66 protein-coding genes and 1 riboswitch (2 of these 67 cut by a window edge) are annotated in these 56,550 nt (G+C 37.5%); of the genes, 48 read left to right on the top strand and 18 right to left on the bottom strand.

The window, feature by feature from the left end; translation table 11 throughout:
- From ACRX5O_RS15480 to ACRX5O_RS15435, 10 genes are all read left to right on the top strand, one after another.
- A protein-coding gene (locus tag ACRX5O_RS15480; protein ID WP_433906761.1) for a biotin/lipoyl attachment domain-containing protein crosses the window boundary here: on the top strand, nt 1-108 show its end. Its footprint begins 150 nt before the window's first position; only the last 108 of its 258 coding nucleotides appear in the window; its start codon lies beyond the left edge, outside the window; the stop codon is at nt 106-108.
- A gap of 190 nt (nt 109-298) precedes the next feature.
- On the top strand, nt 299-1,723 hold the full coding sequence (locus ACRX5O_RS15475; RefSeq protein WP_433906760.1) for an amino acid permease: 1,425 nt from the start codon (nt 299-301) through the stop codon (nt 1,721-1,723).
- Nucleotides 1,724-1,900: 177 nt separating this feature from the next.
- A complete protein-coding gene (locus tag ACRX5O_RS15470) occupies nt 1,901-2,398 on the top strand; it encodes a cupin domain-containing protein (RefSeq protein ID WP_433906759.1) in 498 nt (165 codons plus the stop codon).
- 16 nt (nt 2,399-2,414) lie between these two features.
- Nucleotides 2,415-3,212, top strand: a complete 798-nt coding sequence (locus ACRX5O_RS15465) for a GNAT family N-acetyltransferase (protein ID WP_433906758.1) — start codon at nt 2,415-2,417, stop codon at nt 3,210-3,212.
- Nucleotides 3,213-3,358: 146 nt separating this feature from the next.
- Nucleotides 3,359-3,583, top strand: coding sequence for a DUF3949 domain-containing protein (locus ACRX5O_RS15460; RefSeq protein ID WP_433906757.1), 225 nt, complete (start codon nt 3,359-3,361; stop codon nt 3,581-3,583).
- A gap of 117 nt (nt 3,584-3,700) precedes the next feature.
- Entirely contained in the window at nt 3,701-4,417 is a 717-nt protein-coding gene (locus ACRX5O_RS15455) for an MBL fold metallo-hydrolase (protein ID WP_433906756.1), read from the top strand.
- A gap of 155 nt (nt 4,418-4,572) precedes the next feature.
- A complete protein-coding gene (locus ACRX5O_RS15450; RefSeq protein ID WP_433906755.1) occupies nt 4,573-6,237 on the top strand; it encodes an ATP-binding protein in 1,665 nt (554 codons plus the stop codon).
- A 31-nt stretch (nt 6,238-6,268) separates the two neighbouring features.
- Nucleotides 6,269-6,808, top strand: coding sequence for a DinB family protein (locus ACRX5O_RS15445; protein ID WP_433906754.1), 540 nt, complete (start codon nt 6,269-6,271; stop codon nt 6,806-6,808).
- A 75-nt stretch (nt 6,809-6,883) separates the two neighbouring features.
- Nucleotides 6,884-7,468: a CBO0543 family protein gene (locus tag ACRX5O_RS15440; RefSeq protein ID WP_433906753.1), complete on the top strand. Its 585-nt coding sequence runs from the start codon at nt 6,884-6,886 to the stop codon at nt 7,466-7,468.
- Nucleotides 7,469-7,649: 181 nt separating this feature from the next.
- Entirely contained in the window at nt 7,650-8,390 is a 741-nt protein-coding gene (locus tag ACRX5O_RS15435; protein WP_433906752.1) for a TerC family protein, read from the top strand.
- Between the two features lie 57 nt (nt 8,391-8,447).
- On the opposite strand, the gene ACRX5O_RS15430 is transcribed toward ACRX5O_RS15435, so the two are convergent.
- On the bottom strand, nt 8,448-8,753 hold the full coding sequence (locus ACRX5O_RS15430) for a DUF5634 family protein (protein ID WP_433906751.1): 306 nt from the start codon (nt 8,751-8,753) through the stop codon (nt 8,448-8,450).
- A gap of 168 nt (nt 8,754-8,921) precedes the next feature.
- Here ACRX5O_RS15430 and ACRX5O_RS15425 point away from each other — a divergent pair, with 168 nt between their 5' ends.
- A complete protein-coding gene (locus ACRX5O_RS15425) occupies nt 8,922-9,929 on the top strand; it encodes a DUF3231 family protein (RefSeq protein WP_433906750.1) in 1,008 nt (335 codons plus the stop codon).
- A gap of 104 nt (nt 9,930-10,033) precedes the next feature.
- Here the strand turns inward: ACRX5O_RS15425 and chrA are convergent, their stop codons facing one another.
- The 3 genes from chrA to ACRX5O_RS15410 all read right to left on the bottom strand — a co-directional run bounded on the left by chrA (nt 10,034) and on the right by ACRX5O_RS15410 (nt 13,378).
- On the bottom strand, nt 10,034-11,200 hold the full coding sequence (gene chrA, locus ACRX5O_RS15420; protein WP_433906814.1) for a chromate efflux transporter: 1,167 nt from the start codon (nt 11,198-11,200) through the stop codon (nt 10,034-10,036).
- 133 nt (nt 11,201-11,333) lie between these two features.
- Nucleotides 11,334-12,236 (bottom strand): EamA family transporter, encoded by a 903-nt coding sequence (locus ACRX5O_RS15415; protein WP_433906749.1) that lies wholly within the window; start codon nt 12,234-12,236, stop codon nt 11,334-11,336.
- A gap of 173 nt (nt 12,237-12,409) precedes the next feature.
- Complete coding sequence (locus tag ACRX5O_RS15410) at nt 12,410-13,378, bottom strand: NAD(P)-dependent alcohol dehydrogenase (RefSeq protein WP_433906748.1); 969 nt, start codon at nt 13,376-13,378, stop codon at nt 12,410-12,412.
- A gap of 219 nt (nt 13,379-13,597) precedes the next feature.
- Between ACRX5O_RS15410 and ACRX5O_RS15405 the strand changes: the two genes are divergently transcribed.
- The 9 genes from ACRX5O_RS15405 to ACRX5O_RS15365 all read left to right on the top strand — a co-directional run bounded on the left by ACRX5O_RS15405 (nt 13,598) and on the right by ACRX5O_RS15365 (nt 20,513).
- On the top strand, nt 13,598-14,485 hold the full coding sequence (locus tag ACRX5O_RS15405; RefSeq protein ID WP_433906747.1) for a sulfite exporter TauE/SafE family protein: 888 nt from the start codon (nt 13,598-13,600) through the stop codon (nt 14,483-14,485).
- Between the two features lie 162 nt (nt 14,486-14,647).
- Nucleotides 14,648-15,103, top strand: coding sequence for an RrF2 family transcriptional regulator (locus ACRX5O_RS15400; RefSeq protein WP_391559143.1), 456 nt, complete (start codon nt 14,648-14,650; stop codon nt 15,101-15,103).
- The gene (locus ACRX5O_RS15395) at nt 15,081-15,266 is read left to right on the top strand and encodes a YezD family protein (RefSeq protein ID WP_433906746.1); all 186 of its coding nucleotides are present in this window, start codon (nt 15,081-15,083) and stop codon (nt 15,264-15,266) included. The genes ACRX5O_RS15400 and ACRX5O_RS15395 overlap by 23 nt, the downstream gene beginning before the upstream one ends.
- Before the next feature lie 119 nt (nt 15,267-15,385).
- Complete coding sequence (locus ACRX5O_RS15390; RefSeq protein WP_433906745.1) at nt 15,386-16,846, top strand: aryl-sulfate sulfotransferase; 1,461 nt, start codon at nt 15,386-15,388, stop codon at nt 16,844-16,846.
- Nucleotides 16,847-16,869: 23 nt separating this feature from the next.
- A complete protein-coding gene (locus ACRX5O_RS15385) occupies nt 16,870-17,892 on the top strand; it encodes an ABC transporter substrate-binding protein (protein WP_433906744.1) in 1,023 nt (340 codons plus the stop codon).
- Between the two features lie 13 nt (nt 17,893-17,905).
- Entirely contained in the window at nt 17,906-18,682 is a 777-nt protein-coding gene (locus ACRX5O_RS15380) for an ABC transporter ATP-binding protein (RefSeq protein ID WP_433906743.1), read from the top strand.
- Nucleotides 18,683-18,776: 94 nt separating this feature from the next.
- Nucleotides 18,777-19,520 (top strand): ABC transporter permease, encoded by a 744-nt coding sequence (locus tag ACRX5O_RS15375; protein WP_433906813.1) that lies wholly within the window; start codon nt 18,777-18,779, stop codon nt 19,518-19,520.
- A 110-nt stretch (nt 19,521-19,630) separates the two neighbouring features.
- Complete coding sequence (locus ACRX5O_RS15370; RefSeq protein ID WP_119707909.1) at nt 19,631-19,795, top strand: Fur-regulated basic protein FbpA; 165 nt, start codon at nt 19,631-19,633, stop codon at nt 19,793-19,795.
- A 121-nt stretch (nt 19,796-19,916) separates the two neighbouring features.
- Nucleotides 19,917-20,513 (top strand): DUF6944 family repetitive protein, encoded by a 597-nt coding sequence (locus ACRX5O_RS15365; RefSeq protein WP_433906742.1) that lies wholly within the window; start codon nt 19,917-19,919, stop codon nt 20,511-20,513.
- 18 nt (nt 20,514-20,531) lie between these two features.
- Here ACRX5O_RS15365 and ACRX5O_RS15360 read toward each other — a convergent pair whose 3' ends face one another.
- Together ACRX5O_RS15360 and ACRX5O_RS15355 are read right to left on the bottom strand one after the other, a co-directional pair.
- Nucleotides 20,532-21,137 carry a LysE family translocator gene (locus tag ACRX5O_RS15360; protein WP_119707911.1) on the bottom strand — a complete coding sequence of 202 codons (606 nt, stop codon included), beginning with the start codon at nt 21,135-21,137 and terminating at the stop codon, nt 20,532-20,534.
- A gap of 438 nt (nt 21,138-21,575) precedes the next feature.
- The gene (locus ACRX5O_RS15355; RefSeq protein WP_433906741.1) at nt 21,576-22,298 is read right to left on the bottom strand and encodes a MurR/RpiR family transcriptional regulator; all 723 of its coding nucleotides are present in this window, start codon (nt 22,296-22,298) and stop codon (nt 21,576-21,578) included.
- Between the two features lie 204 nt (nt 22,299-22,502).
- On the opposite strand from ACRX5O_RS15355, the gene ACRX5O_RS15350 reads away from it, so the two are divergent.
- The 7 genes from ACRX5O_RS15350 (at nt 22,503) to ACRX5O_RS15320 (ending at nt 30,782) form a co-directional block, all read left to right on the top strand.
- Nucleotides 22,503-23,957, top strand: coding sequence for a glycoside hydrolase family 1 protein (locus ACRX5O_RS15350; RefSeq protein WP_433906740.1), 1,455 nt, complete (start codon nt 22,503-22,505; stop codon nt 23,955-23,957).
- Nucleotides 23,958-24,371: 414 nt separating this feature from the next.
- Complete coding sequence (locus ACRX5O_RS15345; RefSeq protein WP_433906739.1) at nt 24,372-24,878, top strand: CPBP family intramembrane glutamic endopeptidase; 507 nt, start codon at nt 24,372-24,374, stop codon at nt 24,876-24,878.
- Between the two features lie 17 nt (nt 24,879-24,895).
- Nucleotides 24,896-25,540: a hypothetical protein gene (locus ACRX5O_RS15340; protein ID WP_433906738.1), complete on the top strand. Its 645-nt coding sequence runs from the start codon at nt 24,896-24,898 to the stop codon at nt 25,538-25,540.
- Nucleotides 25,541-25,666: 126 nt separating this feature from the next.
- Entirely contained in the window at nt 25,667-26,662 is a 996-nt protein-coding gene (locus tag ACRX5O_RS15335) for a LacI family DNA-binding transcriptional regulator (RefSeq protein WP_433906737.1), read from the top strand.
- Nucleotides 26,663-26,804: 142 nt separating this feature from the next.
- Nucleotides 26,805-28,253 (top strand): sucrose-specific PTS transporter subunit IIBC, encoded by a 1,449-nt coding sequence (locus ACRX5O_RS15330; RefSeq protein ID WP_433906736.1) that lies wholly within the window; start codon nt 26,805-26,807, stop codon nt 28,251-28,253.
- Between the two features lie 67 nt (nt 28,254-28,320).
- Nucleotides 28,321-29,799: a glycoside hydrolase family 32 protein gene (locus ACRX5O_RS15325; protein ID WP_433906735.1), complete on the top strand. Its 1,479-nt coding sequence runs from the start codon at nt 28,321-28,323 to the stop codon at nt 29,797-29,799.
- A gap of 14 nt (nt 29,800-29,813) precedes the next feature.
- Nucleotides 29,814-30,782 carry a carbohydrate kinase family protein gene (locus ACRX5O_RS15320; RefSeq protein ID WP_433906734.1) on the top strand — a complete coding sequence of 323 codons (969 nt, stop codon included), beginning with the start codon at nt 29,814-29,816 and terminating at the stop codon, nt 30,780-30,782.
- A gap of 68 nt (nt 30,783-30,850) precedes the next feature.
- Here the strand turns inward: ACRX5O_RS15320 and map are convergent, their stop codons facing one another.
- Nucleotides 30,851-31,594, bottom strand: a complete 744-nt coding sequence (gene map, locus ACRX5O_RS15315) for a type I methionyl aminopeptidase (RefSeq protein ID WP_433906733.1) — start codon at nt 31,592-31,594, stop codon at nt 30,851-30,853.
- Between the two features lie 126 nt (nt 31,595-31,720).
- Entirely contained in the window at nt 31,721-32,164 is a 444-nt protein-coding gene (locus tag ACRX5O_RS15310) for a VOC family protein (RefSeq protein ID WP_433906732.1), read from the bottom strand.
- Between the two features lie 162 nt (nt 32,165-32,326).
- Here ACRX5O_RS15310 and ACRX5O_RS15305 point away from each other — a divergent pair, with 162 nt between their 5' ends.
- The 3 genes from ACRX5O_RS15305 to ACRX5O_RS15295 all read left to right on the top strand — a co-directional run bounded on the left by ACRX5O_RS15305 (nt 32,327) and on the right by ACRX5O_RS15295 (nt 34,157).
- Nucleotides 32,327-33,310, top strand: a complete 984-nt coding sequence (locus ACRX5O_RS15305) for a ketoacyl-ACP synthase III (RefSeq protein ID WP_433906731.1) — start codon at nt 32,327-32,329, stop codon at nt 33,308-33,310.
- Between the two features lie 170 nt (nt 33,311-33,480).
- Nucleotides 33,481-33,903: a hypothetical protein gene (locus ACRX5O_RS15300; RefSeq protein WP_433906730.1), complete on the top strand. Its 423-nt coding sequence runs from the start codon at nt 33,481-33,483 to the stop codon at nt 33,901-33,903.
- A gap of 125 nt (nt 33,904-34,028) precedes the next feature.
- On the top strand, nt 34,029-34,157 hold the full coding sequence (locus ACRX5O_RS15295; RefSeq protein WP_276131208.1) for a hypothetical protein: 129 nt from the start codon (nt 34,029-34,031) through the stop codon (nt 34,155-34,157).
- 25 nt (nt 34,158-34,182) lie between these two features.
- Here the strand turns inward: ACRX5O_RS15295 and ACRX5O_RS15290 are convergent, their stop codons facing one another.
- Together ACRX5O_RS15290 and ACRX5O_RS15285 are read right to left on the bottom strand one after the other, a co-directional pair.
- The gene (locus ACRX5O_RS15290) at nt 34,183-34,584 is read right to left on the bottom strand and encodes a sporulation protein (protein WP_433906729.1); all 402 of its coding nucleotides are present in this window, start codon (nt 34,582-34,584) and stop codon (nt 34,183-34,185) included.
- Nucleotides 34,585-35,090: 506 nt separating this feature from the next.
- Nucleotides 35,091-36,026 (bottom strand): sporulation protein, encoded by a 936-nt coding sequence (locus tag ACRX5O_RS15285; protein WP_433906728.1) that lies wholly within the window; start codon nt 36,024-36,026, stop codon nt 35,091-35,093.
- A gap of 198 nt (nt 36,027-36,224) precedes the next feature.
- On the opposite strand from ACRX5O_RS15285, the gene ACRX5O_RS15280 reads away from it, so the two are divergent.
- Nucleotides 36,225-37,244 carry a cation diffusion facilitator family transporter gene (locus ACRX5O_RS15280; RefSeq protein ID WP_433906812.1) on the top strand — a complete coding sequence of 340 codons (1,020 nt, stop codon included), beginning with the start codon at nt 36,225-36,227 and terminating at the stop codon, nt 37,242-37,244.
- Nucleotides 37,245-37,319: 75 nt separating this feature from the next.
- On the opposite strand, the gene ACRX5O_RS15275 is transcribed toward ACRX5O_RS15280, so the two are convergent.
- Nucleotides 37,320-37,751: a DUF2383 domain-containing protein gene (locus ACRX5O_RS15275; protein WP_433906727.1), complete on the bottom strand. Its 432-nt coding sequence runs from the start codon at nt 37,749-37,751 to the stop codon at nt 37,320-37,322.
- A gap of 133 nt (nt 37,752-37,884) precedes the next feature.
- Nucleotides 37,885-38,091 carry a hypothetical protein gene (locus tag ACRX5O_RS15270; protein ID WP_119707922.1) on the bottom strand — a complete coding sequence of 69 codons (207 nt, stop codon included), beginning with the start codon at nt 38,089-38,091 and terminating at the stop codon, nt 37,885-37,887.
- A gap of 131 nt (nt 38,092-38,222) precedes the next feature.
- Between ACRX5O_RS15270 and ACRX5O_RS15265 the strand changes: the two genes are divergently transcribed.
- The gene (locus tag ACRX5O_RS15265; protein ID WP_433906726.1) at nt 38,223-38,888 is read left to right on the top strand and encodes a serine/threonine protein kinase; all 666 of its coding nucleotides are present in this window, start codon (nt 38,223-38,225) and stop codon (nt 38,886-38,888) included.
- Nucleotides 38,889-39,003: 115 nt separating this feature from the next.
- Nucleotides 39,004-39,103, top strand: a riboswitch (purine riboswitch).
- 40 nt (nt 39,104-39,143) lie between these two features.
- The gene (locus ACRX5O_RS15260) at nt 39,144-40,433 is read left to right on the top strand and encodes an NCS2 family permease (RefSeq protein ID WP_433906725.1); all 1,290 of its coding nucleotides are present in this window, start codon (nt 39,144-39,146) and stop codon (nt 40,431-40,433) included.
- A 106-nt stretch (nt 40,434-40,539) separates the two neighbouring features.
- Here the strand turns inward: ACRX5O_RS15260 and ACRX5O_RS15255 are convergent, their stop codons facing one another.
- Nucleotides 40,540-40,686 (bottom strand): hypothetical protein, encoded by a 147-nt coding sequence (locus tag ACRX5O_RS15255; RefSeq protein ID WP_433906724.1) that lies wholly within the window; start codon nt 40,684-40,686, stop codon nt 40,540-40,542.
- A 157-nt stretch (nt 40,687-40,843) separates the two neighbouring features.
- Between ACRX5O_RS15255 and ACRX5O_RS15250 the strand changes: the two genes are divergently transcribed.
- From ACRX5O_RS15250 to ACRX5O_RS15225, 6 genes are all read left to right on the top strand, one after another.
- Nucleotides 40,844-41,350 carry a CBO0543 family protein gene (locus ACRX5O_RS15250; protein ID WP_433906723.1) on the top strand — a complete coding sequence of 169 codons (507 nt, stop codon included), beginning with the start codon at nt 40,844-40,846 and terminating at the stop codon, nt 41,348-41,350.
- A gap of 225 nt (nt 41,351-41,575) precedes the next feature.
- Nucleotides 41,576-42,514 (top strand): ring-cleaving dioxygenase, encoded by a 939-nt coding sequence (locus ACRX5O_RS15245; RefSeq protein ID WP_433906722.1) that lies wholly within the window; start codon nt 41,576-41,578, stop codon nt 42,512-42,514.
- Between the two features lie 18 nt (nt 42,515-42,532).
- A complete protein-coding gene (locus ACRX5O_RS15240) occupies nt 42,533-43,141 on the top strand; it encodes a flavin reductase family protein (RefSeq protein WP_433906721.1) in 609 nt (202 codons plus the stop codon).
- 22 nt (nt 43,142-43,163) lie between these two features.
- Nucleotides 43,164-44,111, top strand: coding sequence for a ring-cleaving dioxygenase (locus ACRX5O_RS15235; protein ID WP_433906720.1), 948 nt, complete (start codon nt 43,164-43,166; stop codon nt 44,109-44,111).
- On the top strand, nt 44,108-44,710 hold the full coding sequence (locus tag ACRX5O_RS15230; protein WP_433906719.1) for an alpha/beta hydrolase: 603 nt from the start codon (nt 44,108-44,110) through the stop codon (nt 44,708-44,710). The genes ACRX5O_RS15235 and ACRX5O_RS15230 overlap by 4 nt, the downstream gene beginning before the upstream one ends.
- Before the next feature lie 56 nt (nt 44,711-44,766).
- Entirely contained in the window at nt 44,767-45,030 is a 264-nt protein-coding gene (locus ACRX5O_RS15225; RefSeq protein ID WP_433906718.1) for a hypothetical protein, read from the top strand.
- A gap of 86 nt (nt 45,031-45,116) precedes the next feature.
- Here ACRX5O_RS15225 and ACRX5O_RS15220 read toward each other — a convergent pair whose 3' ends face one another.
- A complete protein-coding gene (locus tag ACRX5O_RS15220) occupies nt 45,117-45,575 on the bottom strand; it encodes a DinB family protein (protein ID WP_433906717.1) in 459 nt (152 codons plus the stop codon).
- 276 nt (nt 45,576-45,851) lie between these two features.
- Nucleotides 45,852-46,007, bottom strand: a complete 156-nt coding sequence (locus ACRX5O_RS15215) for a hypothetical protein (RefSeq protein ID WP_433906716.1) — start codon at nt 46,005-46,007, stop codon at nt 45,852-45,854.
- Nucleotides 46,008-46,093: 86 nt separating this feature from the next.
- On the opposite strand from ACRX5O_RS15215, the gene ACRX5O_RS15210 reads away from it, so the two are divergent.
- The 3 genes from ACRX5O_RS15210 (at nt 46,094) to ACRX5O_RS15200 (ending at nt 48,061) form a co-directional block, all read left to right on the top strand.
- Nucleotides 46,094-46,447: a VOC family protein gene (locus ACRX5O_RS15210; protein WP_433906715.1), complete on the top strand. Its 354-nt coding sequence runs from the start codon at nt 46,094-46,096 to the stop codon at nt 46,445-46,447.
- 12 nt (nt 46,448-46,459) lie between these two features.
- On the top strand, nt 46,460-47,341 hold the full coding sequence (locus ACRX5O_RS15205) for an aminoglycoside 6-adenylyltransferase (RefSeq protein ID WP_433906714.1): 882 nt from the start codon (nt 46,460-46,462) through the stop codon (nt 47,339-47,341).
- A 234-nt stretch (nt 47,342-47,575) separates the two neighbouring features.
- A complete protein-coding gene (locus ACRX5O_RS15200) occupies nt 47,576-48,061 on the top strand; it encodes a GNAT family N-acetyltransferase (RefSeq protein WP_433906811.1) in 486 nt (161 codons plus the stop codon).
- A 22-nt stretch (nt 48,062-48,083) separates the two neighbouring features.
- Here the strand turns inward: ACRX5O_RS15200 and ACRX5O_RS15195 are convergent, their stop codons facing one another.
- Nucleotides 48,084-48,482 (bottom strand): MarR family winged helix-turn-helix transcriptional regulator, encoded by a 399-nt coding sequence (locus ACRX5O_RS15195; protein ID WP_119707935.1) that lies wholly within the window; start codon nt 48,480-48,482, stop codon nt 48,084-48,086.
- A gap of 645 nt (nt 48,483-49,127) precedes the next feature.
- Here ACRX5O_RS15195 and ACRX5O_RS15190 point away from each other — a divergent pair.
- Together ACRX5O_RS15190 and ACRX5O_RS15185 are read left to right on the top strand one after the other, a co-directional pair.
- Nucleotides 49,128-50,126, top strand: a complete 999-nt coding sequence (locus ACRX5O_RS15190) for a phosphotransferase enzyme family protein (RefSeq protein ID WP_433906713.1) — start codon at nt 49,128-49,130, stop codon at nt 50,124-50,126.
- Nucleotides 50,119-50,520: a VOC family protein gene (locus ACRX5O_RS15185; RefSeq protein ID WP_433906712.1), complete on the top strand. Its 402-nt coding sequence runs from the start codon at nt 50,119-50,121 to the stop codon at nt 50,518-50,520. The genes ACRX5O_RS15190 and ACRX5O_RS15185 overlap by 8 nt, the downstream gene beginning before the upstream one ends.
- A gap of 167 nt (nt 50,521-50,687) precedes the next feature.
- Here ACRX5O_RS15185 and ACRX5O_RS15180 read toward each other — a convergent pair whose 3' ends face one another.
- The gene (locus ACRX5O_RS15180; protein ID WP_433906711.1) at nt 50,688-52,235 is read right to left on the bottom strand and encodes a sigma-54 interaction domain-containing protein; all 1,548 of its coding nucleotides are present in this window, start codon (nt 52,233-52,235) and stop codon (nt 50,688-50,690) included.
- Between the two features lie 168 nt (nt 52,236-52,403).
- On the opposite strand from ACRX5O_RS15180, the gene pruA reads away from it, so the two are divergent.
- Nucleotides 52,404-53,948 carry an L-glutamate gamma-semialdehyde dehydrogenase gene (pruA, locus tag ACRX5O_RS15175; protein ID WP_433906710.1) on the top strand — a complete coding sequence of 515 codons (1,545 nt, stop codon included), beginning with the start codon at nt 52,404-52,406 and terminating at the stop codon, nt 53,946-53,948.
- 65 nt (nt 53,949-54,013) lie between these two features.
- Complete coding sequence (locus ACRX5O_RS15170; RefSeq protein ID WP_433906709.1) at nt 54,014-54,928, top strand: proline dehydrogenase family protein; 915 nt, start codon at nt 54,014-54,016, stop codon at nt 54,926-54,928.
- Between the two features lie 33 nt (nt 54,929-54,961).
- On the opposite strand, the gene ACRX5O_RS15165 is transcribed toward ACRX5O_RS15170, so the two are convergent.
- Nucleotides 54,962-55,312 (bottom strand): helix-turn-helix domain-containing protein, encoded by a 351-nt coding sequence (locus ACRX5O_RS15165; RefSeq protein ID WP_433906708.1) that lies wholly within the window; start codon nt 55,310-55,312, stop codon nt 54,962-54,964.
- A 176-nt stretch (nt 55,313-55,488) separates the two neighbouring features.
- Between ACRX5O_RS15165 and ACRX5O_RS15160 the strand changes: the two genes are divergently transcribed.
- Both ACRX5O_RS15160 and ACRX5O_RS15155 read left to right on the top strand, forming a co-directional pair.
- Nucleotides 55,489-56,493: an asparaginase gene (locus ACRX5O_RS15160; RefSeq protein ID WP_433906707.1), complete on the top strand. Its 1,005-nt coding sequence runs from the start codon at nt 55,489-55,491 to the stop codon at nt 56,491-56,493.
- A protein-coding gene (locus tag ACRX5O_RS15155; protein WP_433906706.1) for a YitT family protein crosses the window boundary here: on the top strand, nt 56,490-56,550 show its start. 773 nt of this gene lie beyond the right edge of the window; the window shows 61 of its 834 coding nt (coding positions 1-61); it begins with the start codon at nt 56,490-56,492; the stop codon falls past the right edge of the window. Before ACRX5O_RS15160 ends, ACRX5O_RS15155 begins: the two co-directional genes overlap by 4 nt.

Below are 56,550 nucleotides of genomic sequence, written 5' to 3'. Positions count from 1 at the left end.
ATTAGTGGCCATATCACTTCTTTACATGTGAAAGAAGGCGAAGTTGTGAATCCTTTGACTGTACTAGCTACCATTCAGGATGACCTAATAATTACCGGATCTGATTAGAAATCAAAACTCTTTCCGATCAAACGGAAAGAGTTTTTTTGCATCCCTAATGCAAAATTCAATTTTAAATGCAAAAATTCTTGGCATAACATGTTCGAAAAAAGTTCACAATTAAAGCTTTTCCATTTTGGCATGAAATTTGCATTATAGAAGATGTAAGCGCATACTTACAAGGGAAAAGGGGGATATAATGAATTTACCGGAAAACAACACTTCGTATGAATTAAAAAGAACAATGAAGACTCGTCACTTATTTATGATCTCACTAGGAGGGGTAATAGGATCGGGGTTATTCTTAGGATCTGGCTACACGATTAGCGAAGCGGGTCCGATGGGGGCAATTCTATCTTATCTAGTGGGTGGACTTATTATGTTTTTAACAATGCTGTGCCTTGGTGAGTTATCTGTTGCCATGCCAGTATCAGGCTCCTTCCAAACTTACACGACCAAATTTATCGGACCAGGAACGGGATTTGCCCTGGGTTGGTTATATTGGCTCGGGTGGTCTGTAACGGTGGCATTGGAATTCCTGGCAGCAGGGCAGTTGATGGAAAGATGGTTTCCTGATGTTCCGGTTTGGATTTGGAGTGGGATCTTTGCTGTCGTCTTGTTCTCCTTGAATGCATTATCGGCTAGAGCTTTTGCGGAAGCAGAATTCTGGTTTTCTAGTATTAAAATATTAGCCATTCTACTTTTTATTGTGTTAGGTGGAGCAGCTTTATTCGGATTCATCGATTTAACAGGTGGACAAGAAGCGCCGTTCTTATCTAATTTTACGGCTCATGGCTGGCTTCCGAACGGATTTTCCGCGTTAATTATTACGATGATTGCTGTTAACTTTTCGTTTCAGGGTACAGAATTAATTGGGATTGCTGCTGGGGAAAGTGAAAACCCAGAGAAAACCATTCCTAGATCCATCAAGCAAACGGTTTGGAGAACTCTTGTATTCTTTGTCCTGGCGATTTTTGTGGTTGCTGGATTAATTCCGATGGAAAAAGCGGGAGTGATTGAGAGTCCTTTTGTTGTTGTATTTGATAGCATCGGAATTCCGTATGCGGCAGATATTATGAATTTTGTTATTCTAACAGCCTTACTTTCAGTTGGAAATTCAGGTTTGTATGCTGCTACACGAATGTTATATGCCATGTCAAAAGAAAAAATGGCAAGTCCAGTTTTAACAAAAGTAAACAAAAAAGGTGTACCGATGAATGCTTTGGTATTAACGATGGGGATCTCTCTCCTATCGCTTCTTTCAGGATTTTTCGCAGCAGAAACGGTGTTTGTATGGCTGCTTTCAATTGCTGGACTCGGTGCACAAGTCGGTTGGATTTCAATTACTGCTTCTCAAATTGCCTTCCGTAGAAAATATATTCGAGACGGCGGTAAGTTAGAGGATCTAAAATTTAAAACACCGTTTTTCCCGGTACTTCCGATCATCGCGCTTACATTAAATATTATAGTACTTGCTAGCTTAGCATTTGACTCAGAGCAACGATTAGCCCTTTATCTAGGCGTTCCGTTTGTCATTGCGTGCTACTTGATTTATCACTTCAAGATAAAAGCACAACATGAAAATAAGGAAGAAGCAAATTACCAAGTACGAAAAGTACAATGACCATTCAAAACAAGAAAGCTTTATGCCCTTTATGGATATAAAGCTTTTTTGTTTTTGCTAGGGTGATATTAGGATGGGTTAATATGGTAAAATGGTTTATCTAAGTACGAGACAATGATTATGTTGAGAAAGATGGAAATGTGATTCGACGATATTGGATAGAAGTGGAGTAAAACTATGGAGAAAAAAACAGCTGATTATTGGATTAACCAGTTAGATTTAGAACCTCATGCAGAAGGAGGGTATTTCAAACAGTCTTTTCGATCAAGTGAAAAATTGGCCAATCAATCGAGAGTCCTTTATACAAGTATTTATTTTCTTTTGCGAGAAGGTGAGGTTTCTCATTTTCACCGTTTACAATCAGATGAATTGTGGTATTTTCATGCTGGTCAGTCTCTTTCCATTCATATGATCCATGAAAATGGAGAATACGAAGAAGTCAGACTTGGCTTAGATATTGAGGAAGGAGAAGTGCCGCAAATAGCAGTTCCGAAGAATACAATCTTTGGTTCATCCGTACTAACTATAGGTGGTTTTGCTTTAGTTGGTTGTATGGTCTCTCCTGGATTTGAGTATCAAGACTTTGAGCTATTTACGCAAAAGCAATTGCTACAGGATTACCCTCAACACGAAGCAATTATCAAGAAACTAGCGTATGAGATTTTACCCGAATAAAGGAGAGAAACTTGATTTGAATGATATACAAATATCGGTAAGAAGAATTAATGAGATGGAAATGTCGTTAACTGCTTTTAACTCTAAAAGGTCGTTGTATGCGGATAAAACCAATTTGATCGTGAAAAAGATGGGTTCTTCCACACTATTGATAGATGAAAATGTGCCGGATTCCATATATTTTAACCGAATCAAAGGCTTCGGGAACAAGGATGTACCTATAATAGATGATATTTTAGGTGAGTATGCAAGTAAGCAAATCACTCCATGCTTCGACTTAACTCCAAGCGATATCAGCATGGAGGTTGCTCAAGCGCTAATGAAGAGAAGATATGCATGTTGTGAACAACTTGCCTTTCTGGAGGTGGATCCTAAAGCCTATGAAAGGGAACAAAGAAATATCGCCGTTGAGATTGTAAAAGTAACAGAAAAAAACGTTGAAGAATTCCTAAATCTCATCGCTCTCTCGAATGGAAGAGACATTGAGGAGGATTTGGCACAAGAAAAGGCTAATTATTTTGTTCAGCCCTATTTCAAAAACTTCATAGCCTACATAAACGGTCAACCATCAGGTATGGGGTCACTATTTATAGAAGGAAAAGAAGGGTATATTGCCAATGATTTTACTTTTTTATCGTATAGAGGTAAGGGAATACATCAAGCCTTACTCGATTATCGGATCAAGCTTTCCCAAGCTATTGGATTAACAAAAGTATATACAGATGTTGAATTTGGCTCAATCAGCCATAATAATATGCTGAAACTGGGATTTAGTCAGGTGTTTATTAATTCTTTCTGGATTAAGCAAGAATAGTATTCATACTTGAAACCTTTACACTCCTTACACCTATATAGTTGTAAGGAGCCGGAAACGAGGAGTCTTCCAATGAGAGGGGAAAGTGTGATGAGTGTATACGTAGGTGTAGGGATTATAGGTGCTTACCTGTTATTATCATATTTATGGTACCGGTGCAGTATAAGTATATAAAACAATTAAAAGAGACTCAGAAAAGAAACAAGGAAAGAGGAGTTTATGTAGAAGAGCACTATGATCAAATGAGCTTTGAAACACAACTGTTACACTTTAATGCGCAAGGAAATCTCTTGTTCATAGGGGCCAATCTGTTGGCACCCCTTGTTTACAAATGGAAAAATAGAAAGAAAAACAACACATTTAAATATTGACAAATTAAAATTTATGTGTTATTATAAAATATTTACATATTGAAAATAACCCCCCTTAATGATAAATTGGTAAAGTACCAATTGGTATATTTTGTTTATCAGATGAGGAGGAATAGTGTGAGGATTTATAATGGTGTAGATATCTTACAACTAGACATACAAGGATTTACATTAAACCCAACCTTATTGTGGGATGATGAAGTTGCCTTATTAATTGATACGGGAATGCCTGGGCAATTGGAACAAATTCAACAGGCAATGAACAATATAGGAGTCCCGTTTGAACGATTGAAAGCTGTTATACTCACTCATCAAGACTTGGATCACATAGGGTCCCTTCCTGATATTTTATCGGTGGCAACACAGGAAATAGAAGTGTATGCACATGAGCTTGATAAACCATATATTGAAGGGAACTTGCCATTGCTAAAAACCGATCCCAATCGAATGAGTAAAGAAGCGTGGGACGCGCTACCTGATTCAATGAAATTTTTGTACCAAAATCCTCCTACCTCACTTGTGGATAAAACATTACACGGAGGAGAATATCTTCCTTTTGCAGGTGGTATACAAGTATTATCCACCCCAGGTCATACGCCAGGTCACATCAGTCTCTACCACAAAGTCAGTAAAACATTAATTGCTGGCGATGCCATGGTTGTATCAAACGGGATATTGAGAGGTCCTATCCCACAGTCAACTTTAGATTTGGAAACAGCCTATAAATCTTTGGAACAGTTTATAGATTTGGAAATAGAGCAAGTGATTTGTTATCACGGTGGATTATGTGTAATAGAGGATAAAAAACAACTCGAACAATTATTGCTTACTTAATTCATTCAACAGAGGTTTTTGGAGCTGCCATTTTTGGCAGTTTTTTTGATATAGAGAATTAACTTTATAATTAGTTTGTACTATTCATAATATTAGAAATGAAAAAATCCAATTTTTGCATTATACTTAACTTACTACGTATAGGTGAGGTATTTATGGAAAATAAAATTGTACCTTTAACGAATTTGATAGACTTAAAAAATCATGGGCATATATTGTATACATACAATAAGCTTGATAATTATATTGAAAATGCCATCTCATATATCGTATCGGGGATAGAGCAAGGTCATCACATCATTATGATTGAAAGTAAAGATACATATGAACAAATGAAGGTAATATTAAAAGGGATGTTGACACAGGATGCACTTGACTGCATCCATTTTCTTGAAAACTATGAGTTTTATCGACTATATGATGATTTTCATTGTGACTTAATCGTCAGTCATTTTTCAGATGTAATTACTCATTTTCAAGAAAAACATATTACCGTAAGAACGTGGGCGAATGTTTGTTGGAATGATGAAAGGGAAATTGAGTTGAAACTAGAGAGTTTCGAAAAAACCGCTGATCAATGTGTTCGTCATTCTAATCTAATATCGGTCTGCGCATATAACGGGAACATAATAACCGCCTCTCTCCAAAACAGCATGCTAAAATCCCACGAGTACATTATGACCGATCATGAATTAGTAAAATCTTATTTTTATAAAAATAATTCCGTTCCATTACCTTCATTAACTATCGCAAAAGAAACCCAACTAGAGGAAAAATTAATTGCTACAAAGCATCAATTGCAATCTTTTATCTTTCAAAATTTAGATCCTGTTGTCATCATTGATAAGTGGGACAAAGTCATTACAGTAAATGTGGCATTTCAGACAACCTTTGGTTTCACCGCAATTGAAGTGTTAGGTCTAGATGCAAGTGAACTTCCTATCCTTCCAGATGATAGAAAATTTGAAGTGATACTTAATAGAAGTTTCGCTGTTCTTGGCGAAAAGGTAAAGGGGTATGAAACGATAAGAAAAACAAAGGATGGCAAAGTGCTTCAGGTACAGTTGTCTTGTTTCCCATTGCTTGATGAAAAGAATGAGGTAGATGGATGGGCTGTAATTATACGGGATATAACCGAAAGAAAACAAGCTCAGGAGTTATTAATTAAGTCAGAAAAATTGTCCATTGCTGGAGAGCTAGCTGCTGGCATTGCTCATGAGATTAGGAATCCAATTACTTCTATTAAAGGATTCCTTCAGTTGATGCAATCAAGTAACTTTGAAAAGCAGATTTATTATGACATTATGTCATCTGAAATTACTCGAATTGAGCAAATTCTTAGTGAACTTCTTATGTTAGCAAAACCGCAAGCCGTTCATTTTGCACGCAAGGATGTAAGGGTACTTATACGAGATGTAGTTACGTTATTAGGACCTCAAGCAACTCTCAATAATGTTCAAATCATCATTGATTTCAAAACGGAATTAGCGCAGATTATGTGTGAGGAAAATCAGATCAAACAGGTTTGCATCAATTTTATAAAAAATGCAATAGATGCGATGCCGGATGGAGGAAACTTAATCATACAACTGATTTCAAGTCCAAAACAGGAGTTAATTATTCGTTTTATAGATGAAGGAAACGGAATTCCAGATGAACTGATTTCAAAGCTTGGTCAACCATTCTATACGACAAAGGAAAAAGGGACAGGTCTCGGTTTTATGGTGAGTAAAAGGATTGTAGAGAATCATCAAGGTACTGTCACCATATGTAGTGAAGTAGGAAAAGGGACTACCATTGAAGTGAAATTGCCTAATTAAATTACCTGTAACATTGAAAGGAGAATAAAAAATGAAACAAATGCTGGAGTCAACTGAATATGAATCTTATTATTCCACATATGTAGACTTGGTGACTGAAGGAGATATGATTAGCATCTTAATGCAACAAATGGATGAAACAGCAGACATTCTTAAGGACTTAACAGAACAGCAAGCTCATTTTTCTTATGGAGTAGGAAAGTGGAGTATCAAAGAAGTCATCGGACATATTACGGATACTGAACGAATCATGGGATATAGGCTTTTATCTTTTGCACGTGGCGAAAAAGCTGAACTACCAGGATATGATGATAATGAATACGTAAGAAATGCTTCGTTCAATGGTCTATCCCTACAAGATTTACTTGAAAACTTTCAAATAACTCGAAAATCTACCTTACAGTTAATAAAAAGCCTTCCGAGTGAAGCGTTTTTACGTAGGGGAAAAGCTAATGGCTCAGAGGTTTCTGTCCGTGCACTAGTATACATTATAGCAGGACATGAACTACATCACCGAAATCTTATTAAGGAGCGCTATATGAGTTCTGAAGCATACCCTAAAACTCGCTAAGTCTTTATAAGGCATATTTTTGATCGAAATGGGTAACGATACAGTTATTATTGTATTTTTAAAAGGATGATTCAATTGTCTAATACCCGTCTTGAACAATTCGATAAAGCCGTACAACTGAGAGAAGATTCAACCGATCTATTAATTCATATTTGGAAAGAGTATCATTTGTACACAACGTTGGAGTACTGGATAATGGCGTCAATACTTGTTGTTCCATTATTAATATTATTTATTAAAATTGATAAAAGTAAAATCTTTTTAATTGGATTTTACGGGTATAGTGTTCATGTTGTTCTTGCTTATGGTGATATATATGGCATGAATGAAGGATTTTGGCACTATCCATTTCAATTACTACCTGCTTTGCCAAGTTTATCTATTGATGCCAGTATTGTTCCGGTAGTAAGTATGATCATGTATCAATGGACGTTAAATCATCATAAGAACTACTATCTTTATGCCATTTTAACTGCAGGTGCCTTTGCGTTTGTATTGAAACCATTACTTGTTGGCCTTGGATTATTTAAATTGTATGGAAAAGTAAATTTTATACATTTATTTGTGGGGTACATCTTAATCCTACTTATGGCAAAATTTATGACCAATGTATTTTTATGGACTCAAAAAAAATATGGCCCTCCAACCAAACAATTTTGACCATGCCTTTACAAAGAGTAAAGGTATTTTTTTTATGGGAAAGTGTGTAAAAGAAGGAATAATATACATCTATGTAGAATTAGTTAAACTTGTGTTTCTGCAAACAATAAAAGAAGAGGAAAGGGAAGTTTATCATCCACTAGAAAAAGTAGTGGAACTGTTAAATAGGGGGATTTAATAAATGGAAGTATCATTATTGTTACAATATGGTTGGGTTTTGCTTATTTTGATTGTTCTAGAAGGATTATTATCTGCTGATAATGCCCTGGTTTTAGCGATTATGGCAAAGCATTTACCTGAAGACCAACAGAAAAAAGCGATAAATATTGGATTGCTTTTAGCATTCTTGTTTAGAATAGGGGCCATTTTCATCATTTCGTACCTGTTTCATGTGTGGCAAGTACAAGCCATTGGAGCAGCGTACTTAATTTATATTGCTTTAAAACATTTGTTCACCAAGCACGAGCGTGAAAAAGATGCGAAAGGGAAAAGTTATCGCGCAACAGTAGCTTCAATTGCTTTAGCCGATATTGCCTTTGCAGTAGATTCTATTTTGGCTGCCGTTGCTCTTGTTCTTGCACTACCAGACACACCACTAGGAGATATTGGTGGAATGGACGCAGCTCAATTCATTGTTATCTTAATAGGTGCGATTGCTGGTTTAATTGTTATTCGATTTGCTGCAGCATTCTTTGTTAAGATCCTAACGGAACGTCCAAGTCTTGAGCGTGCAGCCATGCTACTAGTTGGTTGGGTAGGGATAAAACTCCTTATGCACACTCTTGCCCATCCATCGGTCCATATCATTTCACATGATTTTGTTGAAGGTCCGATTTGGAATACAATCTTTTGGTCTGTCATGCTAATAATCGCTCTTGGTGGTTGGTTCATGTCGGGCAAACAAAAAGCAGTTGGTCACTAAAATAAAGAGGTGCATGAATCCTAATTGGATTTGTGCACCTTTTACATTATTTAAGTATTAGTGCAATTGTTGAAAAGCTTCTTCTATGCTCCCATATCCTTTTTTGTCATTGAAATTTGGTTCATCTGTTTCAATGGTCCAATCTTTATTAATGAGTCCAAATTGCCCATCATGATTCGTCTTATATGTTTGATGAAGCATGTATGTCCCACCATTTTGGTTAATGGTATAGCCTATATAATATTCTCCATTTGGCCCTTGTTCTTCAAAAAAACCAATATCTTCTAATTTATATGTATCCATTAACGAGTGAAAAGATTGTTGTAATGTATTCATGATCTCCTCACGTGTACCATTTTCCAAATTAATCATCCTTTCATGTTGTATGTAAAATAAATCCTTTATCAGTAGTAATATCCTACAAAGTTCAATTTATTAGAAAAAAAGTAAAATAATGAACCTTTCCTTATAAAAGCAATAAATGTATGGAAAGATAAAATAACTACTCAAACATAAAGGGTGTTATATGTAATGGATGATAAGACGAAAATCCGGTTGACTGCAGCAGAAATGGCGATGTTATGGACTCAATACATCAACGACACAGCTTCCATTTGTGTAATAAGTTATTTTTTAGAAAAAGTAGAGGATCATGAAGTCAAACCAGTTATTGAATTTGCTCTAAATGGTTCAAAATATAATATTTCCTTTTTAAAGGAGCTATTTACAAAAGAAAGCTTTCCCATCCCAATTGGATTTACCGAAAAGGATGTACACGTAGCCGCCCCAAGACTCTTCTCAGATACTTTTTTTTTAATGTATTTAAGAAATATGTCTGTTCTTGGAATGGCAGCGGGAGGTCTAGCTCTTGGGATTGCAACGAGACCAGAGGTAGTAAAATTTTTTAAAAGTGTTTTGAAAACGGCAGTAGGCTTACAGGACTTAACACGAGATTTAATGTTAAAGCAAGGTACATATGTTAGACCACCATTCATTTCAACACCAGATAAAGTCGACTTTGTTGAAAGGCAGAGCTTTTTAACTGGATTTTTAGGTGAAAGAAGATCGCTTGTGGCACAAGAAATTACGATGTTATTTAATAATATCCAAACAAATGCCATTGGAAAAACGTTAATTACAGGTTTTGCTCAAACGTCCAGAACAAAAGAGGTAAAAGATTACTTTATACGAGGAAAACGAATTGCTCAAAAGCATATCGACATATTTAGTGACATTCTAAAAAAGGAAGATTTACCTGCTCCGATGACTTGGGATACAGCTCTTTCGGATTCGACCATACCTGTTTTCTCAGAAAAATTAATGATGTTTCACGTGTCTGGTATGATTGCGGCTGGTATTGGAAATTATGGTGCTTCTATGTCAGGGAGCCCTCGTAGAGATTTAGGTTTAAAATATGCGTCTCTTATTCCTGAGATCGCCCTGTATGCAGAGGATGGAGCAAATATCATGATTAAGCATGGCTGGTTAGAGGAACCGCCTCAATCGGACAATCGAGAGAAATTAATAAATGGGGAATAAAAAAGAACAAATGTATGGACCATACATTTGTTCTTTTGGTAGTTGTAGATTATTTACTACTTTTTTCAAAGTGAAAAAAGCCACTGGCATAGTCCTTTGATGAGTTATATAAATGTCATAAGTGCTCCGCCGATTACACCTGTCACAACAATGATCCATGGAGGTAGCTTCCAGTATACGAGCATACTGAATAAAATAGCCGCAAATGCAAAATCAATCGGAGCTAAAATGGAACTCGTCCAAATAGGTTGATAGAAGGCGGATATTAGAATTCCTACCACCGCCGCATTCACCCCCATTAATGCCCCTTTTATTTTAGGATTACGACGTATAGAATCCCAGAAAGGTAATGCTCCCAGCACTAGAAGAAAGGCAGGTAAGAAGATGGCGAAAGTGGCTAATAACCCACCGTGCCAACCGCTTATGACCGTTCCTAAATAAGCAGCAAAGGTAAAGAGGGGACCAGGTACTGCTTGTGTAGCACCATAACCAGCTAAAAATGCCTCTTCAGTTAACATTCCAGTCGGAACAAATTCTCGTTCTAGTAATGGTAACACCACATGTCCGCCACCAAATACTAAAGAACCTGATCGATAAAAACTATCAAACAAAGCGACCCAATGAAGTGATGTGGCCTCTCTTAAAATTGGGAGCAATAGTAAAAGACTGAAAAATACTAGTAAGGAAATGACTCCAAAACGACGACTAATTGGAAATGCCATCTTTTGTTCATGTGTATCTGTTTGTTGTCTGTAGAGGAAAAATCCTAGAATTCCTGCAATGACGATCACTCCTACCTGAGTAAAGGCTGTTTGCCAAAGGAGTGTTACAACAAGAGCAAATAGTGCAAGTGCTTTTCTTTTTAGATCAGGAGTTAAATTGTTTGCCATACCTAAGATCGCATGTGCAACGACTGCAACAGCAACAATTTTTAATCCATGTATCCAGCCTGCTTCACCCACTTCAAATTCACGAAGTAAAAGAGCAAATACTATAAGGGCAACAACTGAGGGAAGAGTAAAACCGATAAATGATACAATTCCTCCAAGAACTCCAGCCCTCATGACACCAATTCCAATCCCAACTTGGCTACTAGCTGGACCAGGTAGGAATTGACATAGTGCGACTAAATCAGCGTAACTTTTTTCATCTAGCCACTTTCTTTTGCGTATATACTCATTGTGGAAATAACCTAAATGGGCAATTGGACCCCCAAAGGATGTTAATCCTAATTTGGTAGACACGATAAGGATTTCCAATAATGATTTCAGTTGATTCACCATATCACCTCTAAAGCTAATCTTTTATTTCTTTAAATTATCCAAATGACTGATTTCTGGACTCTTCTAAGGTATCATTAATACACAATATTTCTGTTTATAACAAGTATTATTTACAAAAAAATTACAAAACCTTTACATTGTTGGGGTGTTTCGTAGCTTGATAAGTTACAATTTGTGGATAGGCAATGCCAGTCAAAATTATCAAAACACCTAACCATTGTACCCATGTCACCTGTTCTTGTAGTACCCATACAGAAGCGATTACAGCTACAGGGAGTTCTCCAGCACTAAGAATACTAGCAAGTGCGGGACTAATCTTAGGTGCGCCTAGGGAAAAGAGTAGGATTGGAATAACTGTTCCGAAGGCCCCTAAAAGGAAACCATAAAACCATATACCGTCTCCGAGTGAAGAAAATAATGCTTCAGGTGTGAAAATGGTTAGTAGCACTAATAACCCGCCAGTAGATATGTAGAAACTACGAGTAATTAAAGGGAGTTGAGTTTCCACTTTTCCACTTAATAAAATAAATAAGGACATCATAAAAGCAGCAAGTAAACCAAAAATCAATCCTAACATATCTATTTCCTTAACATTTCCTCCAGCCATTCCACCTGCTAAAAAAGTGCCTGCTATTAATAATACAATAGATAGAAGGGTAGTTCTAGAAGGTCGTTTTTTGGTTGCTATTGAATGAATCAATATTCCCATCCACGTGAATTGAAAAAGCAAAATGATCGCTATAGATGCTGGAACGGTTTGTAGGGAATAGTAGTAAAAAACGCCAGTCAATGCAGTACATGCGCCAACAGCGGCCAGACGTATAAACTGTTTCAAACTTATTACTTGTCTGGAGAAAATAATCATTAAGAAGAGCATTAATCCCCATCCAAAACCATATTGCCCGGTTGTTACTTCACGAAAGGTAAACCCTTCTTTGTAAGCCAATTTCACAATCGTTGACAATATTCCGAAAGAACAGGCTCCTAGAAAAACATAAAATGAATATAGGACCAAACGAAACAAGATCTAACCCCTCCTAAAAATATAAAGAACCCATCTTTATTGTTTTAGTTTCCAGAAAACAATAAAAATGGGTTCTTTGAGTTAAAAAAATTATACTTTTTATATAGGGAATGTGACAAGGGAAATACTACTATTATTTTATAGATTATGAGGAGGAAACAAGTTTTTTATCATTAAACGGTGATCACCACTTTACCTTGAGCATGACCTTCAGAGAAATAATTGAAAGCATCAGCAATCTCGCTTAATTTATATTTTTTATCGATAACTGGCTTCACGCTACCTGTTTCCAGTAATTCTTTCACATAGATTAAGTCTTTTTGATTGGCTCTCTGTAGTATGTTTCCGACCTTCTTCCGTCCTATGATTGATGCCCATGGTGCTTGTATCATGGTTTGAAATAACTGTTCTCCTGAACCTCCGACATGAAGAAAGATACCATTCGGATTCAATGCTCTTTTGTAAATAGATAAGGGTTGGTTTCCATTCACACCTAATATCAAGTCATACTTTTCCTGTGATTGGGAGAAATTCTCTTTCTGATAATCGATGACATGGTCAGCACCAATTGAAAGTAATATGTCTACATTTCTTGTGCTGCACACTCCTGTAACTTCAGCACCAAGGGATTTTGCAATTTGCACAGCAAATGTTCCCACACCACCAGAAGCTCCATATATCAAAATTTTTTGTCCGTGTTGAATATTCCCTTTATTCCGTAGTGCCTGCAACGCAGTAACTCCAGCCATAGGAACCGCCGCTGCTTCCTCAAAGGATATATTTTTCGGTTTGAATGCGAGAGCGTCTTCAGGAACGCATACATATTCTGCAAAACCACCCCAGCCATAGGCAGATAGGTCACCGAACACCTCATCACCTGATTGAAATTGGTTTGCACCATTGCCTATTGATACAACTCGACCTGCAATATCGCCTCCAGGTATGGAGTATTTCGGTTTAAATAAACCAAAAGCCAATCGAGCCAAATAAGGTTGGCCTTTTAAGAGAACAAGATTTCCATAGTTTATGGAAGAGGCATGTATTTTCACTAACACTTCCTTGTTCTTAGGAACAGGTTTATCCACCTCTTTTAATGAAAGTACATCGGAATTTCCATACTTTGTACAAACAACTGCCTGCATGTAAATACCTCCTATAAATCAATCAATCTCAATAAAATTTCATCTAGCTTAAAGATATTCCATGAAACAGGTCTTAAAAACCGATCAGGTTCTTTTTAACAAACAAAAAGATTGTTTTTAAAAAATTTTAATAATTTTATAAATTCCTAGTTTACAGGTAGGGATAATGTGGATTATAGTATAGAAACAAAGTTACTAAAGAAGTTTGGAGGCTATGAAATGAAAAAGTTAATTGTATTTACGTTTATTGGTTTATTTGCACAGCTAATAGACGGCGCATTAGGAATGGCGTACGGGGTGACGTCCTCATCAATGTTACTAGCATTTGGTATTGCACCAGCAGTTGCATCCGCATCGGTTCATTTAGCAGAAGTGGTAACAACAGCTGCATCTGGAGCTTCACACATTAAATTTGGGAATGTTGATAAAAAAACCGTAGTCAGACTCGTCATACCAGGATCGATTGGAGCATTTTTAGGGGCTACATTTTTGAGTAATATTCCTGGTGACCTTGCAAAACCCTATATTTCTATTTTTTTACTTGCCCTTGGTGTATATGTTTTAGCTAGATTCTTATTCATGTTTAAAGTTGGAGAACAGAAAAACAATATTGGCCTATCAAGAAAAAAATCCATCCCTCTAGGATTGATTGCCGGTTTTGCTGATGCGACTGGTGGAGGAGGCTGGGGTCCCATTGCAACTCCTGTTTTGCTATCTCAAAAAGGAATCAGTGCACGTAAAGTAGTTGGTACAGTTGATACAAGCGAATTTGCCATTGCCGTATCTGCTACTCTTGGATTTTTAATCTCCCTTGGTTGGGAACAAGTAAACTGGCTGTGGGTAGGAGCGTTAATGATTGGCGGATTAATTGCTGCACCGATTGCTGCCTGGTTAGTACAAAAAATCCATGCTCAATTAATGGGTGTGCTTGTAGGAGGATTTATTATCCTAGTTAACTCTAGAACTCTTGTAACAACATGGATTGATCAAACAAATGTTTATCCATTTGTTTACGCTAGTATTGCAGGTATTTGGATAGCTTCGATTGTATATATTGCAATAAAAATTAAAAATACAAATACAAATGCTAGTGAAGTATTAAATTAAGTTTTGCTACCCCCTAAAGACTATAAAGTAATCTATTTTTATATTCAAAAGTCGACTAATTTAATCAACAATTATATTTTTATGGTAAAATGTTGACTAGAATACTCAACTTTATTTTGAATCTTAACTAACTGAATGAGGCTAAATTAGGGGGAAAACAAAATGAAGGTTTCAAGTAAGGGTGAATATGCACTAAGAGCCCTACTAGTCCTTGGGGAACATCATGGAAAAGTGGTATCAATTCAAGAAATTTCAGATAAAACTTTAGTTACTGTAAGTTATTTAGAACAAATCTTATTAAAGCTAAAAAAATTAGGGTATTTAGAAAGTAAAAGAGGAACAAATGGCGGATATATCCTGAAGCGAGAGACAAGGGACATAAACATTGGTGAAGTCATTCGGGTGTTAGAGGGACCACTTTCCCCTATGGGATGTGCATCAATCACGAAATACGAACCATGTCAATTAGAACCTTCATGTCAACTAAAGCCACTCTGGTCGCTTGTAAGAGATACGATCGCGTATGTGTTAGATCAAACAACTTTAGAGGATTTATTGGAGAATCGATTAACTTTGAACAAAGGGGATGATTTCCTTGCTTTCAAAAGGACAAATTGATGAGCAAGTACTAGAAAAAGTGAAGGTTTTACTCGAGAGCTTAGAATATGGGACGGTTCAAATAACCGTACATGACTCTCAGGTAACTCAAATCGATAAAATAGAAAAATACCGTTTACCTTTACAAGCAAAAGGGAAAACCCAACAAAAACATGCTAGATAACAAAAGTAAATACATGCCGATCGGACAACCGAAGGCTCCTGTTAGTTAACTGTTCATAAACATGAACCGTTGCTGAGGGGGCTTTTTATTTTGAAAAAATACAGAGGAGTGGAGAAAAAATGGGACATCCAACGATTCATCCAACAGGAGCTACAGTTTATCAACCTGAAAAAGCAAGCAGTGGTTATACGATTTATCAAGCTGCAGACTTAGGCGCACTATTGATTGACATGAATGGAAAGGAAGTGCATTTGTGGAAAGGACTTCGTGGGTTTCCTAATAAACTTTTACCTGGAGGTTATGTATTAGGGAGTACAGCCGAAAGAGATCCCAAATATGGATTTCAAGACGAAGTGGATGTAGTTCAAGTGGATTGGGAAGGGAATATTGTTTGGAAATTTAACAAATATGAATATATTGAAGACCCTGGACATGAACCGCAATGGATGGCGAGGGCTCACCACGATTATCAACGAGAAGGCAGTCCAGTGGGATATTACTCTCCAGAATTAGAGCCTCGTATTATTGGCGGAACAACGTTAATTTTAGCTCACAAAAATGTTCATAAGCCTGAGATCTCTGACAAATTATTATTAGATGACGTCATCATTGAGGTGGATTGGGAAGGAAATATTCTTTGGGAGTGGGCAGTTAGTGATCATTTTGATGAGCTAGGCTTTGATGAAAGTGCGAAAAATGTCCTTTTCCGAGATCCGAATACACGGTTCTTTGGAAACTCTACTGGAGATTCGGCTGGAGACTGGATGCATATCAATTCCATGTCTACGATCGGACCAAATAAGTTTTATGATCAGGGAGATGAACGTTTTCATCCTGATAATATTATTTGGGATGCAAGAGAAACGAATATTATTGCGATTATTGATAAAAAAACTGGAAAAATTGTTTGGAAGTTGGGTCCAGACTACTCCACACCAGATGTGAAGCATTTAGGCTGGATTATTGGTCAGCATCATGCACATATCATTCCTCGAGGCTTACCTGGTGAAGGGAATCTCCTCGTATTTGATAATGGTGGATGGGCTGGATATGGATTGCCGAATCCTGCTTCTCCATATGGAGTAAAGAGCGCGGTACGCGATCATTCTAGAATTTTAGAAATTAACCCTGTCACATTAGAAATCGAATGGCAATATACACCAACAGAAGCGGGTTTCCAAGCACCGTTAGATTCTTATCGCTTTTATAGTCCTTATATAAGCTCTGCCCAACGTTTGCCTAATGGAAACACATTGATTACCGAAGGGGCAGATGGAAGGATTTTTGAAGTAACTCACGAGCATGAATTAGTTTGGGAATATATTTCTCCTTATAAAAATAAAAGAAATGCAAACATGGTGTATCGTGCTTATCGTGTCCCATATGAATGGGTACCTCAGTTAGATAAGCAGGAAGAAACAGAAATTGTGCCACTGAATATTGCTGAGTTTAGGGTGCCTAATGCAGCAAGTACAGGTACAGATTCAGTGGTCACTGTTGCAGGGACCGTTTCGTATGGAGATGGAGCATTCTGTGTAGCAACTGTAGACGAAACGAGAAAAGAGAAAGTAGAAGAATAAGAGGATTCTAAGGGGGAGATAGAATGAAAAACATAATGTTATCAGTACTTAGTATATTGCTACTTTTTAGCCTTATCATTACAGGATGCTCGAGCACCACAAAAAGCAGTACAAGTGACTCAGAAGGAAAAGCAACAGAAGTGAGTACGGTTAGATTGGCCATCGATACGGCTGCAGGAGGATCTTTTCAGTTTCGAGCAGCTGAAAAGCAGGGATATTTTGACGAACAAGGGGTAAATGCAGAGCTATCTAATTTTGCTTATGGCATTGATACGGTTAACGCCATTTTAACGGAACAGGCGGACACAGGACTTGCTGCTGACTACGCTCTATTAAACTCGTTAGGGAAAGGCGATATGGTGGTTGTTTCCACTCTGACAAGAGGCCATGAAAGATCATTAAAAGATAACCAGCTTCTTGTGCGAGGGGACATCAAGAGTCCAGAGGATTTAAAAGGAAAGAAATTAGGTGTGCCTAAAGGGACGGTTACCGAGTATATATGGGCCAAATATTTGGAAGCCAATCAAATTAGTGAAGAAGACATCATTTACGTTCCATATAGTACCCCTGATGAAGCCATTGTAGGAGTGAAAAAGGGAGATATCGATGCGGTTTGGAGTTCAGGTGCCTTAAAAGATAAGTTCAAAAGTATAGAAGGAGTCACACAGTTAGATGACTTAGAAAGTGCGGGTGTCACAATTGATAGTTACCTTCTTGCAAAACGATCATTTGTGGAGGAACATCCAGAAGCAGTGAAGTCGGTTCTAAAGGCATTATCACAAGGTATTGAGTATGTAGGTAACCATCAAAAAGAAACAGCCCAAATTGCCTTTGAACAATTAAAAGTACCAGAAGAAGACGCGTTAAAAGATATTGAAAGACAAAATTATGTTTTAGGATTTACCGGGGAGGATGTTAAGCATCTTGAGGATATGAAAGAATGGCTAGAGGAAAAAGGGATATTAAAAGAGTCATATAATCTAAAGGATAAACTGTTCCTTGAGCCACTGAAGAATGCCTTTCCTGATTTAGTAACGGTTGAATAAAGGAGGAAAAAGGATGAGCACAGTAAAGGAAAAAGTAATTGAAACTCCTGCAGCTATTTCCATTACGGGATTAACAAAAACCTTTAACAATAGTAGTTTTCATGTGCTGGAGGAGGTGGATTTATCCATTCAACGAGGGGAGTTTTTTATTCTCCTTGGTCCGAGCGGATGCGGGAAGTCTACCTTACTGAATATCATTGCTGGGTTTATTGAAAAGTCTGCCGGTGAGCTGATCGTTGACGGAGAAGAGGTTCATAAACCTGGCAGGAATCGAGGGGTCGTTTTCCAGCAGGCGGATGCTGCACTATTTCCATGGCTAACGGTAAAGGAAAATGTTGAATTTGGATTGAAGATGAAGAAAGTACCCAAAAACATTCGTCAAGAAACATCTGCTCATTATATTAATCTAGTAGGTCTAAAAGGTCACGAAGGGAAATTCCCGAGAGAACTTTCAGGTGGAATGAAACAAAGGGTACAGTTAGCTCGTGTGTTAGCCAATGATCCAGAAATTTTGTTAATGGATGAACCTTTCGGTGCCCTTGATGCGATGACTCGAAGAACGATGCAAACCGAATTCATTCGAATCTGGAAGGAAACCAATAAAACAGTTATTTTCGTGACACATGATATTCAGGAGGCGCTGTTACTTGGGCAAAAGGTAGGTGTCATGTCTGTAGGACCGTCCTCAAATATTGAAGCTATATACGATATTTCCTTACCTTATCCTAGGAGTTTTACCGATAAGGAGTTTAGTCTACATTACCACAGTATTCAATCTCATTTTGATTAAAGGAGGGGGCAAAATGGGTGCACTAAGAAATAAAGTGATAAAAAGTGAGAAGATATTTCAAAAGAAAAAAGTTCCATCGAGCCTTCTGGTAAAAATGATAAACAGTGGAATTCTTGCGTGGATTCTTGTTTTTGCGATTTGGAGCATAGCAGCTAGCCTGTCTGATCCGCAGTTTCTACCGAGTCCATTGGCTGTTTGGAAAGGTGCGGTCGACCTTAGTCAAGATGGTTCACTTTTCCTTTATATATGGGTGAGTTTTGTAAGAGTCATTTCCGGCTGGACATTAGGGAATCTTGTAGCGATCCCAACTGGCTTGCTAATAGGGCGCATTCCCATACTCCGAGCATTATTTGATCCGATTATTAACTTTGTACGATTTATCCCACCACTCGCATTTATCACCTTATTTATGCTTTGGTTTGGTATTGGGGAGCAGTCGAAAATCTTTTTAATTATGTACGCCACCTTTTTCATTGTAACCATCAACACCCTTACCGGTGTGCAGGCTATTGAAGAAGATAAAATACGTTCAGCTAGAAGTATGGGAGCATCAGAGTGGCAAATTATGTTTCATGTCATTATCCCGGCATCCCTTCCTTATATTTTTACAGGTGCAAGGCTTGCCATGGGTTCTTCCTTTATGGCCATCATCGGGGCTGAAATGGTTGCAGCTAATGAAGGAATAGGCTATATGATTTGGAACTCAAGATTGTATTTTAAAACAGATTGGATCTTTGTGGGGCTAGTAATTCTTGGACTAATGGGCTTCACGATGGACCGAGTCTTCAACCAGTTTGGAAAAGTAATTCTTAAAAGATATAACGTGGTTAGGGATTGATGAGAGAACTCTTACCTTACTAATTTATGTAAAAAAAACAGTTTGGTTTTCCAAAAGTACAGTAGTAAGACTTGTTGGTAAATGAATAAACTAAACTGGAGGTATTGAGGATGTCAAAACAATTAAGATTAGCAGTAGAAAAAAGAAAGAATTATTTAATTAATTACTTAATCAAAGCAGGAATCTACAAGAAGAACGAGCAACATTTATTTGAGCTAACACTTACAGACTTAGAATTAGAGTATAAAAAGTGGAACCGAAATCGTAAGGAATAAGTGTGGACCTTCGTTAAGCGAAGGTCTTTATTTTTATAAGTTGAGTTTTTAGTAACTGATCATGGGTAGCACGCCTATAAGAATTGAATATAATTTAACATACAACAGTAAGGAGTATGTTATGGACGATCAGGTCAAAGAATTATTTGGAGCGGTAATAACTGCAATAGGGACAATACTTTCAGCAATAGCAAGTATACCTACACAGTCCACTAGAATAACAGATTTATACAAAGGCTTAGACATTGTCGGGAATACACTCCAAGGAACCGGCAATGCCATCCAAGCAGACGCGCAAAGAAATCCCTCACTCGAGAAACTAGGTAATGAGATTCAAGCAATAGGAAACAGTACGGTTGTTGCTGGTCTTATTTTGGATGTAGAAGAAGTAACGGAAGAAAAATTAGTGATCACGGGCAACTTATTACAAGCATTAGGGGGCGGTGTAGCACTAGGGGAGGAATTTGAGGACCCGTCCGCTCCTGGACAAATTTACAATATATACGGGAACCTACTCCAATCTACAGGGAATTCGCTTCAGGCAATTGGAGGGTCTATTAACTTAAGAGAAAAGGAAGAGTCTGAATCTGAATCTGATTCTGATTCGCCTGGTGATGTAATTATCTTTACTGGAAGTTGGATTCAAGCAATTGGTTCGGTAATCTCGATATTGGGTACTCTTCCGGAAGAAAGCAAACGGGGTGTTCCGTCTCCTTAACACCCCGTAAGTTCTTCTCTACCTACTTAAAAGAAGCAATTTTATCCCCAACCCAGCAAAAATAGTTCCCTTAAAGTAATTAATAATGTTAGATACCAAAGCATTTCCACTCAATTTGTCTCTTAAACGTGAAGAGAATAATGAAACAATAAAAAAGACAATAAAGGTTTCTATGATGAAGATGATCCCTAAGAAAAAGATTTGAAACGATTCATCTCCCGTACCTACATGTACAAACTGTGGTAAAAAGGTTAAAAAGAAAATAGGCATTTTTGGATTAGCAATATTCGTTATAAAACCTTTTCTAAAAAAGCCCTTTGATTGAGCACTATCAGGTTCTAATTGAGTAGATTCACTTTTTTCACGAAAAGATTGAATAGCTAAGAATAGTAAATAAACGGCTCCGCCATATTTAATTACCTCAAAAACAAAGGGTGATTTTTGAACGATAATCGACAAGCCAAACGCAGCAAGTAAGGTATGAATAAATGTTCCCGTTAAGGAACCTAAAATCGTACGGACTCCTGCTTTTATACCTGATGAAATACTTTGTGTAAGAACAAAGATCATATCGGGACCAGGTATTAGAATGATAGATAATGACATGCAAATATAGAAAAACATCGTACTACTCCTTCAATTTCTTATTTTTACATATTAAAACATAGAAACAGAAAATCTCTCAAGAGACTCAACTAATGTATTAGCAGTCTACCAAGCTAAAGAAATACTAGTATTTATGTCTTTGTTCATTTAAGGGAAAAGATTTTTGGTAATGAGAAATAAAATCAGAAAAAGGTGATGAAGATCAATAGATGATAATGAAGGGAGGGAAGTGATCTTCATAAGGCTGATGAAGATCAAAAGTTGATAAAGAAGGGAGAGAAGTGTTCTTCATAGGGCTGATGAAGATCAAAAGTTGATAAAAATCAGTTTGAAACGACCTTCATAAGGTAGGTGAAGACCGAAAGTCAGTAAAAGGCGGTTGTGAAGCGGTCATTATAAGTCGGATTAAGACCAAAAATCAGTTTGGTTAGCCGTGAAATTGGTCTTAATAATGGTTTAGCTTTGTCTATGTACTTCACGTGCGAGAGATTCTAAAATATACACGACGGGCACTTGAGTGGTAATATTGGCTTTTTCATAAATTTCTTCCGTCACGTAATATGCAATGTTTACATCAGATATTTTGGCAATCGTTGAACGTGTATTATTTGTAATGCTAATAATGGTACTTTTTTCTTGCTTTAGTTGGTTCAAGTGTTCTATCGTAAAAAAGTTTTCACCCGACACCGATAACGCGATCGTAACGCTTTTATCGTGGTGTTTGGAGTGAAGCTGTAAGAAAGGATCCTTTATATAAAGTGAGAATTTCCCCAAACTAGAGAAGTATCTGGCTCCGTATTCAGCAACAATACCTGAGCTGCCGCTCCCGATAAAAATAACATGATCGGCTTCTGCAATCAGTTTTGCTGCTTCTTTAATTTTATCTTCTAAATCTCCATTTAATGTTCGCTCGAAAAACTCAACTACTGAATGGTCTGAATATTTTAGTGTTGTTTTTTTCTCTTCGCCTAGATGCATTTTAAGCTTAACTTTAAACTCTGAAAAACCTTCGCAATTAACTTTACGGCAAAAACGTAGTATGGTCGCTGTGGAAACATGTGTTTCATCGGCTAATTCACGTATTCTCATATAGGCAACTTTCTCACCATTTTGGCAAACATAATTATATATAGATGTTTCTAATTCATTGAATGATTTAATGACCTCGTTTGTAAACATAAAAGGGAACCTCTCCTTAGAAATCGCTGCTCTTTAATCATACTTTTACTAATGTAACATAGTGTTACAACTTTGTAACGTATAACAACCGCTGTTATTAAAAACTAGATACTCCACAAATATTTACTATCACACGAATTAAAATTACTATATTCCTATAGACTAACTAATAACATTTTAGAGAACAGGCTAGGAGGAACAATCATGAAAAACAATCAATTCCCAGAAGGGTTTTTATGGGGTGGAGCTACGGCTGCAAACCAATTAGAAGGTGCATATAACGAAGGCGGTAAAGGATTATCGATCTTTGACATGGTTCAATTTGTTCCAAAAGAAGAACGTGGAAATGAAATTGAGATGGACGTGAAAAGCAAAAAGGAACTAGAAGATCTTTTAGCAGGTAAAGGCGGAGATAACTTCCCAAAACGTCGTGGAATCGACTTCTACCATCGTTATAAAGAAGATATTGCTTTGTTTGCAGAAATGGGCTTTAAAACATTCCGTATGTCTATCTCTTGGCCTCGTATATTTCCAAACGGTGATGATAGAGAGCCAAATGAAGAAGGACTAGCTTTCTATGACAAGGTATTTGATGAATTATTAAAGTATGGAATTGAGCCACTTGTGACTTTATCACATTACGAAATTCCACTCAGCTTAGTACAAAATTACAATGGTTGGGCAGATCGTCGTGTAGTTGAGTTCTTTGTTCATTATGCAGAAACAGTGTTCAATCGTTATAAGAGCAAAGTAAAATACTGGTTAACTTTTAATGAGATCAATATTTCTACACTTTCTCCGTATATCGGAAGTGGAATTCTGATTGACGAAGTGGAGCATAAGGAACAAACGGTATATCAAGCTCTACATCATCAATTTGTTGCTAGCGCAAGAGCCGTTAAAGCATGTCATGAAATTATTCCTGATGCTATGATTGGATGTATGTTAGCTCGTATGGAAGTATATCCTGAAACATGTAGTCCAGATGATGTATTAGAAGCACAAAAAGAAGATCAAATGAACTTATTCTTCACAGATGTTCAAGTTCGTGGATATTATCCAAGCTATATGTTGAGCTATTTTGAAGAAAATGATATTAAAATTAACATGCTTCCTGGAGACGAAGAAATTTTATTACAACATACAGTAGACTTCCTATCATTCAGCTACTATATGTCTATGGTTGCTAGTGGGGCACCAGGTAAGAAAAAGGAAAAAGGAAACTTCTTTAGCGGAGTGAAAAACCCTTACTTAGAGTCATCGGATTGGGGATGGCAAATCGATCCAAAGGGCTTGCGTATTACATTAAAGAAAATGTACGACCGCTACCAAGTACCTTTATTTATTGTTGAGAATGGTCTTGGCGCTTACGATAAAGTAGAAGAAGATGGTTCTATCAACGATGATTACCGTATTGATTATATGCGTGCTCATATTGAACAAATGAAAGAAGCAATCAAAGAGGGCGTAGATCTTATTGGTTACACAAGCTGGGGCTGCATTGATTTAATTAGTGCCGGTACGTCAGAAATGTCTAAACGTTATGGATTCATCTACGTAGACCAAGACGATTACGGCAATGGTACATTAGCAAGAAGCAAGAAGAAATCGTTCGATTGGTATAAAAATGTTATTGCTTCCAATGGGGAAGAACTATAAATAGAAGCTAATATTATTTGGAAGACATCTCATTTACTGGGATGTCTTTTTTGGATGTAGTTTCGCGCTTCCTCGGAATTTTTTTTTCTTAAAAAAGGAATTAAATGGTATTATATTATTAAACAGTAAACAGTAGGAGTGGTTATGACGATTCTTTCATGGCAAAAAAATATACTAATGGCTATTTTGTTTTTAGTGGGGATAATTGTAATCTCTTATGAAATGTGGTTTTGGTCGATAGCGGTAATAGTTTTATTAATTTTTCTTTCTATAAAAAACAGTAACTTACGATTTATATGTTCTTTGTTTATATTTTTCCTTGTTAGTTTAATAATTTACCAGATAATGAATGTCGTGATTGGTCAGTATGATTTTTCAATAGAGACGAGGATTCTTTTTAACAGAAGTTTGCTTTTGATTATTGTAGCGGGCTTATACATTTCTCATCGAGTAAGTAAAAAGGAATTCTTTTTTTATCATCAGATGCCTCGGTGGAGTCGTGTAATTGAATTACCCTTTCACTCCATAAAGTTGTACAACTTAATGATCATCGTGATTCTATCTTCTGGAGCAGCGTTCCTTCCATTTGCTCTACAACAAGAATCAATAACGAAATCATTCATCATCTTTTGTTTATTATTTTCACTAATTAACGCTACACTTGAGGAGTGGATATGGCGAGGGATATTATTATCAAGCTTAGTTAAATATGCTACGGTTTCTTATGCACTGGTTGTTACAAGTATTGGTTTCGGATTATTGCACCTAATTATTGGTATTCCATTATTTCTTTGTCTCTTTTTTTCAGTAGGAGGGCTTTTCTATGGAGTGCTGGTTTTAAAAACAAATAGCATTTTCCCATCTATTATTTTCCATATCGTGATTAATATAGGCATGGTTTTAAGTGGCTTCATTCTTTAGTTACTAGGGGGATCTACATGAAAAAGTTTTTTAAGATTATCTTAGGTATTTTTGCTTTAGTTCTAGTGGCAATTATCGCACTTGTTATTAGTTTTAACTTGAGTATGAAACCTGACAAAGAGAAGGAAGAGGAAGTAATGGGTCAAGCAGAACAATATTTGGAAGAAAAATTTAATGATGACTTTGAAATATTTGATACGCTATTTGATAACATGGGGAATTTTGAATTTGAATATGCGGCTAAAGTACGAGATAAAGTGAATCAAATAGAGTTTCTAGTATATATGGACAATGAAACCAATGAAATGGTCGATACATACGTAGCGGATAAGTGGGCTGCCGAACTAGAAAATGCGGTTCGAACGTACGTTAAAGATAATTTTGGAGAAAAGGTAGAATACTTTGCTATGTTCTCTGACGAAATCGGAATAGATTTAGGGATCGATCCATTGAATGTAGGTAGTTATAAAGACTTTGATATAACAGCTACAATCCACATAACTCTCCCCCGAGAAAAAAGTGAAAACGATGATACTCTCTTTAATAATTTTGTTTCCTACTTGGAAAACAGTGATTTGTTGCAACACGGGACTGTTTTTGTAGGTTATGTGGCTGAAAACGGCGTAATATTAGAGGAGGAGGGGTGGAGTAAAGACTTTTAAATAGGATCGACGATTGCTTATTGAGTAATCGTCTTTTTTTGTGAAATTATGGTAGAATAGTGGTGTTAAGTTATACCTATTGGATTTGGTAGGATTACATAGAAGAATTTATAACGGAGTGACAATATGACAACAATTGCAGATATTGCTCGTATCGCTGGTGTGGCGAAGAGTACCGTTTCACGTTACTTGAACGGTGGGTCGATTGGAGATGCGACAAAACTGAAGATAGAGAGAGTGATAAACGAGACGGGGTATGTTCCGAATACGTTTGCTCAAAGTTTAAAAGCAAAGAAGACAAGTATTATTGGAACCGTTGTTCCACGGTTAGATTCTTTTGCTTCTGCAAGAACACTCATTGGGATTGATGAACAACTCCGAGAAGCTGGATGCCAAATGGTCATCTCGAATACAAGTCAAGATGAAGAAAGAGAAATAGAGAGTCTTTACAGCTTTGCTAGACAAAAGGTAGCAGGAATTATTTTGTTGGCAACTAAAATAACCGATCAGCATCTAGAAGCTTTTGAAAAAATTGATATACCGGTCCTTCTCGTAGGCCAACAGCATCAAGAAGTTTATAGTATTATCCATCAAGATTACGAAGCAGCAAAAGCAATGGGGAAACATGTTTTGGAGAAAGGTCATAGAAAAATAGCTTATTTAGGTGTAACACCAAAAGATATTTCTGTAGGTGTGCAACGGAGAGATGGCTTCAAAGATGCAGTTTCAGATATTGAAGGGTGCGAGGTCAAATATTATGAAACAGGGTTTGGGATGGGTGAGGCTCTCGAGCAAGCGACACGTATTATTGAAGATTTTCAGCCATCGATCATCGTCTGTGCGACAGATAATATTGCCCTAGGTGCTTGTAAAGCAGCCTTTATAAAGGGATTAGATATTCCAAAGGATTTATCTGTTACAGGGTTTGGTGGATATGAAGTAACAGAGTACATTCATCCAAGTCTCACGACTGTCAAATACGAATTTAAGAATGCAGGGAGAATAGCTGCGCAAAAAATGCTTAAATTGATTGAAGGGGAACAAATAGAAAAAATCACATACACAAATTTTGAATTAATTTCTCGTGGAAGCGTTGACAGTTTCATAAAACATGAATTATAATCAACTTATCGGAACCGGTTCCAAAACAAGCAGCCTAGGAACCGGTGATATAACACTTAAAAAAGGAACCGGTTCCACTATTGCGGATTTTTTTTAATCAAGTTTGGAATCGGTTCCACAATAGAATAAGGAGGAAATACCAATGAATTATTCATTAATTGCTGAAGAAATTCTTAAAGCTATTGGCGGCAAGGAAAATGTTTCAGCTGCGGCACATTGTGCAACAAGACTTCGACTAGTCTTAGAGGATGAAAGCTTAGTAGATACAAATGTTCTTGAAGAAATGGATGTAGTAAAGGGAACGTTCTCAACTGGAGGTCAGTATCAGATTATCCTTGGTTCCGGTACGGTAAATGAAGTATATAAAGAGTTTACTAGGTTAACAAATATAGAAGAAATGTCTACGAGCGACGTAAAGGATGCTGGATCAAAGAAAATGAATCCGCTTCAACGTTTTGTAAAGATGCTTTCTGATATCTTTGTACCTATTATCCCAGCGATTGTAGCTGGTGGTTTATTGATGGGGATTAACAATCTATTAACGGCTCAAGACTTATTTATCGCTGGAAAATCTCTTGTCGAAGCTAAGCCTGAACTTGCTGATTTAGCCGCACTTATTAATACGTTTGCGAATGCTGCATTTGTTTTCTTACCGATTTTAATTGGATTTTCAGCCACAAAACGTTTTGGCGGCAATCAGTATTTAGGGGCAGCTCTTGGAATGCTGATGGTTCACCCAGATTTATTGAATGGATATGGTTACGGAGATGCTTTGTTAAATGGGACGATTCCGGTTTGGAACATTCTTGGCTTAGAGATCGAAAAGGTCGGATATCAGGGTAGTGTTCTACCAGTTCTTGCAGCATCGTTTATTTTAGCAAAAATTGAAAACGGTTTACGCAAAGTGATTCCATCTGCATTAGATAATTTATTAACGCCATTATTAACTATATTTGTTACAGGTCTTTTAACATTCACAGCAGTTGGCCCTATTACACGTTCGGCAGGGAACTTACTAACTGACGGCTTAATTTGGTTGTATGACACGACTGGTTTTATCGGGGGAGCAATCTTTGGACTTCTTTATGCGCCAATTGTTATCACAGGTATGCACCACAGCTTTATTGCAGTAGAAACGCAATTGCTAGCAGATATGGCTAAAACAGGCGGTTCTTTTATCTTCGTTATTGCTGCCATGTCAAATATTGCACAAGGTGCATCAACACTGGCGGTCCTTTTAATTACGAAAAATGCCAAGACAAAAGGTGTTGCTTCAGCAGCAGGTATCTCAGCGTTACTAGGTATTACGGAGCCTGCTATGTTCGGAGTGAATTTAAAGCTGCGTTTTCCATTTATCGGTGCCATTATCGGATCAGCGGTAGGAGCAGCGTTTGTGACGCTATTTAAAGTAAAAGCTGTTGCTCTTGGTGCGGCGGGACTTCCTGGCATTATCTCTATTAAGCCGGGATCCATTATCACTTATATAATCGGAATGGCAATTGCCTTTTCAGTAGCCTTTGCTATGACCTATGTATTAGGGAAGCGTGAGGAAAAGAAAGAAAAGAAGAAAAACGGGCTTAAAGCAGCTTAAGAGTGAAAAATGAGGAGGGAGAATCACGATTTTGATTCCCCTCTGTTTGCATAAGGAGAAGACTAACATGGAATGGACAAAAGAAAGAAGATATCGAACGTTGGAAGAAGTAAGCCAGGAAGAAGTACTTGAATTGGAACAAAGAGTGAATAATTCAGTCTGGCGACAAACTTTCCATATACAACCGAATACAGGATTATTAAACGATCCAAACGGTTTTTCCTACTTTAACGGTGAATATCATTTATTTTATCAATGGTTCCCTTTAGGACCGGTTCATGGGTTGAAATATTGGTATCATGTGAAATCAAAGGACTTGGTGAACTGGGAAGATGCAGGAATTGGGATCAAGCCAGGGGACTATTTTGATAGTCATGGAGCTTACTCAGGGAGTGCCATCGAACATGAGGGTAAATTATATTTACTTTATACAGGAAACACGCGTGATAATGATTGGGGAAGGAATCCATATCAATGTTTAGCTGTGATGAATCATGATGGGGAAATAACAAAGCTTCCTCCGGTTATCTCTGAGGTACCAGAAGGATATACCGATCATTTTCGTGATCCGAAAATATGGAAAAAAGACGATCAGTTTTTTATGGTGATTGGAGCTCAAAGAACAAATGAAACAGGGTGTATAGTCCTTTATCAATCAAATGATTTATTGAGTTGGTCCTTTAAAGGTGAAATGAAAACAGAGCTTCCTCAATTCGGTTATATGTGGGAATGCCCCGATTATTTTGAACTGGGAGATCAAGGAATTCTAGTTTTTTCACCACAAGGAATTGCTCCAAATGGTGATTTATATCAAAATATTTATCAATCTGGATACTTGATAGGAAATCAACTTGATGTGGAGAATGGTTTATTTTCCCACGGAGAGTTTCAAGAACTGGATCGTGGCTTTGATTTCTACGCACCACAAACGATGGAGGATCATGAAGGGAGACGGATCTTAGTTGGATGGGTTGGTCTTCCGGAAATCGACTATCCGACGGATGCGCATGGTTGGGCTCATTGTCTATCCTTACCAAGAGAGTTAACCGAAAAAAACGGGAAACTACTTCAAAATCCAGTAAAAGAATTACAAGGGCTAAGAACAAAAGAAAAACGTATAGAGGATATCCTTCATAATGATGGTAAATCCTACGCTGGGTTCACCGGCACCACTTATGAGCTAATCACTGAATTTCAAAACCATGATGCAAAGACCTTTGGGATTGAATTTCGAACAGGAAAAAATGAAAAAACAATCATTACTTATGATACGATAGAAAAGAAGCTAGTCCTCGATCGGGCACATTCTGGAACATCCTTTGCCACGTCTTATGGGACAGTGAGAAAATGTACGCTGGACAGCAAGAAAATTAAGCTTCAGATGTTTGTTGATGTGTCCTCAGTTGAGATTTTTGTTAATGATGGAGAAGAAGTTTTTACAAGTAGAATCTTTCCTAGCCGAGAGAGTGAAGGAATCCGCTTTTTTGCTACAGGTGGGAAGGTTTCTATTCAGGCAAAGAAATGGGAATTACAAACAAATCAGTAGAAAGAGGTAGGAAAATGGGGAAGTTATTTTCTATCGGAGAAGTATTAATTGATTTTATCCCTTTGGAAAAAGGAAAAGCATTAAAGGATGTTATTTCTTTTGAACGTGCACCAGGAGGAGCTCCAGCTAACGTAGCGGCAGCCGTTGCCAAATATGGTGGATCCTCTTCTATGATTACTAAGCTTGGAGTAGATGCGTTTGGTGATTTTTTAGTAGAAAAGTTGGAAGAAGCCGGCGTAGAGACAGATAAGGTTAGCAGAACGTCTGAGGCCAATACAGGTCTTGCCTTTGTTTCTCTTCGACTAGACGGAGAGAGAGATTTTTCTTTTTACCGTAACCCATCCGCTGATTTACTGTTAGATGAAGCAGAAATTGATGAAGAGTGGTTTAATAAGGGAGACATACTCCACTTTTGTTCGGTTGACTTAGTTGAAAGCCCAATGAAGCGGGCGCATACGAAAGCGATTCGAGCGATGAAAGCAAAAGGCGGCCTTGTTAGTTTTGACCCCAACGTAAGACTTCCCCTCTGGAAGGATGCAGAAGAATGCAAAAATACCATTCTGGCATTTATTCCAGAGGCTCATATCGTCAAAATTTCGGATGAAGAGCTCGAATTCATTACAGGAATAGCTGACGAAGAAACGGCCATTTCTTCTCTATTTCAAGGAGAGGTAAAAGCAATCATTTATACCAAAGGAGCCAGCGGTGCAGAACTTTATGTAAATGGCAAAAAATACGAATCTCATGGCTTTAAGGCAAATGTACAAGATACAACAGGTGCTGGAGATGCTTTTATTGGTGGATTCTTATACAAGCTTTTAGAAAATAACGCCAGCATTGAAGAAGTAGAACAACTACTAGAGACAAAAGCAGAGGAATTTCTTACATTTGCGAATGCAAGTGGGGCATTAACTACAGAAGGAAAGGGAGCGATTTCTGCTCTTCCTACAGTAGAGGATATTAATAGATTGATCAATAAATAGCGAAAAGGAACTTGCTGTGTATATAGCAAGTTCCTTTTCTTTTCGTAATTGTAGTTGAACATATCGAATTATCGAGTAATCACGATCGGTCCGTTCTTAGTAAGAATGATGGTATGTTCACATTGAGCGACAAAGCTTTTTTCTGTGACGTAAGTCCAGTCATCTCCTTCGTTTTGGAACACTTCCTCTTCTTGTGTGGAGATAAATGGTTCAAAAGCGATGACCATACCATCTTTTAACAGTTCATCATCCCAGGTTTCGTTGTAATTGTAAATATGATCAGGGGCTTCATGAATTCTCCGTCCGATGCCATGACCCGTTAGATTTTTAATAACCGTTAATCCATTCTTTCTGGCGACGGCCATTACGGCTTTTCCGAGTCCACTCTTCTTTGTGCCAGGTTTTGCTTTCTTCAAGCCCATTTCGAATGCTTCTTTTGCTGTTTCGCAAATCTTCGTAAGAATAGGGTCTCCCTCACCAACAACAAAGGAAATACCTGTATCGGCGAAATAGCCATTTTTAGAGCCGGACACATCAATGTTAACAATATCTCCTTCTTGTATCACACGCTTTCCAGGAATCCCATGCGCCACTTCTTCATTCACACTTATGCAAGTGTAGCCAGGAAAATTATATTCACCCTTAGGTGCAGAAATTGCTCCGTTCTCTTCAAAAAGAATACCAGCCATATCATCAAGCTCTTGTGTAGTAATCCCTGGAACCGTCTTTTGCACCAATTCCTCACGGATCAAGGAAACGATTCTCCCGATTTCCTTCAATCCATTAATATCTTCTTCTGTTTTTGCAATCATAATAAATCCCCTTCAATAAAATTAAATAAAAGTTCGATTGTTCTAGAATACCCTTTTCTTGCAGGAAAATCCACTTTTACTAATCGAGGAAGAGGGGAATGTCTTGGTGGTTTTTTATTGAAGTGATCAAACCTTCCTAGATTTTCGCATCGCTCCGAGTACAATATTGTATCCATCAAGGTCAGATAGGTGTGCGTTTTTAAAATCCCAACCGCCATGAGAACCGAAGAAGGGCTCAACAGAAATGATGCCTCCTCTCCTCCGGACATCATTCACAATTTTTTCTACATCGGCCCATTCTACATGGATAAAAGTATCCCATCCGTAATTGGGTCCTTGCCATTCTGAAGGGTAATCGGAGCGTTTTTTCGATAGGGCATTTGGACGGATATCACTTGGTGAGGATGCTTGTTGTAATAAAATCGTCATTTGATCACGGGTGGCATGTCCCCAATCATCCACGTCGCATCCAAGTTGATCTCGATAGTAGTTTCGTGCTTTTTTAAGATCAGAGACTAACCGCACTTGAATACTCAATCCAAATTTACCGATATTGTTTTCATTTTCCATTTTTAAATACTCCTCTCATTACTTTTTACTAGAAGCATAATTCTACAGAAAATGGAAAAAACCTTGTAGCTAGTGAAAAAAGTTCTTTAAAACTACATAAAATTAGCACCAGATACTAATAGTTAGTTATAATGAGTGTATATCTATTAATGAGGTGAAGGAATGAACGACTCGAGAGCACAAATCACTGCCGTAGGTTCATATGTACCAGAGAAAATACTAACGAATGAAGAACTAGAGCGGATGGTTGACACAAACAATGAATGGATCATCAAACGCACTGGTATAAAGGAAAGAAGAATAGCAAGCCAACAAGAGTTTACAAGTGATATTTGTGTAAAAGCGGTAGAAAATTTAATCGAAAAAAATAACAAGACTGTTCATGATGTAGATATGATTATTGTATGTACCATGACTCCAGATTTCAAAACTCCAAGTGTTGCTGCATTAGTCCAAGCTAAGCTCGGAATTCCTCATACCGGAGCGATTGATCTGAATGCGGCATGCGCAGGGTTTACCTATGGTTTACACGTTGCCAATGGTTTAGTTACTGCTGGTTTGAATAAAAAGGTTTTGGTTATTGGTGCAGAAACGATGTCAAAATTAACTGATTTTACTGATAGAACGACTTGCGTATTATTTGGTGATGGTGGGGGAGCGGCTCTTGTGGAATATAATGAAGATAGTCCAAGTTTCCTCTCCTCACATTTAGGTTCACAAGGGGAACTTGGGAAGAACTTATACTGTACAGATTTATCTGAGAGTATAAACGGAGAAAGCCTAACGGCAACAGGAAACATTACACAAAATGGGCGAGAAGTATATAAATGGGCTGTTAATACGGTTCCAAAAGGGATGTTGTCCGTACTAGAAAAGACAGACATAAGCTTACAAGAAATTGATTGGTTTGTACCACACAGTGCGAATCTTAGAATCATTGAGTCCATTTGTGAAAGAAGCCAATTTCCGATAGAAAAAACACTAAAAAGCTTAGTGGAATACGGGAATACCTCTGCAGCAACAATCCCGCTTGCCTTGGATAAAGGGGTAACGGAGGGGAAAATAAAACGTGGAGATAAAATTTTATTATACGGCTTCGGTGGAGGACTAACTCACGCCGGGGTGTTATTGGAGTGGACGATTTAAAAGGTTTTAGGAAGGACGTTAATCTTGAGGTTAACGTCCTTTTTTTTAAGTTTTTTCCATATTACAGGGAAATAAAGGGAGTGTTTTGTCTCAAGATGGTAAAATGAAGGTAATAATATAGAGATTATGTAATAAATACTCTTTAAACTAATGGAAAAAGGGGAGTATACATGAAAAAGATCGTATTAATACTAGCATTATCAGGTTTACTATCCGGGTGTAGCTCGAGTCTATCTTATTCTCAAGTTGAAAAACAAGATGTGAAGCAAGAGATCCAATCTTTTATTAGTGATCTCGAGGATGAAAATGGAGTAAATGTTTACTTTGATTCCGAAAAGGGAGTTTATGTGTATTTGAATAGTGCCAATGTAAAACAGGGTGAGGCTGCGGTCTATATTACTGATTTCGATGTCGAAGAAAATGGAGATACACTACAGATTATTTATAACACAGAAACTACCACTGATTATACCAATCATGATCTAGACCATGAGTTATTGTATAAAGTAAATATTAATAAAAAATATGAGTATTTGAAAGCTTATAGTGATGGAAAAGAAGTGGCGTTTAATATGATCTCAGGCAATGAATGAGATATTTATTCCTATGTAATTTACATGAATGCTTTATTTTTATTGAGGGAAGATATGTTGTAGGATTTCCAATCCTATTTAAGCACATGCTTAATAAAATTAAAATATAGCATGGAGGGATCATCATGGGAAAAAAACATCGTGCACAAGCGAATCGTCCGAAAAAAAATAACCATATTCCTGCTGAAGCTATCGTTGCTGAACACGAAGCACATGCAAAAGAAAATTCTGCAAAAGGCAGAAAGAATACGTAGGGAGGCAATTGCCTCCCTATTTTAATTAATCATCTCCTTCTGAAGTAAGAATAACCAGTTCATCATGATCTTTACTTGAAAGGTTATCTGAGTAGACAAGATTTGTATGAAATCGATAGGTAATATTGCTTGTGGTTGGTTGGAATTTATCAGTTATCACAAAAGTGAAAGGGAATTCGAGCGTTTCCTTTTCACTTAGTTGCTGCGACATTAAAATGGTTGTTACTTCTTCAACTGTATCGAAGCTTCCATCTTCGTATTCTTTAACTAAACTACATTCAAGCCTCTTAATTTTTTGAGTTTTACGGCCTCCATGGAGATAAAAACAACCAATTATCGTCTCGCCGATTTGAGCAAATGGCTGATTAATTTTAAGGTCAACAGTAGGTGAACCGGCTTTTAGTAGCGTAGTAAATATATTAAACAATTGATACCCTCCATTTTATGGATAAACTAATTATTTGAGTGTTTATATTTTCAGTATTAGATTGTAAAGCTATGAATCTAGGTGGCGAATATGTTTCTAAGGTCAATATTGAAAGTACATAGAGTTTTAATGTAATAAATAGTGTTAACAAAATAAAGATACGCCTGTGTGAATCACTGTCCAACTAAACTATCTTCTCCTCTTTTATAAAGTAAATAATAGGTGATAGTGATGCGTTTAGATGGTCATTCTCCTCCTTGTAAATAAATAAAAAGCCTCTACCATAAATGATAAAGGCTGGGTTTCATATATTTCCTTTACCGAATGGCAAAGGTCTCGCAAACAACAAATACGTTGCCAGTTAAGCCGGTGATTGAAATCACGTAATGTCGACATAACTGTTAGCTACTCCCCTTTGGAGTATATAACTTATTGTACAGTCGTAACTCGAAGGACTGTATAAAATATAATAATATATCAACTTAATTCACGTCAATAGGATTTATTTAGTCTTCGTCTCCTCCAAAGATATCTCCAAGATCAAAATCCTCAACTTCCTCCATTTCATCGTCAAAGCCCATGGCCTCTACTGCACTTCCCATCATTTCGCTTAAAAGAAGACCTCCAAGTACTCCCATAGCTAAACCTCCGATCATCCCTCCCATTGGATTAGACGAACGTGGACTATATCCACCAGGGGTTGAATAGGAAAATGGTTGAGTATAAGAATGAGGACGTTCACTTGCTTCAGTCAAGTACTGTTTAAGACTATTTGTGAGTTTTTGTTCATCAAGTAAGATTGCCTCTTCCAAGAAGAACTCACGTTTGGCTTCAATCTCATGGAAGCCATTACGGCAATCTACTTCCATCCATACATATAGCCCATTTTTTTCTTGGGCAAATCGGAATTCTACTTCATTTACAGAGCCGTTCAAGAATTCAGTTGGAAAGAAAGCAAACTCTTGGCCATATTGATCTAACTTACCAGATTCATGCTTTTCTCGAAACCCTAGACTACTTAGTACGCGGAATAGATTTTGAATATTTGCTGGGAAATCAACCGTTAAACGATCAACATCCGAACGGTCCACTCCACCTTCAATGTCTAATTCGGTGTCAAAATAATAGGCGACGGTGTTTCTTGTAATAGCTAAATTCGTAGGCAGTTGGTATGAAAAAGCGACTATCTGTTGTTCTTTCGGTAGTATACGATTAGCTGAATTTAACCTTACGCTACCCACTTCCCGATCCACTGTACCTTGTGGAGTTCTTACGCTCATCATTAGACGAACAGCTAATGAATTAATAATTTGCTCAACTTCTCCGCCTTGAATACTTATTTCTCCATTAACTTCTTCACCTGGAGTATATGGACGGTTTTCAAATCGTAAATCAACAGTAGCAGCACCTTTTCCAAAATGTGCTAGTATTTTTTTAAACATCATTATTCTCCTTTTTATTTAATCTTATGTATTTAATGCATTGACCAATATATAAAAATATATCAATGCATTAATTCTTTGTTATGTACATACGTTAGAAAAATAAATTAGTTTCATTAATTTTTAAAAATATTTAATGACATAATTATGGAAAAAGTGTAAGATTTTATCATTCTAATTATTTTCGAGGAGTTAAGAATTGTGGAAAATACAGAATCAAAACCATTAATTAGTTTAATCAAAAAGGGAAATAAATCTTCAGCGGTAGCGATGATAGGAAATGCTGTGATTGCAGCAACAAAATTTATTGCAGGAACGATAAGTGGAAGTGGCGCTATGTTTGCCTCTGCCATGCACTCATTAGCTGATTCGGTCAATCAGGGGTTTGTTTATATAGGAAGCATTATGGCTGAAAAAGCACCAACACGACGATTTCCAACGGGGTTTGGACGTGTGATCAATATTTTCTGTATGGTTGCAGTTATTGTTGTGACGATTATGGCGTATGAAACGATTTTAGAAGGTTGGCATTTAATTCAACATCCTGCCGAATCCCACGGAGGACTATGGCTAAATGTATTTGTATTAATCCTAAATCTTCTTATTGATGGGGCAATTTTAGTCAAAGCAATGAAAGAAATAAATGTAGAGGCAAGAGCGAACTCTAAAGGATTTGAAATTGTCACCGGTTCCTTTAAAAATGTCGGAAGAGCTGCTCCACCGACACGTTTAGTGTTTTATGAAGACCTTGTTGCTGTCACTGGTGCAGCCTTAGCATTACTGTCTGTCATAGTGGTTTATTACACAAATGCTGCAATATTAGATGGTATCGTAACCATTTTAATTGGATTGTTAATGATTGGTGTTGCATTTCGCGTAGGGTATGATAATATGGTTGGTTTAATCGGTGTTGCAGCACCAAGGGACATTGAAGAACGAGTAGTGAAGATAATCTTAAGTGATACGGATGTTACCGATATTAATAAAATGAGAATTATCCAAGAAGGACGATATTATCATGTGGAAGCCCTAATCGAATTAAGAAAGGGACTAACTTTATCTGTGGCAGATGATATCAAATTACGAGTGAAGGATACTCTTGTCTCTGATCCCGATATTTCTGATGTAGGAATAGGCATAATTGAAGATAACGGGGTAAAGGACTGGACGCCAAAAAAGCTTGAAGAATTAGTTTTGAGATTAGATAAGAGGCCTTAAGGGCTTCTTTTTTAAATAGTTTTTTAGAAAGGGAGCTCATGTTAAAATAAGAGACCATCTCCTGATTCAGATGGTCTACTGATGTAGTAATTGTCTTAAAAAGTCAGCATGTCTTCGATTTGTATCAATGACTTCTTCAACGATTTGTCTGCTTTCAGGATCTAAATCTCCTCTTACAAGTTCTTCTGAATAGTGTACACCGTAATCATCTACACCTTTTAAGGCATCCTCAAGGATATCTTTAGGATCCTCTGAGAGCATCATCCGATGTAAATAACCTTGCATGGCTCCTGTTATCCCTTCGCTATCAGCTGGTACACCACTTAAATTTTGAATCCGCTCGGCAAGTATTTGGGCATTGTGCTTTGTTTCCTGTTGCATTGACTGAAAATGTCTTCTTAGTTCCTCATCAGCGACTTTTTCAATATAGTGCTCCATCGAGCGAATCCCCATGTAAGTACCCTTTAGTAGGGCATTTAGTTCTGCAATAACTGTCTCATTTTTCATAAAAGCACATCCTTTCATTCTATTTTTAGGAGTTCCCTTATAAATATTCGTTTTTTTACTAAAAAAGGATAACTTATCCTCATTAATGAATTTGTGTGCTTTTATAGAATATATTTTAGTAAGGAAGCGGCAACTAGTTCCACTTCTTAATGCGTTCAATATTGTCCAAATAATGGGAGACAATGTCTATAAACGAATAGCGAGAATCCCCAATTAGGTATTCAATTGAGTTTTCATCTCCGATGTCATTGTTTCTTGTGTGACTGAATCGTGGCTTCACATGGTTATTTTGAATTAATGCTTTTGCAAGCTCAATGGCTAATTTTTTATTTTCGTTCACTCAAACCACCTCCAAGATAATAAATACCTATTAACGGGTTGTCCATTATATGACAGGTCATAATATTTTATTAACTTGAATGATTGTGATACCCTAACTAAATAGATTTCAAGATAGATAGGGGGCTGAATATGGAAAAAGAATGTGAAATTGTTGATGAGCTCCTGTCCCGTATAACTATTTCTTCGAATCCAAATAATCAACCCGTTTCGATTCATGGGAATGTAAAAGAATTGAAGTGTATTGGTGTTGGTACGGATGCAGCTGTTTTTCAATATATTCATGCGCCAGCCTATGCATATAAACTGTTTGCTGATGATAAATTAGAAAAAATTCAGATGGAAGCAAAGGTGTATGAAAAACTGGGATCTTCTCCTTATTTTTCGACCTGCTATGAAGTGAGAGACCGGTATCTAGTTGTAAGTTATGAGCCAGGTATCACACTTTATGATTGTCTTCAGCAAGGGATTCATATTCCATCACAGGTGATTCAAGAGGTAGATAAAGCGAGAGCTTACGCAAGAAAGAAGGGTTTAAATCCTCGTGATATTCACTTGAAAAATATTCTATTACAAGATGACAAAGTGAAAATCATCGATGTATCTGAATATTTATTATCTGGAGATGACGGTCGGTGGGAGCATTTAAAAAGAGGATACGAGGAGTATTATCGTTTAATAGATGGAAAATCCATTCCGGCATGGTTGTTAGAAACGGTTAGAAAAAGCTATAACAATAGGCAAACAACAACCATTGAAGATTTCTTTAAGGATGTATTGAAGTTGAAGTGGTTTTAGGAGGAAGTGAGAGCTTTCTCTTTTTTTATGAAGTAGTTTAAAAGAATTTTTTGTGAAATATGAGTAAAATACGAACAATAAATGTTTACGGATGTTAAAAGTTCGTATATAATACATTTTGTTGTGATATTTCATTCGTATATTCTTAGAAATATGGTCTAAGAGTCTCTACTAGGAACCGTTAATTCCTAACTACGAATGGGTAGGAGAAGTCTACCCATTTATAGTTAGGAATTTTTATTTTTAGGAGGATTTATGGAACGCTTTTTTCAGTTAAAGGAATTAGGAACAAATGTAAAAACAGAGATTCTCGCAGGAATTACTACCTTTTTAACGATGGTGTATATCATTTTTGTAAACCCTGCGATTCTTTCAGCGGCAGGAGTACCTTTTAATCAAGTGTTTGTGGCGACGATTGCCTCAGCCGTTATCGGTACATTAATCATGGCTCTATTTGCAAAGTATCCTATCGCCATTGCTCCTGGGATGGGGATGAATGCTTACTTCACAAGTGTAGTTGCTGTTCATGGAATCAGTTATCAAGTTGTTTTTGGAGCTGTGTTTTTAGCAGGTGTGTTATTTCTATTATTATCTTTTACGAAGTTGCGAGAAACATTAATACATTCCATTCCAGCTTCTTTAAAATATGGGATTACATCAGGAATTGGTCTTTTCATAGCCTTTATTGGATTAAAAATGGCGGGAATTGTCGTTGCGAATCCAGGTAATTTAGTAGCTTTTGGGGATCTTCATCAACCGGTTACGATTTTATCTATCGTCGGATTGTTCGTAACTCTTATTTTGATTGCACGTAAAGTGAATGGTGCATTGTTTATTGGAATGCTTGTAACAGCTGTGATTGGTTACTTTACAGGCGATTTAAAATTTGATGGAGTGGTTGCAACTCCACCACCAATTGTCTTTTTTGATATTGATATCATGGGTGTTTTCTCAAACGGATTGTATACGGTTGTTTTTGCCTTTTTACTCGTTACGATTTTTGATACAACTGGAACGATGATTGGGGTAGCGGAACAAGCTGGTCTGATGAAAAACGGAAATCTTCCAAAGGTAAAATCTGCACTTATGGCAGATGCGGTAGCGACAACAGTAGGATCAACCTTAGGAACAAGCCCATCAAGCGCGTATATTGAGTCATCAACTGGGGTGGCTGCTGGTGGTCGTTCCGGGTTAACTTCAATGGTAGTGGCCATTCTGTTTTTCCTGGTATTATTCTTTTCGCCAATCGTGTCTGCGATTTCATCACTACCTGCAATAACAGCTCCAACATTAATTATCGTTGGCTGTTATATGATGGAGGGGTTATCAAAAATCAATTGGAAAATCTTTGATGAAGCTTTTCCTGCGTTTGCAATCATTCTCACAATGCCATTAACAGCGAGTATTGCGACGGGGATCTCCATTGGATTCATTACGTATCCATTAATGAAATTGGTAAGCGGAAAAGGAAAAGAAGTTCATCCGATTTTATATGTTTTTGGAGCGATCTTTATTTTGCAAATGATCTTCTTTCCTTCCCACTAATCTTTTAAATGAGTTGCTTAGGCAACTCATTTTTGTGTTTCTAGTGAAAAAGGACGTTGAATTCGTGGTTTAACGTCCTTTTTAAAATTCAGGGAAAACATTCTTTTTACACATCAGAAGAATCATCATAATCATATCGAAAACCATCTTTTTGTGCTGAGGTGTTCTGCTCCGGGTTCATTTCGTTTTTATTTTGTAATTCTTGTTTATCATTGGTTACCGAAGAGTTAGGTTCATTTTTATTTACATCCATCTATTTTAGCCTCCCTTACTCAATGTTTCACACATATTGTTCCTGTATTTTTCCTTCTTATACAGTTAAGGAATCTTAGGTTTAAACAAAAAAATCTGTACATTAAAGGCGTTTCTTTAGGTTAAACTGTGAACAAACACTTGAGAGGGTAGTGGGTATGCACGTTACTATTGCGATACTAACGATCTTGGCAGCGATGAAGTGGGGAAAAGGGAAAAACTGGCGCGAATATCATCCCAGTATGCTATTTATTTCCACAGGTGGTTTGCTGTATGAATATATCGTACAAGAAAATACATTGTGGAAATTTCATCCCGATTTTCTATATGGTCATGAATTGGTTGTCATAATTTATGCAATAAACACCATGCCTTTAAGTATCTTTTTATTTCTCTCCCACTTTCCTGTGAAATGGCTTCAACGAATCCTTTACATATTTGTTTGGTCCGGAATTTATATTTTCGTTGAATGGATTTTGCACATGTTTGACAGAATATCGTATCAAAATGGTTGGACCTTATTGTATTCATTTCTATTTGATCTTGTGATGTTTTCGGTTATTGCTCTACATCACAATAAACCACTTCCAGCATATATCATTTCTTTGTTTATTATCATTTTCTTAATTGCACAGTTTGATATTCCATTTAAATTTGCAAAATAGCCAAAGTTGTTTGGACATTCGTTCGATACATCTTTGGCTTTTATATTATTTCAAGTTCTTGACTTTTAAAATCATCTATTTTATAATATCTTTAAATCAAGATACTTAGTTTCGAAGTATTTTCAAGTAGTTATATCTCAGTTTCGAGATATAATGCATAAAATAGAAGATCCTTATTTAGGTAACAAATATTAGTAACAATCTATCAAATAGGAGTGGTTAATGATGGTCAAAAAAAGTATGGGAATACATCATATTACAGCGATAGTCGGACATCCTCAAGAAAATGTGGATTTTTACGCAGGTGTTTTAGGTCTTCGATTAGTCAAACAAACGGTGAACTTTGACGACCCGGGAACATATCACCTCTATTTTGGAAATGAAGGTGGAAAACCAGGAACCATTATTACCTTTTTTCCGTGGGCAGGTGCTCGTCGGGGGGTAATTGGTGACGGTCAAGTGGGGGTTACTTCCTATGTAGTACCTAAAGGAGCTTTTTGCTTTTGGGAAGCAAGATTAGAGAAGTTTAACATCCCGTTTACAAAGCTCGAGCGCTTTGGGGAAAATTATCTTGAGTTTGATGATCCTCATGGGTTACATCTTGAGATAGTTGAAAGAGAAGAAGGAGAACCGAATAGATGGGAATTTGGAGGAATTACATCAGAGTATGCGATTAAGGGATTTGGGGGAGCAACTCTATTATCGACTCAACCGAACAAAACATCAGACCTGTTAGAAAAAGTAATGGGGCTTGAAAAAGTAGGTGAGGAAGGAGATATTGTTCGTTTCCTGTCTACAGCAGACATCGGAAACATTATTGATTTAAAACGAACACCAATCGGACGAGGACAAATGGGTGTCGGTACGGTTCATCATATCGCGTGGAGAGCAGTAGATGATGCCGATCAGTTGGACTGGAAAAAGCACGTGGAAGCAAATGGGTATGGCGTAACTCCTGTTCAGGATCGAAATTACTTTAATGCAATCTACTTTAGAGAGCATGGAGAAATCTTATTTGAAATTGCAACAGATCCTCCAGGATTTGCTCACGATGAGTCTGTAGAAACGATGGGTGAAAAGCTAATGTTGCCAAGCCAATATGAGACTCATCGTCATCAAATAGAACAAGTTCTGCTTCCGTTTGAAGTAAGAGAGCTAGATTAAGACGAGGGGATTGATTACATGCTTTCCATTGATCCGTCAGCATTGTCCGAAAGAGAAAATTACAAGCTGTTAATTGGTAGTATTATCCCAAGACCGATTGCATTTGTTACCTCATTATCCGAAGAGGGAGTACTAAACGGTGCTCCTTTCAGCTACTTTAACATTGTATCCTCCAATCCTCCTTTGATTTCCTTAGCCATACAGAGATCAGGTGGGAAACAAAAGGACACAGCAAGAAACATTCTTCATTCTAAGGAATTTGTTATTCATGTGGTTGATGAAGAAAATGTACAGAAAATAAACGAAACCGCAGCAACTCTTCCACCGGATGAAAGTGAAGTTGAACTAGCTCAATTAACTCCAGTGAACAGTGTGAAAGTTGCTGTACCAGGAATAAATGAGGCGAAAATCCGCTTCGAGTGTACGTTAGAGCAGTCACTTGAGTTAGGTGGAGGAGATACACCTGGGTGTGATTTAATCATTGGAAAAATCGTTCACTTTCACATCGACCCAGCCATTTATCACGAGGGGAAGATTGATCCACGAGCCCTGGGAGCGGTAAGTCGGCTAGCCGGAATCAATTATGCCAAAATAGGTGACATCTTTTCGATTGAAAGACCAAAATAACAAAGTACTGGGTGGGGAAAACATGTTAAAAACAGTAGGCATCCATCACATAACAGCCATGGTAAATGACGTTCAGCGTAATATAGACTTCTACGCAGGAGTTCTAGGTTTAAGGCTTGTGAAAAAAACGATTAATTTTGATCGTCCTGAAGTGTATCATCTCTATTTTGGAAATGACTCTGGACAACCTGGAACGGTGATTACTTTTTTTCCTTGGGCCCATCAGCTAAAAGGGAGAATTGGAACCGGACAGGTTGGTGTCACAAGTTATATTGTTCCAGAGAACTCCTTCTCCTTTTGGGAGGATCGTTTACAATCGTATGGAGTTCGTTTTGTAAAAACGAAACGATTTAAAGAAACATATTTGAGCTTTCATGATCCCGATGGATTGGAGATTGAATTGGTACAGCGACCAAACGGTCCCCGAAATGAGTGGAATGTGGACGGTATTGGTCCAGAGGTGGCGATAAAAGGATTTGGAGGCGCGACTCTTTTGTCTGCAAAACCTCATAAAACGGCGGATGTATTAGAAAATGTTCTCGGACTTACATGCATTGGACAGGAAGAAAACTATTTACGGTTTCAGTCAGAAGGAGAGCTAGGAAATACAATCGATATTAAATTATCTCCGTCCGTTCGAGGTTTAATGGGTGCTGGAACCGTTCACCATCTTGCTTGGAGAGCTAGAGATGAAAAGGAACATCAGAAATGGCGAGAACTATTAGTGGAAAAGGATTATTATCCAACTGACATTCTTGATAGAAATTACTTTCAAGCGCTATACTTTCATGAAGAAGGTGGGATTCTTTTTGAAATAGCCACTGACCCACCAGGCTTTACTGTTGATGAACCCCAAATAGAACTTGGTAAGAAATTAATGTTACCATCTTGGTTAGAGTCAAAAAGAGAAGAATTAGAAAATACGTTGCCGCCAGTTGAGGTTCGAGGGTTGAAAGGAGAAAAACGATGAAACATATTTATCAAAAGGGGAAAGACCCACAAAAACCAACTTTGTTATTGCTTCACGGTACAGGGGGAAATGAATTAGATTTACTGCCTATAGCAGGCATGATTGATGATTCTGCGGGTGTGTTAAGTGTGAGAGGAAATATTCTAGAGAACGGCATGCCCCGATTCTTTAAACGTTTAGCTGAAGGGGTTTTTGATATTGAAGATTTAATTTTTCGCACAAAAGAGTTAAATGATTTCCTAGATGAAGCGGCTGAAAAATACGACTTTGACCGTAACAACATCGTAGCAATTGGATATTCAAATGGTGCGAACATTGCGGCCAGTCTGTTATTCCACTATGAAAATGCCTTGAAGGCTGCCGTGTTACACCATCCAATGGTCCCTTTGAGAGGAATTGAGCTTCCTAACTTGGAAGGTACATCGGTGTTTATCGGTGCAGGGACCAATGATCCTATTTGCTCTCCTGAAGAATCAACAGAGCTTCAAAAGCTATTAGAAGGTGCGAATGCAAAAGTCGAGCTTCATTGGGAGAACCGAGGGCACCAACTTACCGCAGATGAAGTAGAAGCAGCAGCTGAATGGTATCGAAAATTATAAAATACAAGTGTTATTCTCAGGGTAAACTAACGTATCTAACTTTGAGGAGTGAAGATATGTTTTTGAATGGCGTCATTATCGAAGGTATCTTTGATTCCTCTGTAAATGAATTTACTTTACAGAGAGTGAAAAACTTTGATACACAATCGGTTCTTAATGAAACGCAAATAAATAATATTTATCAATACCTACGATTGCATCGGGATAATGAGGACGGACAAATCATTACCCTTTATGATCAAATGCCCCTACGTCTTTCAAAAGAGGAAAGTAGCCAATTGATTGGTGATATAGAGAAAGTGATGTCTATGTATCACTAATGGATACCCTAAAGTAGGTAAGCTATGAAAAACCTTAAACAAAGACCGCATACATTTCTTCGGAAAAGTCGCGGTCTTTACATGTTTTATAGAAACTTCTTTATATCTAAAATCGTTTGCATATGTAAGCCTTCATGAAAGATCGTACGAATGAGTACTTGTTCAATCGTATGCATTCCCATCTCTGTTGGTGGAAATTCTTCTTCTAATCTTTCTCCGTACATTTCTTTGATCTTTACAGGTTGTTCTCTTAGTAATTCCATTAACTCTTGGAAAGAAGGAGTGTCCTTTTCAAAACTGGCTGGACTTGATCCATATCCAAACCATGATTGAAATTGCTCCGGCACGCCTGCTTTTTCTTTCGTAACCGCTTGGATCCATAGGTACTGGTCTAGATAGAGATGTCCAAGATTCCAACGAATATTATTCTTAAATCCTGCAGGTATGACTTCCGCTTGTTCTTCCGAAACATCCTTTAAAACTCCCAAAACCTCACTTCGATAGCTTTCCAATTGAGTAAACAAAACCTCATGACGTGGATTCATTATACACACCCCTTTATTTTGAATAGGTAATTATTCGATAAAATGGGCAATTATCCTGCCAACAGAAGAAAATTAATGGTAGGGATATGCTATAATTGTAATATATTTCATATTAGTAGATTAGTAACATAATAAACATAGAAACACTTTGAAGGAATAGAATGTATGCGCGTACAATTTGATTAGGGAGTGAATAGAGATGATAGAAGACGCAAAGAAAAGGGCAATTGGGTTCTTGATCAAGTCTTGAAATGAAAAATAACCTCAATGATGAGGTTATTTTCTGTTCGCTTGACGTCCGCTTTTTTTCTGACTTTGTGATTTTGTGTTTCCGATTTGAAAATCATCGCCTAGCTCTACATCATTACGCTTATCCTGCTTTTCAATTTGTTCTCTAGTTTGATCTTTCTTTTGCATTCCTTGATGAGACATTTCACTCAACTCACTTTCATGTAGTATCGGTAGTAGTATGTGCACGGTTGGAAGAATTATTAAATAAAAATAACGGAGGTAACGCCATGAATAATCCAATAAAAAATAAGATTGGTGCAGTATTTATCCCTGTTAGAGACATTGAAAAAGCAAGAGATTGGTATTGTGATGTATTAGGTTTACCATCGGATGGGGAAATATTTCATGGTCATATCTATGTACTGCCAACGAAGGGAACAGGAATTGTACTTGATAGCAAAATCTACTCAGAGGAACGCGTCTTCTCCGCGCCAATGTTCCATTTTAACACGGATAACATTGAGGAAGCCTTTCAATTTTTGCAGGAAAAGCAGGTCGAAATCGTTTCCGACATTCAACACGGGCATTATTTTAATATCAAAGATCCAGACGGAAATACACTTATGATTTGTAAGTGTTAACGGAGGTGAAACATGCGAAGCGAAAAAGAAATGCTTGACCTTATTCTACGAGTGGCAACAGAGGATAACCGAATTCGTGCAGTTTATATGAACGGATCAAGAACAAACCCTCACGTTCCAAAGGACATTTTTCAAGATTACGATGTCGTTTATGTTGTAGAGGAAACGGCATCATTTATTAAAGAAAATACATGGATTAATGTGTTCGGAGAATTGCTTATGATTCAGGAGCCTGACAGAAATGACCAACTTATTGGTAGGGAGGTGAATTTGAATCAGTCATACGGTTACTTAATGCTGTTTAAAGATGGTAACCGAATCGATCTTCGTATTCAAACACAAAGAGAAATGATTAATGATTACGGGAGTGACTCACTAACTGTTCCTTTGTTGGATAAAGATGGGGTTTTACCAATCATTCCACAAGCATCTGATGAAGACTACCATGTAAGACGCCCAAGTATAACGCAATATTTGGCTTGTTGTAATAATTTTTGGTGGTGTCTTCAAAATGTAGCAAAGGGGATTTGGCGTGACGAATTGCCTTATAGTAAGCAAATGTTTGAATTGGTTATTCGGTCTGACTTACATCAAATGGTTGACTGGTGGATTGGAAGTCAGCACAACTTTAAGATATCACCTGGGAAATTTGGGAAGTATTATAAAAAACATTTGCCTACGAGGTATTGGGAGATGTATAGAAAAACATATTGCGATAGTGAGTATGAACATATGTGGGAATCACTTTTTACAGCATGTGAATTATTTCGGATTTTGGCAGCTGATGTGGGGGAGGAATTGAGTGTGGAGTACACGCACATAGAGGATAAGAACATGATGATGTATTTAGAGCGGGTTCGGAACTTACCTAAGGATGCAAGGGAGATTTATTAACGATTTTGAACCGTTTTTACCCGATTTTTTGATATTTTAATGAGGGTGTTACTGTAAGTCAGTAGATTTTATAATTGGTTCTTGAAATTACTTGCGATTATTAGGTTTTATTTGCGATCCTGGAAAAATATATGCGATTCTAGAAATTTACTTGCGATTCCTAATAATTATTAGCGATTCTAATCCAAATCACCAACAAAGGGGGACCGATCTCTTTTCCAACCATCCACTCTTATACATTTACGAAAAACAACTATAGATGATATTGATTTTATAGGCGAATTAGAATCAGACCCACAAAATTCAAGGTTTATTATTCCGTGGTCAGCTGAAAAACACATTTCGTCATTAATTACTAACGATATTTTACATATCATTATAGAAGAAAAAGCTGACCATACTCCTGTTGGTTACTTGATTTTGGCTGGTCTAACAAATCCGAACCAAAGCATTGAACTAGTAAGAATTACTATTCGCGAAAAAGGAAAAGGCTACGCAAAGGAAGCGTTTCGATTAGTAAAAGATTGGGTGTTTACAAAAACAAATGCAAACCGCCTTTGGTTAGACGTGAAAACGACGAACGATCGGGCCATCAAATTATATGAAAGACAAGGATTTACTAAGGAAGGAACACTAAGGGAGTGTTTACTAACGAATGGAACGTTCGAGTCGCTTCATATTATGTCTATCCTGAAACGAGAATTTCACCAAAATAAATAGTGGGAAAACGGGTGTCCACTAATTACATTTTTGTGAATTGTTTAAATAGCTGTATGTTTTTGATTTCCTCTAAATGAATTTCTGATAATTTTTCCAGTATCTCTAGTCCTTTAGTGGTCACACGAATAAGCACGCTACGGCCATCCTCTGGATTACTCGCTCTTTCAACAAGACCAGCTTCCTCACACCGGTCAATCAGTCCAACACATGCATGATGAGTAATTTGAAGTCTTTCTGCAAGCTCGCCTGTCGTAACAATACTTTTTCCAGGGAACCCTTGAATGGCTAATATTAATTGATGCTGTTGAGGGGTAATCCCTTGTTCTTTGGCTGCCGACTCACTAAATTTAAGAAATTTACGGAGCTGGTAACGAAATTCACCTAAATATTCATATACTTCTTTCGATAAAAGAGAACTCAACTATTTTCAACCTTTCTCATCTGATTGATATTTATATCTTAACATGATATAATCAAAATACAAAATAATATCTCAATACGATATAAATAGCAAAGGGGCGGTTCAATTATGTGGAGCTTATTATATCCAACAAGTGTAACCGGGATTGTTTTGTTTTTATTAGGTTCAGCATTCACGATTTATGCCAATGTGAAGTATCTTAAGTGCAAGTTAAGCTAACTTGAGGTGATGGAGATGCATGAAGAAGTGGGAAGATGTAGGAAATGCGGTAAGACGATCTTCTGTTTGGATGGTTTTCTCAATGGGGTAATGGATACTAATGGCGAGATTGAATGTTTTCCTTGTTCAGAGGAAAAGGCAAGGATATAAAAAGTTCTTGTCTGTTGGAAAATTTTAGATTAAAATACAATTATAGGAATGAAAGGGGTGATGGTGGAATGTGGAATCAAATCAATAGGTTGTGTCTTTTTCTATCATCATCTAACGGCATCAAAAAATATCTTTAGTGCCCCACTAGATCGATAGATGACACTGGGGCTTTCTAAAAATAAACAACGTATGGGAAGCTGATGAGATATACTCATTGGCTTTATTTTTTGCCCCGCTTATTGACCTTTTACTACTAATAAAGGCGGGATACGATCTATGATGAAGCTTAGTACAATGAAATTAATAATGGACACAATCGATCAGGACTGGAAAAGTACATTGGCAGAAAGCATCTTAGAAAGATGGGATTATGACAAAGGTACCGTTTACTTTATTCGGGCAAGCGCTAATTTTATTTTTATTTTAAAAAAAGACGGGAAGTACTTTTTTCTTCGGTTTAACGATTCGTCCGAGAGAACAGTTGAGGCCATTGCTTCTGAACTTGCTATTCTTCAATACCTCCATACAAAAGGAATTCATACAGCTCAGCCAGTTCAATCAAAAAACGGGCAACTGCTTGAAGTGGTTAAGACAGAATTAGGCACTTTTCTTGCAGTTGTTTTCGAAGCAGTTCCAGGTAGACATGAAGAATGGGGTGACATCACTCAAGAGAATATTTATCGATGGGGAAATAGGCTTGGTAAATTGCATCATGTATGTAAGGAAATGCCTCAAGAATACGTAAACGTACGACCGAGTTGGAGAGATCAAGTGGCCGAGCTTCAACAATTTTTACCTGAATCAAATGTGCTTCTTCAAAAGGAAATTTCTGAACTACTAAACTCCATCAATAAATTACAGATTACCAAAGAAAACTTTGGGCTGATTCATTATGACTTTGAGCTTGATAATCTATTATTTTCGGAAAATATGATTGGAATCATTGACTTTGATGACTGTATAGCAAGCTGGTACGTGGCAGATATTGTATATGCTTTACGAGATGCCGGAAATTTTCGGCTGGACTCCCTAGAGGTACAAAGTTTTCTTAAGGGTTACGAAAACGAAACAAGTATAGATACGAATATTCTTAAGGAAGCTTCTTTATTTGAAAGACTTCACCGTTTAGTCATGTATGCAAGATTAACAAGGTCAATTGATATAAAAACAACTGAGTCTGATTCTCCATGGTTACGTCAGCTTCATCATAAATTGTCCTCAATGGTAAATGAATATCTCTTGTGGATAAACGAAAGGGAGAGCAAAAATGAGTGAAACATTAATCAGGGTAGGAACGACGTATATACCAGTAACAAATGTGGAGCACTCTGCTGACTGGTACGTTACTAATCTAGCTGCAGAACTAAGCTATCAAGATGTAGACAAAGCGATTATTAATCTGGCAAACCAGAGTTTTTTCTTAGTTAAGGCAAGTGAAAATCAAAGTTCTAATTTTTTAGATTATAAAGGGGAGAAGTGGTTCTCAGTCACATTCGAGGTGGATGGAATGGATGCCTTACAGAAATTACATCAAGACCTTGTAGAAAAAGGTGTGCGTGTTGGAGATATCGAAAACCGCGGTCATGCAGGAATGAACTTTGTCTTTTATGATCTTGATGGAAATGGATTTGATGTATGGAGCGTATTGAGTCCTACATTTAAAAGATAATCTTCTTATGACCCGTGGAGATAGAAAAAGTGTCTCCTTCGGGTCATAAAGCATGTTTTATAACGCGAAGACAAAGGGAAAAAGATCTTTCGAGTCATAAAAAATCTTTTATAACCCGAGCATAGATATTATAGGGTGCTAAAAGTCATAAACTTAAAAAACTAAATTTACAATCCATATTTCTTCATCTTATTATATAAAGTCACACGAGACCATCCGAGCATTTTGGCGGCAGCCGATTTATTTCCATATGTTTGATGAAGTACTTGAGAAATTTTGGACCGTTCATCCTCTAACGTTTCCTCTCGCAACACATTGATGGTAGGCTGTGCCTTGCTTTTAAAAAGGGCGTTTGGCAGTTCGGCAACGGTGATGATATTGTCATCAGCCAATATCATCATTCGTTCCACCGTGTTTTTGAGCTGACGAATATTTCCGTTCCATGGATAATGCATGAATGTGACCATTACCTCTGGCGCAACAACGGGAACAGGCTTGTCGTATTTAGCGGAGAACTCTTTTAAAAATAATTGTACGAGCTCAGGTAAATCCTCGATCCGCTCCCGTAAAGGAGGGAGAGGCACGACAACGACATTTAATCGGTAATACAGATCTTCACGGAACAATCCTTCTTCAACCATCTTCTCTAAATCTCGATTGGTCGCAGCGATAATTCTTACATCAATGGGGATTGGTTCATTCCCACCCACTCGATAGTATTGCTTTTCTTGTAATACGCGAAGTAGTTTCACTTGCAACTCAAGTGGGAGCTCGCCAATTTCATCTAAAAACAAAGTTCCATTCTTCGCAGCTCCGATTTTTCCAAGTTTCCCTTCCTTCACAGCGCCCGTAAATGCTCCTTTTTCATATCCAAACAGTTCACTTTCAAAAAGGGCAGCAGGGATCGCTCCACAGTTCAAGTCCACAAAGGGTCCCTCAGCACGTGTACTCGCTTTATGAATGGCTTGTGCAAATAACTCTTTCCCAACACCACTTTCCCCTGTAATCATGACGGTTGCGTCTGTACGTGCTACTTTTTTCGCAAGGGTAATAGACGTATTCAGGGCTTGACTGCGACCTTTAATTTTATAAAAAGGGTCATCGATTTCACTCGGCTCAATTTGACTTTCCAAATCCTGAATATACGCAGCAGTGGTTGTTAACTCATCATTCAGTTTTACGATGTCGGTAATATCACGTTCTACCGAAATTCCACCAACAATCTCTCCGTTACTAATCAAAGGAAGTGAGTTAATAAGCACGTGTACATCTTGTTTTGGCTGGTTATATTGTCGAGTAACCGTAGAACCATCAGTTAATGTCTTCATTAATACGACCGATTCTTTTTGGAAAAAGTTCGTAATGGGATATCCGATGATGGCTTCAGCAGCTGTTTCGTAAAGTTCTTCTGCCTTTGGATTCCAGGCGACAACCTGACCCGATTGATCGACTATCGTAATGGCATCATCGACCGCCTTTAATAGTGTTTCGTACATATTGGACAAGTTTTTCCATTCTTGAAAAATGACTTCGAAAAGTGCTGACTTCGGAACAACAAAGGCTGGAGCACCAGTATGATCTACTAAAAGAACATCTTCTAATACTGAAACATCTGACAAGCGAGCATGTAGGGGATAGGTTTGCATTTCTTCTATATAAATAGCTCCGTCTATCGGTTGGGAAAGAGATTGGAGCATAATGTTTTTATTTATCATACAATCACCTTTGCTACTGTTAATGTGGTTTACAAAAATGTAAAGACTTTACACATATTTTACAATATTGTAAACAGGCTGTACACGAAATTTTCAGATAATCGTACATTTTTAAGTTGGCACGCTTCTTGCATATAGAATGATATACAAACAAAGAGGAGGATGTTTATGTATAGTTACAAACATGAACCATTTACAAATTTTTCACTTGAGGACAATCAACAAGCTTTTAAAAAAGCTTTAGAATTAGTAAATTCACAGTTAGGAAAAGAATATCCCTTAACAATCGGCGGAAAGAAAATTACAACAGAGTCAAAAATCACTTCGTATAATCCAGCAAACAAAGAAGAAGTAGTAGGGGTTGTTTCAAAAGCAAGCAAGGAAATCGCTGAAGAAGCAATGCAAGCTGCGTTAACAGCGTTTGAATCTTGGAAAAATGTAGAGCCAGCCACTCGTGCAAATGTTTTATTCCGTGCTGCTAACATCATGCGTCGACGTAAACATGAATTTTCTGCATATCTAGTAAAAGAAGCAGGAAAGCCGTGGAAAGAAGCGGATGCTGATACAGCTGAAGCAATCGACTTCTTAGAGTTTTACGGAAGACAAATGAATCAGCTTTCTGCTGGTGTACCAGTTCAAAGCCGTGACGGAGAATTTAACCAATACAATTATATTCCACTTGGTGTAGGTGTCATTATTTCTCCATTTAACTTCCCGTTAGCAATCATGGCTGGCACAACCGTAGCGGCAATTGTTGCAGGAAATTCTGTTTTATTAAAGCCAGCTAATAACACGCCTATAGTAGCAGCTAAGTTTGTTGAATTAATGGAAGAAGCAGGACTACCTGAAGGGGTTCTTAACTTCGTTCCCGGAAGTGGAGCAGAAATTGGTGACTACCTAGTTGACCATCCAAAAACTCGTTTCGTTTCCTTCACAGGTTCACGCGAAGTAGGTTGCCGTATTTATGAGCGTGCTGCTAAAGTACAACCAGGTCAAATTTGGTTGAAGCGTGTGATTGCTGAGATGGGTGGAAAAGACACTGTTGTGGTAGATAAAGATGCTGATCTAGATTTAGCTGCAACATCCATCGTGTACTCTGCGTTTGGTTTCTCAGGTCAAAAATGTTCAGCAGGTTCACGTTCAGTTATCCATGAGGATGTATACGACGTGGTTTTAGAGAAAGCAGTTGCTTTAACAAAGACTTTATCACTTGGAAACCCTGAAGATGTGAACACATACATGGGACCAGTAATCGATAAAGCAGCTTACGATAAAATTATGAGCTATATTGCAGTAGGAAAAGAAGAAGGTCGCATTGTTGCTGGTGGAAATGGTGATGATTCGAAAGGATACTTCATCGAGCCAACCATTGTAGCGGATGTTAAGGAAAAGGACCGTCTGATGCAAGAAGAGATTTTTGGACCTGTAGTGGCGTTCTGTAAAGCTCGTGACTTCGACCATATGATGGAGATTGCAAATAACACAGACTACGGTTTAACAGGGGCTCTTATTTCTAATAACCGTGCCCATATCGAAAGAGCGAGAAAAGAGTTCCACGTAGGAAATCTTTACTTCAACCGTACGTGTACAGGAGCCATAGTTGGTTACCAACCATTTGGTGGATTCAATATGTCGGGTACTGACTCAAAAGCAGGAGGACCAGACTACCTGGTATTACACATGCAAGCGAAAACAACTTCTGAAATGTTCTAATTGAATTTTATCTTGGGCTGCACGAACCATATGTGCAGCCTCAGGGTTTATGGGGGAGAAAGAGAATGATAGAGGCGATTTCAAAAAATTTCTTTTTAAAAGTGTCGCAAAACAAGTCGATGAACAAAGCTGCTCGGAAATGGGGCCTTCGCTTTGGTGCTAGTCAGGTTGTTGCTGGAGAAACGATTGAAACAGCGATTGCAGCGGTAAAAAAGTTAAACAAAAATGGAATCGTTGCCACACTGGATCATCTTGGTGAGTTTGTATCGAACAAAGCAGAAGCTAGTGAAGCAACTAATTATTGTGTTCGTACGTTACATGCAATGGCATCTGCGAAAGTAGATGGCAATCTCTCAGTAAAAATGACACAATTAGGCTTAGACATCGATAAGCAATTTTGCTTAGACAATATGAGAAAAATCGTCTCCACAGCAAAACAATACAACAACTTCGTTCGTATTGACATGGAGGATTCAACACGTACTCAAATTACATTAGATATTTTAAAGGAATTACGCAAAGAGTATGACAATGTGGGAACGGTTATTCAAGCGTATTTGTATCGATCTGAACAAGACGTGAAAGAATTAGCGGGAGTTCCTCTTCGCCTTGTTAAAGGAGCATACAAAGAGCCTGCAGAAGTAGCTTATCAGGACAAGACTGACGTGGACAAGAACTATATAGCGATCATTAAAGAGCATTTGAAAAGTGGAAGCTACACTGCAATTGCCAGCCATGACCACAACATCATTTCGAAGGTGAAGGAATTTACCAAACAAGAAAACATTCCTACCACTCAATTTGAATTCCAATTTCTATACGGTTTTCGTAACGAACTTCAGCAAAGTCTCGTAAAAGAAGGCTACAAAGTTCGTGTGTATGTTCCGTTTGGGGATGACTGGTTCGGCTACTTTATGCGTCGTTTGGCAGAAAGACCGCAAAACATTGCCTTTGCTTTTAAAGGATTCTTTTTTAAATAAAGTGTAATAAGAAGAGAAGCGTGAATGTTGGATTCAGGCTTCTTTTTTGATGTAAGGTTCCTTTGTTGAAATCTCCCTTTTTATACGTGTAAAAGCGATAAAATCAATAAGTTCTTCCTTTGATAATGATACTCCGTCAAGTGTTAGTGAGATTGATTCCTCTTCAATTAATTTGGTTAACTCTAACGATTGCTCACTTCGTCCAAGAATATGGTCCACACTTGTTTCAAATAAATCGGCGATATCAGACAACGCCTGCAAAGATGGCTCTCTATAACCATACTCATATCCCGCGTATGTACTTTTTGCGATTTCTAGACGATCTGCCGTTTCCTGCATCGACCACTTTCTACTTTTCCTCAAAGTTACTAATCGAGATAACACGGTTCATTCTTCCTCCAATGACTGATTGTTTTGTTCATTATAGCATGTTAGTAATGACAAGAATACAAAAATGTGCGCGAATTGAAAACATATATTGCTTTATTTAATGATTTAATTATAATAAGCTTATAATAAATTGCAAATCGCGTACATATACGTAGAGGAGAAGAGAAACCATGAAAAAAATATTACTGCTCGCAACTGGTGGGACCATTGCATCGTTAGAGGGAAAGGACGGTTTGGTTCCAGGACTAGCCCCAGTGGACCTTTTAAGCTATTCTTCGGATGTATCTTTAGCTGCTGATGTGACTTGTGAGATTTTAATGAATAGAGACAGCACGAATATGCAGCCGGAGCACTGGATTGAAATGGCGTCTAAAATTGCAGATAACTACGATCAATATGATGGATTTGTTATTACGCATGGAACTGATACACTCGGGTATACATCCTCTGCTTTATCCTATATGCTACAGGGCTTAAATAAACCTGTTGTAGTAACAGGGTCTCAAGTTCCGATTAGTTTCAAAAGAACAGATGCGATTAAAAATCTCAACGACGCCATCTGCTTTGCTTGTGAAAACGTTGGTGGAGTTTATGTCGTGTTTGATGGACGAGTGATCATTGGGACAAGAGCGGTGAAAATGAGAACGAAAAGCTTTGATGCGTTCGAAAGTATTAATCATCCTTACGTAGCTCAGGTAAGAGAGAACAAGGTAACGTATTACTGGCGACCAGAGCAAACGATACAGTCATTAAAGCTAGACGTTAGTCTTTGCCCAGATGTGTTCGTTCTTACCTTACATCCTGGTACGAAGCCTGAAATTTTTGATTGTTTAAAAGGGTTGTATAAGGGAATTATTATCGAAAGCTATGGAAACGGTGGGGTTCCTTTCGAAGATCGAAGCTTGTTGCCAAAGATAAAAGAACTAACGGAAGCAGGTGTTGCGGTTCTCATCTCTACGCAGTGTTTAGAAGAAGGTGGAGACCTGTATTTATATGAAGTCGGACGGAAAGTAAGTCAGTACAATGTGATCGTCTCCGGAGATATGAATAAAGAAGCAATCGTACCGAAGCTAATGTGGGCCTTAGGTCAAACGGACGATCTGTCTCAGGTGAAAGAAATGATGGAAACACCGATTTCGTATGATCTATCCGTTGAATGGGGTCAAGAAGAGTGAGACAAGCCTATCATTTATTTATTTTACATGTAGGGATTGCCTTAGTAGCGATAAATA

Origin of the sequence: Robertmurraya mesotrionivorans (assembly GCF_050971805.1) — a bacterium.
Taxonomy (GTDB): Bacteria; Bacillota; Bacilli; order Bacillales; family Cytobacillaceae; genus Robertmurraya_A.
This window is presented reverse-complemented; position numbering and strand designations above follow the sequence as displayed.

Excerpts from the sequence above, each read along its gene's own strand:
- ACRX5O_RS15400 (WP_391559143.1), top strand. The coding sequence starts at position 14,648 with ATGAAGGTTTCAAGTAAGGGTGAATATGCACTAAGAGCCCTACTAGTC.
- ACRX5O_RS15330 (WP_433906736.1), top strand. The coding sequence starts at position 26,805 with ATGAATTATTCATTAATTGCTGAAGAAATTCTTAAAGCTATTGGCGGC.
- ACRX5O_RS15445 (WP_433906754.1), top strand. The coding sequence starts at position 6,269 with ATGAAACAAATGCTGGAGTCAACTGAATATGAATCTTATTATTCCACA.
- ACRX5O_RS15160 (WP_433906707.1), top strand. The coding sequence starts at position 55,489 with ATGAAAAAAATATTACTGCTCGCAACTGGTGGGACCATTGCATCGTTA.
- ACRX5O_RS15185 (WP_433906712.1), top strand. The coding sequence starts at position 50,119 with ATGAGTGAAACATTAATCAGGGTAGGAACGACGTATATACCAGTAACA.
- ACRX5O_RS15340 (WP_433906738.1), top strand. The coding sequence starts at position 24,896 with ATGAAAAAGTTTTTTAAGATTATCTTAGGTATTTTTGCTTTAGTTCTA.
- ACRX5O_RS15245 (WP_433906722.1), top strand. The coding sequence starts at position 41,576 with ATGGTCAAAAAAAGTATGGGAATACATCATATTACAGCGATAGTCGGA.
- ACRX5O_RS15170 (WP_433906709.1), top strand. The coding sequence starts at position 54,014 with ATGATAGAGGCGATTTCAAAAAATTTCTTTTTAAAAGTGTCGCAAAAC.
- ACRX5O_RS15360 (WP_119707911.1), bottom strand. The coding sequence starts at position 21,137 with ATGTTTTTCTATATTTGCATGTCATTATCTATCATTCTAATACCTGGT.
- ACRX5O_RS15310 (WP_433906732.1), bottom strand. The coding sequence starts at position 32,164 with ATGGAAAATGAAAACAATATCGGTAAATTTGGATTGAGTATTCAAGTG.
- ACRX5O_RS15435 (WP_433906752.1), top strand. The coding sequence starts at position 7,650 with ATGGAAGTATCATTATTGTTACAATATGGTTGGGTTTTGCTTATTTTG.
- ACRX5O_RS15295 (WP_276131208.1), top strand. The coding sequence starts at position 34,029 with ATGGGAAAAAAACATCGTGCACAAGCGAATCGTCCGAAAAAAAATAAC.
- ACRX5O_RS15260 (WP_433906725.1), top strand. The coding sequence starts at position 39,144 with ATGGAACGCTTTTTTCAGTTAAAGGAATTAGGAACAAATGTAAAAACA.
- ACRX5O_RS15365 (WP_433906742.1), top strand. The coding sequence starts at position 19,917 with ATGGACGATCAGGTCAAAGAATTATTTGGAGCGGTAATAACTGCAATA.
- ACRX5O_RS15235 (WP_433906720.1), top strand. The coding sequence starts at position 43,164 with ATGTTAAAAACAGTAGGCATCCATCACATAACAGCCATGGTAAATGAC.
- ACRX5O_RS15335 (WP_433906737.1), top strand. The coding sequence starts at position 25,667 with ATGACAACAATTGCAGATATTGCTCGTATCGCTGGTGTGGCGAAGAGT.
- ACRX5O_RS15205 (WP_433906714.1), top strand. The coding sequence starts at position 46,460 with ATGCGAAGCGAAAAAGAAATGCTTGACCTTATTCTACGAGTGGCAACA.
- ACRX5O_RS15375 (WP_433906813.1), top strand. The coding sequence starts at position 18,777 with ATGATAAACAGTGGAATTCTTGCGTGGATTCTTGTTTTTGCGATTTGG.
- ACRX5O_RS15275 (WP_433906727.1), bottom strand. The coding sequence starts at position 37,751 with ATGAAAAATGAGACAGTTATTGCAGAACTAAATGCCCTACTAAAGGGT.
- ACRX5O_RS15300 (WP_433906730.1), top strand. The coding sequence starts at position 33,481 with ATGAAAAAGATCGTATTAATACTAGCATTATCAGGTTTACTATCCGGG.
- ACRX5O_RS15215 (WP_433906716.1), bottom strand. The coding sequence starts at position 46,007 with ATGTCTCATCAAGGAATGCAAAAGAAAGATCAAACTAGAGAACAAATT.
- ACRX5O_RS15250 (WP_433906723.1), top strand. The coding sequence starts at position 40,844 with ATGCACGTTACTATTGCGATACTAACGATCTTGGCAGCGATGAAGTGG.
- ACRX5O_RS15210 (WP_433906715.1), top strand. The coding sequence starts at position 46,094 with ATGAATAATCCAATAAAAAATAAGATTGGTGCAGTATTTATCCCTGTT.
- pruA (WP_433906710.1), top strand. The coding sequence starts at position 52,404 with ATGTATAGTTACAAACATGAACCATTTACAAATTTTTCACTTGAGGAC.
- ACRX5O_RS15380 (WP_433906743.1), top strand. The coding sequence starts at position 17,906 with ATGAGCACAGTAAAGGAAAAAGTAATTGAAACTCCTGCAGCTATTTCC.
- ACRX5O_RS15240 (WP_433906721.1), top strand. The coding sequence starts at position 42,533 with ATGCTTTCCATTGATCCGTCAGCATTGTCCGAAAGAGAAAATTACAAG.
- ACRX5O_RS15475 (WP_433906760.1), top strand. The coding sequence starts at position 299 with ATGAATTTACCGGAAAACAACACTTCGTATGAATTAAAAAGAACAATG.
- ACRX5O_RS15255 (WP_433906724.1), bottom strand. The coding sequence starts at position 40,686 with ATGGATGTAAATAAAAATGAACCTAACTCTTCGGTAACCAATGATAAA.
- ACRX5O_RS15285 (WP_433906728.1), bottom strand. The coding sequence starts at position 36,026 with ATGTTTAAAAAAATACTAGCACATTTTGGAAAAGGTGCTGCTACTGTT.
- ACRX5O_RS15410 (WP_433906748.1), bottom strand. The coding sequence starts at position 13,378 with ATGCAGGCAGTTGTTTGTACAAAGTATGGAAATTCCGATGTACTTTCA.
- ACRX5O_RS15190 (WP_433906713.1), top strand. The coding sequence starts at position 49,128 with ATGATGAAGCTTAGTACAATGAAATTAATAATGGACACAATCGATCAG.
- ACRX5O_RS15370 (WP_119707909.1), top strand. The coding sequence starts at position 19,631 with ATGTCAAAACAATTAAGATTAGCAGTAGAAAAAAGAAAGAATTATTTA.
- ACRX5O_RS15425 (WP_433906750.1), top strand. The coding sequence starts at position 8,922 with ATGGATGATAAGACGAAAATCCGGTTGACTGCAGCAGAAATGGCGATG.
- ACRX5O_RS15180 (WP_433906711.1), bottom strand. The coding sequence starts at position 52,235 with ATGATAAATAAAAACATTATGCTCCAATCTCTTTCCCAACCGATAGAC.
- ACRX5O_RS15305 (WP_433906731.1), top strand. The coding sequence starts at position 32,327 with ATGAACGACTCGAGAGCACAAATCACTGCCGTAGGTTCATATGTACCA.
- map (WP_433906733.1), bottom strand. The coding sequence starts at position 31,594 with ATGATTGCAAAAACAGAAGAAGATATTAATGGATTGAAGGAAATCGGG.
- ACRX5O_RS15350 (WP_433906740.1), top strand. The coding sequence starts at position 22,503 with ATGAAAAACAATCAATTCCCAGAAGGGTTTTTATGGGGTGGAGCTACG.
- ACRX5O_RS15225 (WP_433906718.1), top strand. The coding sequence starts at position 44,767 with ATGTTTTTGAATGGCGTCATTATCGAAGGTATCTTTGATTCCTCTGTA.
- ACRX5O_RS15265 (WP_433906726.1), top strand. The coding sequence starts at position 38,223 with ATGGAAAAAGAATGTGAAATTGTTGATGAGCTCCTGTCCCGTATAACT.
- ACRX5O_RS15450 (WP_433906755.1), top strand. The coding sequence starts at position 4,573 with ATGGAAAATAAAATTGTACCTTTAACGAATTTGATAGACTTAAAAAAT.
- ACRX5O_RS15220 (WP_433906717.1), bottom strand. The coding sequence starts at position 45,575 with ATGAATCCACGTCATGAGGTTTTGTTTACTCAATTGGAAAGCTATCGA.
- ACRX5O_RS15385 (WP_433906744.1), top strand. The coding sequence starts at position 16,870 with ATGAAAAACATAATGTTATCAGTACTTAGTATATTGCTACTTTTTAGC.
- ACRX5O_RS15470 (WP_433906759.1), top strand. The coding sequence starts at position 1,901 with ATGGAGAAAAAAACAGCTGATTATTGGATTAACCAGTTAGATTTAGAA.
- ACRX5O_RS15460 (WP_433906757.1), top strand. The coding sequence starts at position 3,359 with ATGGTACCGGTGCAGTATAAGTATATAAAACAATTAAAAGAGACTCAG.
- ACRX5O_RS15405 (WP_433906747.1), top strand. The coding sequence starts at position 13,598 with ATGAAAAAGTTAATTGTATTTACGTTTATTGGTTTATTTGCACAGCTA.
- ACRX5O_RS15320 (WP_433906734.1), top strand. The coding sequence starts at position 29,814 with ATGGGGAAGTTATTTTCTATCGGAGAAGTATTAATTGATTTTATCCCT.
- ACRX5O_RS15230 (WP_433906719.1), top strand. The coding sequence starts at position 44,108 with ATGAAACATATTTATCAAAAGGGGAAAGACCCACAAAAACCAACTTTG.
- ACRX5O_RS15390 (WP_433906745.1), top strand. The coding sequence starts at position 15,386 with ATGGGACATCCAACGATTCATCCAACAGGAGCTACAGTTTATCAACCT.
- ACRX5O_RS15355 (WP_433906741.1), bottom strand. The coding sequence starts at position 22,298 with ATGTTTACAAACGAGGTCATTAAATCATTCAATGAATTAGAAACATCT.
- ACRX5O_RS15325 (WP_433906735.1), top strand. The coding sequence starts at position 28,321 with ATGGAATGGACAAAAGAAAGAAGATATCGAACGTTGGAAGAAGTAAGC.